The following is a 51,607-nucleotide window of genomic DNA, read 5'->3' on the forward strand; positions in this document are numbered from 1 at the left end:
ACCTTACTGTCAACACTTTTTCTCAAAAAAATTTATTTTTTTGAAAGTTTTTTTGAAATAAAAAAATAGAGAGGGAATCCTCTCTATTTATATTCTTGTCTGTATTTGTTTTCTTCAGCTTTGTTAGCCCATACATAATGACCTGGTTTAATTTCAACCATTTGTGGTTTATCTTCAGAATAATCATGTTGTTCTGGATCGTAGATTTTTAGAACTTTTTTACGTTCTAGAATTGGATCTGGAATTGGGACCGCTGAAAGTAGGGATTGTGTGTATGGATGGATTGGGTGGTTAAATAGCTCTTCAGTTTCTGCTACTTCTACAATAACCCCTTTATAGATAACTGCAATACGGTCAGAAATGAAGCGCACAACTGACAAGTCATGGGCAATAAAGAGATAGGTCAAGCCTAATTCTCTTTGGAATTTTTTCAAAAGGTTCAAGACCTGTGCACGTACTGAAACGTCAAGGGCTGAGATTGGTTCATCCGCAATGACAAATTCTGGTTCCATGACAAGTGCACGGGCAATACCGATCCGTTGACGTTGACCACCTGAGAATTCGTGAGGATAACGTGTCAAATGTTCTGCTAGAAGCCCAACTTCATGCATAATATTTTTTACTTTTTCCTGACGTTCTTCTTCGCTGTTAAACAAATGGTGGTTGATCAAACCTTCAGAGATAATATAATCAACTGTTGCACGTTCATTCAAACTTGCTGCTGGGTCTTGGAAGATCATTTGAATTTTACGGATCAACTCTGATTTTTCACTATGAGAGTTTTTTCCGTTGATCTTGCGACCGTCATAAATAATTTCTCCAGCACTTGTATCATTCAAACCGATGATCGCACGTCCAATTGTTGTCTTCCCACTTCCTGATTCACCAACAAGAGAGAACGTTTCTCCCTTATTAATGAAGAAGTTGGCGTTTTTAACAGCAACGAATTTTTTACTTCCTTCACCGAAGGAAATTTCTAAATCTTTAATTTCAACTAATTTTTCAGTCATTTCCTTCCTCCTATTCTGTAATGTGAGCGAAGCCCATTTTTGAGCCAATCTTTTCGTGAAGGTTTTCGATTACTTCTGGTTTATGAACTGTTGGTGCATCTGGATGGAGCAACCATGTCTTAGCCCAGTGAGTATCGGTCACTTTGAAAGCAGGTGCCTCTTCTTCAAAATCAATCTGCATCGCATAGTCTGAACGAAGTGCGAAAGCATCTCCTTTAATCGGAGCATACAATGAAGGCGGAGTTCCTGGAATAGAGTAAAGATCACCATCTGAGGTTGACAATTGAGGCAAGCTTGAAAGCAAGCTCCATGTGTATGGATGTTTTGGATCGTAGAAAATTTCTTCTACTTTACCAAACTCAACAATTTCTCCAGCATACATAACGGCTACTTTATCTGCAATACTTGCAACCACACCTAAGTCGTGGGTGATAAAGATAACTGTAAATTGGTATTCTTTTTGAAGGGATTTCAACAAATCAATGATTTGCGCTTGAATGGTTACGTCAAGGGCTGTTGTTGGTTCGTCACAGATTAAGATATCTGGACGGCAGGCCAAGGCGATGGCAATAACGATCCGTTGACGCATCCCACCTGAATATTGGAATGGATACTCATCAAAACGACGTTCCGCATCTGGAATTCCAACTTTCTCCATATAGTCCAAAGCCATTTCTTTGGCTTCTTTAGCTGTTTTCCCTTGGTGTTTGATAATGACTTCTGTAATTTGTGAACCAATTGTGTTGATTGGGTCCAAACTTGTCATTGGGTCTTGGAAAATTGTAGCGATCTTAGATCCACGAATATTTTCCCAATCTTTATTCGATTTCAAATCTGTCAATTCTTGACCACGGTATTTAATCGAACCTTGGGCAATACGGCCGTTATCTTCTAACATTCCGGTGAACGTTTTTGTCAAAACTGATTTCCCTGAACCTGACTCACCAACTAAGGCAAGAACTTCACCTTCTTCTAGCTCAAGCGATACGCCACGAATAGCTGTCAATACGCGATCGCGCACGTCAAATTCCACTACGATATCTTGAGCAGATAAAATAATATTCTTATTTGATGTCATATCTACTCCTCCTATCTATGTGTACGTGGGTCGCTGGCATCGGCCAAGTTTTGTCCGACGATAAAGAATGACAAGGATACTAAAATCAAAACAGTAAGCGGAATCCAGAATAGGTAGGCATTTGTAGTTACGTTTTGAGAATAGTCAGAAATCAAGCGTCCCAAACTTGGAACTGTGATTGGAAGACCAAGTCCGAAGAAGGAAAGGAAAGCTTCGTAAGAAATAAAGCTTGGAAGTAACTGTGATGTTTGTGTCACGATAACAGATACCAATTGAGGCAAAATATTTTTCGTAACAATTTTCAAAGTTGGTGTTCCTAATGTTCGGCTGGCCAAGTTGTACTCCAAATCACGGTAACGCATGATTTGGACACGAATGGTATAGGCAATTCCGATCCATCCAGTTAAGGACATGGCAAGAATCAAGTTCCAGAAACCAGATCCCATTGAGTAAGTCAAGACGATAACGATCAACATAAACGGAATGTTTGAAATAACGTTATAAACTTCCATCATGATACGGTCGATGGATTTTGAGATCCCCCAAATTCCACCAACGATAACTCCGACAACCACGTTAATAACAGTGGCGATGAAGGAAATGATAATTGAATTCCGAGCACCAAACCAAACTCCATCAAAGAGGGATTTACCGTTATTATCTGTACCAAAGAAAGCTTTGGCACTTGGTGGATTCAAACGTGCTGAAAAGTCATTTACCTTACTTACGTCGTTGTAATCAAAATTTGAAAACATAGGATAGACAAAACTCATCAAGAGAATCCCAATCAAAATAGCAAGCATAATGATAGTGGTTCTTTTTTTCAAGAATTGTCTGAATACAGATTTCCAGTATGAATACGCTGGAGCATCGATTACTTCAGAGGCAAAGTCATCACGTTTTACAAACTGAAATTTATTTTTATCGATTGTAGCCATTATTTGCCTCCTTTCGTATTCGTTAATTTAATCCGTGGATCAAGCACTGTCATCAAGATATCACCTAACATGGCAGCAAAGATACCAAGTGATGTGAAGATGAAGACAAGTCCGATGACCATGGTGTTGTTTGATGCTTTAATAGAGTCAATCAACATTTTACCCATACCTGGGAAAGCGAAGACTGTTTCAGTCAACGTTGCACCTGAGATAACTCCAATGATAGCCCCTGGAATTCCAGAAACTAGTGGAACCATCGCATTTTTGAAGATGTGTTTTCTTGAGATCTCACGTTCTGACAATCCTTTTGAACGAGCAAAACGGACGAAATCCTGAGAGTGAATATCGATCATATAACGACGAATCCAAACGGCGATAAATGGCGCACTCAATAAACCAAGAATCAGAGACGGCAATACATATGAACGCCAGTCCTGTGCTCCAAGTACTGGGAATGAGTCTGGAAGTCCAAAGAATGAACCTGCTAGACGCACGATATAGACAAGGGCAATGGTTGGGAGAGACATCATAAATGTCAAGGCCGCAGTAGAGATGCTATCAAACCATGAGTCCTTGAAAAGAGCCATATAAGATCCTAGTGGGATCGCAATCAAGTAGGCAATCGCAATACCAATCAAACCAATGATTGAAGAAGATGCAATCATGGATGGATTCTCATAGTTGCTCAACGTTGCTGTATAGGCATCCCCTTTACCAAATCGACTGATATCTTGTGAGTCTGCCTTACTTGGTGATTTGTAGGTACGTGAGTAGATATCGATGGAAGATGTCTTTTTACCTGTTGGGAAGTTCACTTCACTCTTCTTAGTCGTTCCTTGTCCTTGGGTAATCACTTGAAGAACAGGGGTATTTGAATAAGTTGGATATGAATTTCCAAGGTTTAAGGTCACAAAGTTTTGGTGTACATATGGGAACTGACCATTAAAGTACAAGAGGTATTTGTGTTTCGTACCAGAACCCACTACAGACCATCCAATAGATGGATCATTTTCAATACGGATATAGCGTTTAAGATTTGGATTCGAGGCATCTTTCACCCAACCTGGATGATCAAATTGAATCAAATTCGCATAGAAGCTAATAACACGTTCAAAAACCGGAATTTCACGCACCGCATAGAAAGACTTACTTTCTGGGAAACGTTTCAACTGCCAACCATGACCTAATTTTTCAATATATTTTTTGTAGATCTTTTCATTGGCATTTGTCGCATCAACCGTTACGGAAGAATCTTCTTTACTTGCTTTTTGTTGCAAGCTCTTTGAATCCATGTATTCCAAATAACCCATGCGATCATAGACTGTATTTTCGTAGTTGATCTTCGAATCTTTTGTCTTCGCTACTTTATTGTAGTTGGGGTCATTCTTAAAGATGAGATTTCTCGGTGTTAGCGTATAGATAATCATGTAGGTTAATGTCGTGACGAGAAAGATCGACACTAACGAACGCAAAATACGCATAAAAACATATTTTTTCATATTTCATTCCTTTAATGTCCAAAAGAACTTTCTCCCCTAGAAGAGAAAGTTCTAATGAAAAGCAATAATTTAATTATTTAACGTGTTTTTCAAGATCTTGTTGAGCTTTTTTGTTTGACTCAACTTTTTCTTTTTGCCATTTCTTAAGAGCTTCATCGTATTGTTTCTTAGTAACAGGTTCATCTTGAACTTCTACATATTTGAAGTATGCTGATCCTTTGTTACCAGCTTGAGCTGAAGCACCAGAGAATGGTACCACTTTAGAGATAACAGTTGCTGCGCCTGATGATGACATTGTAGGTACTACAATTGCGCTATCTGTCAACCAAGCTTGAGCTGCTGCATATTTTTCATAACGTTTCACAACATCTTGTGTTTCGTTGTTTGCATCGTCAAGAAGTTTTGCAAACTCATCCAAACCTACAGCTTTAGCTGATGGGTTATCTACACCACCTGCAAAACCAAGGTAAACTTTTGTTTGGTCTTCAGAAGATGGTTGAAGCGTATCAAGGTAAGTTGATGGATCTTGATAGTCTGGGTTCCAACCGACCATACCTTGAAGATCCCAATCTGCATCTGCAGCTGATGGAACATTCAATGTGATGTTCAACACTTCGTCTTGGTCCATCATTTGAAGGTCAACAACTACGTTGTCTTTACCAAGAGTTTCTTCTACCGTTTGTTTCAATGATTGCATACGTGTAACTATACTTGTTGCATTTTGAATAACAGGAACGTCAATATGAATTGGGAATTGAACGCCGTCTTTTTGAAGTTCAGCTTTGGCTTTTTCAAGTTGTGCTTTGGCTTTATCTTTGTTGTAAAGACCATCTTGACCATCTTCAAGGTTGATACCCTTCCATTGGTCTCCATAAGTAGTCAACTTATCTGCAACTACATTTCCGAAGTCTTTTCCGTCTACTTGTACGAATGCAGGTGCAACATATGTATTACGGATAGCTGGTTTAGCAAATTCTTTACCATTGACTTGTGCTGAGTAGTTTTCACGGTTCAAGGCAAAAGTGATGGCTTGACGGAAATCTTTGTTCAAGATTGCTTTCTTAGTAGAAGATTTTTCAGCATCTGATTTCTTTGCAGTGTGTTTGTAAGATTGACGATCGATGTTGAAACCAAGGATTGCTACACCTGAACCAGCTGGTGTGTTATAGATATTGTCCTTGTATTTTTTCTCTACTGTTGCAAAGTTTGAGCTTGATGGGAAAAGACGAGCAGCTGTATAAGCTCCATCAGAGAAACCACGTGCCAATGAATCTTGGTCTGATCCATCGTAATAAGTAAGTTTTACTTCCTTGACGTGAACGTTTTTCTTATCCCAGTAGTTGTCATTCTTTTCAAATACAACAGATGATTTTGATGTAATAGATTTAAGAAGGAAAGGTCCGTTTGCAAGTACTGATTTCACATCGTTTGGTTGACCAAAATCATCTCCCTTACTCTTCAAGAAATCTGTGCTAATTGGGAACAAGATTCCGTTTGTTGTTTTAGAGTTCCAGAAGGTTTCAGGTTTGTTCAATGTATATTGAAGTGTGTAATCATCAACCGCTTTGACACCAACTTGGCTGAAGTCTGTAGTTTTTCCTTGCACATAATCATCCAAGCCTTTGATTGAGCCTTGAACTAGTGGAAGTTCTTCTGATTTTTTATCAGCAGCGTGTTTCAAACCAGTCACGAAGTCTTTGGCAGTCACTTCACCGCGTTCTTCACCATCTGCATCGTACCATTTAACACCCTTACGAATCTTGTAGGTATAAGTCAAACCGTCTTTTGAAACAGACCAATCTTCCGCAAGTGATGGCACAAGATTTCCATACTTGTCATTTTCCATCAAACCGTCTACGATGTTTGTAGTGAGATCTTGAGTGGCAGATTTAGAAGACACAGTATAGTCCAAAGTTGTTGGGTCAGTAGTGTAGACATAACCATAGTTTTTGTCTTCGCCTGAGCTTGCTTTGCTAGTATTTGAACTAGAACATGCAGCTAACAATCCAGCTGCAAGGAGTGTTACTCCGGCAACTGCGAATACTTTACCTTTTTTCATAGGAATTCTCCAATAGTTTTTTTAGATTTGTTTAAGATTATATCACAAGTAGAAAAAAAAGTAAACTAAATTTTCTGAATATTCGTTTTATCACTATTCAAAAACCTTGCTATGACTGACTTTTTAGCCTAATTGATGATTTTACAATTTTCCATTAATCATTTGTATGATACAATAGAGAGGACTAAGCAACGAGGAAACAACTGTGAAAAAATTCTTTCTTTCTTTTTTAACCTTCATCCTGCTGTTATGCAGTTTACCTTATCAAGTCGTTCTGGCAGATGAGCTAGAACTTCCTGCTCAAAGTGCTATTGCTGTTGAAGCTGATACAGGTAAAATTTTATATGAAAAGGATTCAGAGAAAAAGCGAGATGTGGGGGGTCTATCTACACTCTTGACCACTTATCTGATTTTCGAAGCTATTCATGAAAAAAAACTTTCTCTAAAAGATCCTATCAAATTGTCTGAGAAAGCTCTGGCTTTAAATGATATCGAAGGTGCTGGTACTCTTCCTATGGAAGCGAACCAATATACGGTTGAACAGTTATTGACTGCTCTTTTAGTTGGAAATTCTAGTACTGCTGCCTTGGCCTTAGCTGAGAAAGTGGGGGGCTCCGAAAAAAGCTTCGTTGAAAAAATGAAGCAAAAACTTTCTGAATGGGGCATTCAATCTCCTCATTTAATTAATGCTACCGGATTAAATACTCAAACCATTAGCGGAGATCCTGACGGGAAAGGAGACGAAAATCAATTGAGTGCTTATGATATTGCTGTCATTGCCAAGCACTTACTCCAGGATTTTCCTGAAGTGACCAAATATACTTCAAAACCCACTGCTCTTTTTTCAAACACGCAGATTGAAAACCCCAACCTGATGCTAGAAGGCATGCCGAATTACCGTTCGGGAGTCGACGGCCTTCGGGTCAGCAACTCTACCAAAGGTGGTATCACATTTGCTGCATCAACGACGCAAAATGGCATCCACATGATCACGGTTGTCCTAGGAGTTGAGGCAGTTGACGGTGATCCATATGCACGCTTTGTGGCTACTTCTTCTCTGATGAACTACGTGGTACGAACCTTTGTTTCTTCCATTGTCGTCAAAGAAGGAGATCCCTACGGAAAAAGTAAGGCAACTGTCATGGACGGGAAGTCCGAGACTGTTTTAGCTGTTGCAAAAAAAGACTTCTATATCGTTGAAAAGCAAGGCAGTCAAGCGGAACCAAAAATTCAATTCAAGAGTAACCAAGAATCATTCCGAGCACCTGTCAAATCAGGCACAAATCTTGGAAAATTACACTACACTGATCCAGATAAAATCGGACGTGGCTACTTAGAAGATCAAGAGCCAACGGTCGATATGGTATCGGGAAGAACCATTGAGAAAAGCTTTTTCTTAAAGGTTTGGTGGAATGAATTTGTTCGTTATGTCAACGAAAAGCTATAAGCAAAAAAATCACAATGGAGTCAAATCCATTGTGATTTTATTTTGCTATTAAAACGAATTATCCTACAGATCCTTCCATTTCGTAGCTAATGAGTCGGTTTAACTCAACGGCATATTCCATTGGAAGTTCTTTTGTAAAGGGTTCTACAAATCCCATGACAATCATTTCTGTCGCTTCTGATTCAGACAGACCACGACTCATCAAATAATACAGTTGTTCTTCTGAGATTTTTGAAACCTTAGCTTCGTGCTCCAAAGCAACTTGTGAGTTGTGGATTTCATTAAATGGAATCGTGTCTGATGCAGATAAATCATCCATGATAATAGTGTCACACTCAATGTGAGAAACTGATTTCTTAGAGTTCTTGTTGAAAGTCACTTGTCCACGGTAGTCTACCTTTCCGCCACCCTTCGCGATGGATTTGGATACGATAGACGAGCTAGTGTGAGGGGCATTGTGGATCATCTTGGCACCTGTATCTTGGTGTTGACCTGCATTCGCAAAGGCAATGGACAACATGGTCCCACGCGCTCCTTCTCCATCTAGATAAACAGATGGGTACTTCATGGTTGTCTTCGCTCCTAAGTTCCCGTCGATCCACTCAACTGTAGCATCTTTTTGAGCTTTGGCCCGCTTGGTGACCAAGTTGTAGACATTGTCAGACCAGTTTTGGATGGTCGTGTAGCGCATATAAGCACCATCCAAGGCAAAGATCTCAACAATCGCTGCATGGAGGCTATTGCTTGAATAGGTCGGTGCTGTACAGCCTTCTACATAGTGAACACTTGCTCCCTCATCCACGATAATCAAGGTACGCTCAAACTGACCTGTATTTTCATTGTTGATACGGAAGTAAGTTTGAAGGGGAACGTCTACTTTTACGCCTTTTGGCACATAAATGAAGGTTCCACCAGACCAGACTGCTGAGTTTAGGGCAGCCAATTTGTTATCCGTTGGTGGCACTAACTTCGCAAAATACTGTTTGAATAGGTCTGGATATTCTTTTAGGGCAGAATCTGTATCGGTAAAGATAATCCCCAACTTTTCAAACTCTTCTTTCATATTGTGGTAAACCACTTCTGATTCATACTGAGCAGAAGCTCCCGCTAGGTAAGCACGTTCCGCTTCAGGAATCCCGATACGCTCAAAGGTTTCCTTGATTTTCTCTGGAACTTCGTCCCATGAACGGGCAGGTTTATCCGAAGGTTTTTGATAATAGATCAAATCATCAAAGTCAATCTCTGATAGATCGGCTCCCCAGGTTTGCATGGGCATCTTTTTGAAGGTTTCAAAAGATTTCAAACGGAATTCGAGCATCCATTCGGGTTCATTTTTTGCTGCAGACAATTCACGAATAACCGCTTCATTCAATCCCTTCCCGGTAGAGAGAATGGGTTGAACGTCATCGTGAAATCCAAATTTATATTCACCGAGATCAATTGGTTTCGGTTCGACTCTTTCTTCAGCCATAATTTCCTTTCTTTCTCTGTTTCTTCTTTTAATTATTTGCTACGTTCGATCGCTTTTTTAAGAGCATTCCAGGAGAGGGTCGCACATTTAATCCGTTGTGGAAATTTTGAGACTCCAGATAAGAAGGCTGCGTCTCCTAATTCCTCTTGGCGAGGATCTGACTTCCCTTGGACCATTTCTGAAAAGACCTGCGCCAATTCCTCGACTTCCTCTTTTGTTTTTCCCATTACAGCATCCGTCATCATACTAGCTGAAGCGGTTGAGATCGTACATCCTGAATTAACAAAGGCGATATCTTCCACCCTGTCATTCTCATCAAATTTCACACTTAACTGGATCACATCTCCACAAGTTGGATTGTTGAGTTGGATCTGATCAACATCTTCAATCTGGCCCTGATGGTGAGGGTGTTTTGAATGGTCAGCTACGACCGCCATGTACAGCGAATCTAATTTAGAAAGTGCCATTGAAAAACTCCTTTGCTTTGATCAATGCCTCAATTAATTTATCACAGTCCGCTTTGGTGTTGTAGATATAAAAACTTGCTCTCGTTGTCGCTGGGACTTGTAGGTATTGAAGAAGCGGTTGTGCACAGTGGTGACCTGCACGAACAGCAATCCCTTCATAATCTAATGCTGTTGCCAAGTCATGCGGATGGAGATCTCCTAGATTAAAGGAAATGACGCCAGAACGTTGGGCTAAGTCTTGGGAACCATAGATGGTCAAGTCTTCGATAGCCTGTAATTTTGGAAACGCATAGGCAATCAATTCTTGCTCATGCGCTTCTACCTGGTCCATTCCCAACTCCTCTAAATAATCGATTGCTGCACCAAGACCGATTGCACCCGCCATATTAGGCGTTCCAGCTTCAAATTTCCAAGGCAATTCCTTCCAAGATGCAGATTGTTCGTAAACAAAGTCAATCATCTCGCCCCCAAACTCGATCGGAGACATTTGCTCTAAGATTTCTTCCTTCCCATAGAGGACACCAATCCCTGTTGGTGCAGCCATCTTATGGCCAGAAAAAGCAAAGAAATCCGCATCTAAGTCTTGTACATCAATGGCCATATGAGGGGTTGATTGAGCCCCATCTACGACCATGATCGCTCCAACTTCATGAGCTAATCGAGCAATTTCCTTGATCGGATTGACCACCCCTAAGACATTCGAAGCATGGGTGATGGAGACAAATTTTGTCTTCTCACTAAGCTTGCTCTTTAAGTCCTGCATATCCAGTAAGCCATCTTTTAGATAGACATAGACCAGTTTTGCTCCTGTCTTCTTGCAGGCTTGCTGCCAAGGAATGATGTTGGAGTGATGTTCCATGATGGAAATCAGGACTTCATCCCATTCCTTTAAGACTTCTTCTGCATAGCGGGCTACCCAGTTGAGTCCAGTCGTTGTCCCTCTTGTAAAGAGCACCTCCTTGGTTGATGAAGCGTTGATAAATTTTCTGACTTTCTCACGCGCCGCCTCATAAGCAGCTGTCGCTCGTTCAGCCAAGGTATGGACTCCACGGTGGACATTGGCGTTATCTTGCAAATAATAGTGATTAACTGCTTCAAGAACACGTTTAGGTTTTTGCGTCGTCGCTGCATTATCTAGATAAACCAAAGGCTCATCGTGGACTAGTTGATCGAGAATGGGAAAATCTTGAGCAATCGTATTTTTATCTAGCATTGTTTCTCCTTAGCGTTGAGATAACTTTTCTTCGATGGTAGCAATCATTTCATCACGTACTTCTTTAACTGGGATTTCAACAATAACAGATCCCAAGAAACCACGCACCACTAAGCGTTCTGCTGTGTGTTGATCCAGACCACGACTCATGAGGTAATACATATCTTCTGGGTCCACTTGACCGATCGATGCAGCATGGCCTGCTGTGACGTCATTTTCATCAATCAAGAGGATTGGGTTGGCATCTGAACGTGCTTGATCCGATAACATCAAGACACGGCTTTCTTGCTGGGCATCTGCTCCTTTAGCCCCCTTGATAATATGACCAATTCCGTTGAAGGTCAAGGTTCCTTTTTCAAGAATAACCCCGTGTTGCAAGATATTTCCGATCGAGTTGCAACCAAAGTTGGTCACGCGGGTGTCAATTCCTTGTACCTGACGACCGCTTGATAAGGCAACGACTTTCAAATCTGCATGACTTCCGTTTCCAACCAAGTCACTGTCAAAATCTGCAACCACGTTACCTTCGTTCATAACACCGATAGCCCAATCAATGCTGGCATCCTGACCTAGTTTTCCACGTCGACTGATGTAGGCTGTGACATTTTCACCCAGGCGGTCAATCGCCGCAAATTTCACTTGGGCACCTGAGCGGGCGATCACCTCAACCGTCACATTAGCAGTTGCTGTTGCTGAGCCATTACCTTTTGATTCTAGGCGTTCCAAATAGCTGAACTTACTGTTTTTGCCTGCGATAATCAAAATGTGCTTATTAAAAGGTACATCACTGTCGCTATCCTGGTAGAAAATGCCTTCGATTGGTTCTGCAATTTCGATATTGTCTGGAACATAAAGGACAGCCCCACTATTAAAATAAGCTGTGTGGTATGCTGCTAGTTTGTCATCATCGTATTTAACCGAAGACATGAAGTAATCTTCTACCACCTGCGGAATTTCTTCTAGGGCAGTATGGAAATCTGTGAAAAGGACTCCTTGGTCTGCCAAGGCTTGTGGCACCTGTTCAAATACAGTTTGAGTTCCAACTTGGACCAATTTTAAGTTTGAATCGAGGGCTGTAAAATCAGGAACATTGGCAGAAGCCTCACTTTCTGTGATCGTCCCATCCCCAAGATTCCAGCGGTGGAATTTGACGCGTTCAATGGCTGGCAATTCCAACTGATCGATCTTGTCAAAAGCTTTTTTTCGTAAATCTTGCAGCCAGCTTGGCTCAGCATGCAGTTCCGAAAAGAGGGTAATATTTTCAATACTCATTTTTTTCTCCTAATAAAGATACTATCTGTTTGATTTTATGACAACATTAGATCACTTGTCATCAGGTTATAGTTCTTCTTTATAGTCGTAACCGAGTTCTTCTGCGAGTTGGGCATAGCCTTCACGTTCCAAGCGGGCAGCCAATTCTGGTCCACCTGAAAGCACAACACGACCTTCCATCATCACATGAACGACGTCAGGAGTAATATAGTTCAACAAACGTTGGTAGTGGGTGATGATCATCGCTCCAAAACCTTCACCCCGCATTGCATTAACCCCTTTAGATACGACCTTAAGAGCATCGATATCCAAACCAGAGTCAATTTCATCCAAAAGGGCAAATGTTGGCTCCAACATCAACAATTGAAGGATTTCATTGCGTTTTTTCTCACCACCTGAGAAGCCTTCGTTCAAATAGCGTTCTGCCATTTCTTCTTTCATGTTGAGCAGTTCCATCTTTTCATCCAATTTGTTAATGAAATCACGAATAGAGATCTTCTCGTCCTCTTCTTTACCAGCATTCATGGCTGCACGTAAAAATTCTGCATTGGTAATCCCTGGGATTTCTGAAGGGTATTGCATAGCAAGGAACAAGCCCATCCGTGCACGTTCGTCTACTTCCAATTCCAAGATGTTGACACCATCAAAGAGAATCTCCCCTTTGGTTACTTCATAATTTGGGTTTCCCATAATGGCAGCTGACAGAGTAGATTTCCCTGTTCCGTTTGGTCCCATGATAGCTGCGATCTCACCAGTTTTTAGGGTCAGGTTTACACCTTTTAAAATTTCTTTGCCTTCAATTTCAACGTGAAGGTCTTTAATTTCTAATGTCGACATTGCATTCCCTTTCTTTTTACTTTGAAGTCTAGAAGGTTCTCAAAGCATCGATTCCTTCATCACAAAGTATTTTTTTACCTTTCAAGTATATCAAAAAAAAGCCTAAATGGCTTTTCTTTTGATTAGAACTATTCTTATTTAGTTTTTTCTTTTCGTTTTTGACGAACTTCCTCCCGGTAGGAAGAATTCCCTATATAGCGCAGAACATTTAACAAAGGACTATGATGTGGCCCTAAAACCCCAATCAATTCTGCTAACAACTCTACTCCAAACAAGAGCCCGATCACAAGTAGGACACCCCCAATGCGACTCGAGATGTTGAGCAAGAGAGAAATCAAGGAGAAAATCATCGAAATCCCATAGATCACAAGTACAGTTCCCCGATGTGTCAAGCCCAGAGAAAGAAGTCGGTGGTGCAAGTGATTGCGATCCGGTTTATAAAATTTTTGACCAGATAGGGTCCGACGGATAATGGCTAAAAAGGTATCTGTAATCGGTACTCCGAGGATAATCATTGGTGTGACTACCGCAACAGCTGTCGCATTTTTCAAACCTTGCAAGGACAAGACAGAAATCATAAATCCGATAAACAAGGCACCGGTGTCTCCCAAATAGAGAATGGCCGGATGGTAGTTAAAGGGAAAGAAACCTGCAATGGACGCAACCAAGACAAAGATCGTCATGGTCAGAAAGAGATTGGGTACTGGTAGAAAGAAATAGGACACAATCCCCATTGTCACTAGGGAAATAATAGAGACCCCACTCACCAAGCCATCTAATCCATCAATCAGATTGACTGCATTGGTAATGGCAACAATCCAAATCACTGTCAAAAGATACGATAGCCATGGTTCAAAATGAAGTAAGGGACCACCGAACGGAATCTTGAAATCATTCAGCCGAAAATCTGTCAAAAACCAGACCAGACTCGCTGCCAGCAGGATACCGATCATCTTTTTCTTGGCTGACAACTCTTTTACATCATCGATCAAGCCTGTAAGAGCGATAATCCATCCCGCTCCTACGACCGGCAAGGTATAGGATAGGTAACTTTTGATTGGGGCGGTGGTGGATGTCAGCATAGGAATAAACACGAGAGTCGCAATTGAAAAAGCAATCACGATAGCCAGTCCACCCGCGCTTGGCATGGGCTTGGTATTGATCCGACGCGCATTCGGATAATCTACGGCATCAATCTTAAAGGAGAACAAGCGAACCAAGGGCGTCAATACCAAGGCAATCATAAAAGTCCCAATCAGCACCAGAACAAATTGCAAGGAAAAGGACATCATAAGCTAGCAACTTTCTTCAAATTCTCAATCGCACCAGACACCATTAGTAAGTGACCATGTTCCTGCAGAACGGCCCGTGTCACTTCTGAATCATCCGCATACTCCCGAATGATGGCAAGTAACCAGGTTGGATATTGATTTGGTTGATCCTCTGTATCGATCAAGACAGTTAAATAATAATCAGATCCCATTTTGTATAATTCAGAGGTATCCACTGGAAAACTGACCATTTTTGAAAAGGCAACTGCTTGCTGGATATTTGAAAAACGCAAAATGTAATAAATATACTGACTTACTGGCGCTTCAGGTGTCGGATCTTGTTCTTGATTGTCCCGCAACTCTTCTTGTTCCAAATGGTGAATGGCTTCTGCATCCCCTTTTGTCTTATCAGAGATTGTTTTTTCCAAGGTTTTGATAAATTCATCTGGCGTCATGCGCGACAACTCTTCCATATCAGGAAGATCTGACAAATCCTCAAAATCCAATTGTTGGTCAATTTTTGATTTGGTAACAAAAACATCCAATTTGTCTGGTTTTGGTGTCACACGAAAACTCAGCATCCCGCTATCCAGGAAGCTTTCTGGCATTTCGAGCTCATCCAAAATGGCGTAGAAAAATTCTTCTGTTTTTTCTTGTGGGACAAGGAAATCAGCAATTTCCATCCCACGTTCTTCTAAGTCTTCTAGTTGGATCGTGATCTTAATTGTTGAATCACTAATTTGCTTCATCTTCATAGCATAACCTCATACTTCTAGTCTTACTATTATACTAAAAAATTGGATAGAATTCAAAAAAAGGATGCATCGAAAAGAGGTCGGGACAAAAGTCTCCAACCTCAGAAAACAATTTGATCAAGTTCAACCGTTCTCTTAGAAAATAATACGGAAGAGTCCATACAATAGCAAGATGGAACCAAGAACAATCCGGTATTTCCCAAAGACGGTGAAATCATGATTTTTCACATAATCTGTCAAGAAGCGGATGGCATACATGCTGACCACAAAGGCCACTCCCATCGCTACCAGTAGAATAAAGAGTTGCCCCAATGCTAGTGAATGTCCGCTAAGAGCGAATTTCCCAACCTTTAAGAGGCTAGCCCCAAACATGGCTGGGATCCCCAAATAAAAGGTAAATTCTGTCACCACCGGGCGGCTAACACCATTGATCAAGCCACCTACAATAGTAGCACCTGAACGGCTTGTTCCTGGAAATAGCGATAAAACTTGGAAGAGTCCGATATAAAGAGCTGTTCGATAAGGTAGCTTATGCAATTCCGTTACTGCTGGCTCAACTTGTTCTCGTCTTTCCAGATAGATAAAGGCAATCCCGTAAGTGATCAACATAATCGCAACGGAAATCGAATTGTGGAAATGCGCCTCAAACCAATCATCCAATTTAAAAACAAAGACAAGAGGGAGGGTTGCAACCGCAACTTTTGCCCATAATTGCCAGGTCCGACGTACTTCTAGTGGAGATTTACCAGGTTTGAAGGGATACAATTTATCGAAATATATCACCACAACCGCTAGGATTGCACCCAATTGGATCACGACATTGAACATCTCCATAAAGGCCGGATCTTGATTTTTAAACTGCACAAAATCCTGTAACAGAATCAAGTGACCTGTACTTGAGATCGGTAACCATTCTGTAATCCCCTCGACAATCCCAAAAAGAACCGCCTTGATTAATTCGATCAGAAACATCTTTTTCTCCTAAACTTACATTTGCTCTATTATATCATAAATCTATGGACTGGACCAGGCCTTCTAAACTAGAAGGGACAGAGCGACCAAGACCATTCTCAGCGCTACTTAGAAGGCGCCAAAGCCTCCTCCGCCTCCTCCGCCAGAGAAACCTCCTCCACTACCAGAGGAAACTGTGAAATGACTAGCTGTCGATGCTGTCGATCCATAAGTAGACATGGCATGACTTGAGTGGGTCACATCATGATAGAACGGGGTGTAAACGAAGGCGTTTAAGGCTTGATTTTCTAAATGAATATTCCGAAGCTTCATGACCTTTGTGACCTGATCAGCTACACCATACAAGGCCGCATAGACCAATAAGCGATTCCATAGGACCAGAGACTGCAACTCTGCATCGTTGAGGTGGGCAATCTCTTTCAACATCCGACCAAAACTATCCCAGTAATAGCGTTGCTCAGCACCCGCAAGATTGACAACACCATCTCGTAGGTAGGCTTTAAAGACACCATTGAAGCGCACTGGCATAAACCAAAGTATGAGGATCCCTATCAAACAAGGAACAGAGAACCAACCCATCCCAAAGATAGCAAAGATTTCTGCTCCAAGAGCGATAAACCAAGCAGCCCAACCAAAGAAGAGACTTCGTCTAGCTTGCGCTTCTTCTTTTGCTTCTAAAGGGCGATAGTAGCTTGGCAAATGGAGATCTTCCACCTTGCGATGAACATCTCGGGCCACTTGGTTGACAGCCGTATCAAAACGAGCCTGAGCCTTACTTCCTAGTGAACGAATCGCATCTTGATCTGCTTTTTTGGCATGTTTGTATACATCATCACTGAATTCATAATTCTCAAAGAGACGGTTAACAGGACAGGAAACTTGATCCCCAAAAGCCATATTCATAAAGGAGCGTTCAAAATCATCCACATGTCCATGAGACTTTCTGGTCAAAACGACTTCATTTCCTTGTTGCTCGTAGACAATCACTCCACGATCCATCAGATCCAGCAAAGTAGCTTGAAGCATTTTTTCAAATGTGAATACTGGCGGAGTCGCCTTCTCTTTATTGGTTGGGGAAGCCTCGTCTAATTCGGCTGAATAAACAACCGAGCTCATAACAAGAGGTGCAATATCCTGTGGAATCTCATAAAGACGAGTATCAGTCGGATAAGTCACACCAGGCCAAATCATTTTTTTGAACCGTTTGCGACCCAAGAGAGAAAGAAGCCAGAGTGCAATAATGAAGGCTGGCAAGATCCAGTTCCAAAACATGCGTGTCCAGTATTTTTCCTGTTCAATTTTAGCTTGGTTCTTGTGAAATTCATCCAATTTGGTCAATCCTGTATTTCGACCAGAATCATATAAGGTAGTTAGGTCTGACTTCAACCAGTAACCATACAACTCCACAGCCTTTCCTTTACCTAGGTTATAGAAAGTAGCAGAATAGATTCCATCTTCTTTATTTACAGTCACATCCGGTCCCATAAAGGCTGTATGGATATACAGTTCCGATTGGGCATTAGCTGGTGCAAACTTAGGAATAACACGAAATTGAACCTCGTCCACCTTCTGATCACCATCTGTGATCGGTTTCCAGTTCAACTCCAAGATATCCTTGTGTGAATAGAGGAGATTTTTTAATTTCCATGTGACTTTTATTTTGACTGTATCTTGCGCTACACCACTGTTATAAATTTTCACTCGGTAGCCATCACCTAGATTCGTAATCTCGGGTTCTCTTTGAAGCTCACGACCTTCCACCTCAACCTTTGGCGGTATCTCAATTGCAAAGCCTTGTGGCATGTTCCCTGCCGTTCCTAGGCTAACATACTGCCCTCTATAAGAATCTTTGAAATAATAAACCAGTTCTTCCTCATAGGTGGCGTCGTCCCAGGTGTCCAAGGTCAAGGTTCCACCATAGTAAAGTACATCATAAGATGGTCTAGATGCATGGACGTTCTGACTAACAAAAAGGCAGGCCAGAAAGGCGAAAATAACATACAAATACTTTTTCATTTGATCATGCTCCTTTGTATTATTATAGCATTTTTTAAATAAAAAGAGGACCATGTTTGAAATGCAGCCTATTTTACTGTACAATAGGAGAAGTTAAAATAAGGAAGAGGAGAAAAAATGAAAAAAACATTATTCGCGCTCTTAACAGGGCTTTTCATTTGCCTGGGGATCACACAGGTTGTTCATGCAGATGACTATTTACGAATCGGAATGGAAGCAGCCTACGCTCCTTTCAACTGGACCCAAGAGGATGATGCAAATGGAGCCGTGAAGATTGATGGCACCAACCAATATGCCAACGGATACGATGTCCAAATCGCAAAAAAGGTTGCTGAGGGACTAGGTAAAAAACCTCTGATCGTTAAAACATCTTGGAACGGACTAATCCCCGCCCTCACTTCTGGTAAAATTGATATGATCATCGCTGGAATGAGTCCGACTGCCGAGCGCAAGAAAGAGGTCGCTTTCTCTAATAGCTACTATACCAGTGAGCCAGTTATGCTCGTTCGTAAAGATGGAAACTATGCAAACGCCACTAGTCTAGATGACTTTAAGGATGCAAAGGTCACCTCTCAACAAGGGGTCTACCTCTATTCTCTCATTTCCCAACTCAAGGGTGCGAAACAAGAAACTGCAATGGGTGATTTTGCCCAGATGCGTCAAGCTTTAGAATCGGGTGTTATTGATGCCTATGTTTCTGAACGTCCCGAAGCCCTAACCGCCGAGTCCGCTAATTCTAAATTTAAGATGATTCAATTCAAAAAAGGATTTGAAGTTGGGGAAGAAGATGCGACTATCGCTATCGGGATGAAGAAGGGTGACACTAGAATTGACCAAGTCAATGCCGCACTAGCTAAGATTTCGTCTGAAGACCAAGTTAAACTCATGGATGATATGATTAAGAAGCAACCAGCTTCCAGTGATGCTAGTGATGATAAGCAGACATTCTTTAGCCAAATGATGAAGATTTTAAAGGATAATGGCCCACAGTTCTTACGGGGAACTGGAATGACCCTCTTAATCTCTATGACTGGAACTATCGCTGGGTTGATTATCGGTTTGTTAATCGGTGTCTTCCGGACAGCTCCGAAGGCTAAAAATAAATTCCTTGCTGGATGCCAAACTGCCTTTGGTTGGTTCCTCAATGTCTACATTGAAATCTTCCGTGGAACTCCGATGATCGTTCAATCCATGGTCATTTTCTACGGTTCCGCCCAAGCCTTCAACATTTCCTTGGATCGTACCTGGGCCGCCATCTTTATCGTATCAATCAATACCGGAGCTTATATGAGTGAGATTGTTCGTGGTGGGATCTTAGCAGTGGATCCAGGTCAGTTTGAAGCAGCGACTGCTCTAGGAATGACCCATGGACAAACCATGCGCAGGGTCGTCCTTCCACAGGTTGTTCGCAATATCTTGCCAGCAACAGGGAATGAATTTGTTATTAACATCAAGGATACATCTGTTTTGAATGTTATCTCTGTAGTTGAACTGTACTTTACAGGAAATACGGTCGCAACTCAAAACTACCAATACTTCCCAACCTTTACGATCATCGCTGTGATTTACTTCGTTCTCACCTTTACTATCACACGAATCCTTCGCTACATCGAACGTCGCTTAGATTCTGATACTTATACTACAGGTGCAAATCAAATGCAAGTCAAAGAGGTGAAATAATGGCAGAAAAAATTCTTGAAATCCAACATTTAAAAAAATCTTACGGTCAAAATGAAGTCTTGAAAGATATTTCGCTCACCGTTGAAAAAGGAGAGGTGATCTCCATCATCGGGAGCTCTGGTAGCGGAAAATCAACCTTCCTTCGCTCCATCAATCTTCTAGAGACTCCCACAGCTGGAGAGATTCTCTATCGTGGGCAAAATGTTCTTGATCCTGAGTATGATCTTACCCACTACCGCGAGAAATTAGGAATGGTTTTCCAAAGCTTTAATCTCTTCGAAAATTTAAACGTCTTGGAAAATACGATCGTTGCACAAACAACCGTCCTCAAGCGCGATCGTGAGACTGCAGAGAAAGTTGCCAAAGAAAACCTTGAAAAAGTCGGTATGGGATCTCAATATTGGGCTGCCCGTCCGAAACAACTTTCAGGTGGTCAAAAGCAACGGGTCGCTATCGCACGCGCCCTCTCAATGGATCCTGATGCCATTCTCTTCGATGAACCAACTTCTGCCCTAGACCCAGAAATGGTTGGGGAAGTCTTGAAAATCATGCAGGACCTGGCAAAAGAAGGGCTCACCATGATTGTCGTAACCCACGAAATGGAATTTGCCCGCGATGTCTCTAGCCGGGTCATCTTCATGGACAAGGGTGTCATCGCTGAGCAAGGAGATCCAAAAGAAATCTTTAGCAATCCAAAAGAAGAACGGACCAAGGAATTCCTTCAACGCTTCTTACATTAATCTCTTGAAACAGTTTGCTTACCAGTATGGAAGCAAGCTGTTTTTTGTATCGCTTCTGCTTTTGAGGCATCGAAAAAAACCAGAGAGCAAACTCTCTGGTTTTCAATTGGAACAACAAATTAATCTTCGAATTTTTGATGATTTTTATCATAAAAATCAATCAATCCAAGTGCCGTTTCGAACGAGATGTTCTTCACTTTTGCACGTCCTTGAGCCAAGGCAATGATAGACATTTCACGGGCATTTGTTTCCTTACTGATACGATACCCTGTGATTTTCTTATCACGTACCCATCCAACAACTGATTCTACTTTTTCAAAGTTCGATTTAGCCATGATCTTTCTCCTATATTATTATTTTCAATACTAATATAAATTTTTTTGCACATTTTGTCAACTAAAATCGCTGAAAATACGAACCTTTTTTAAAAAATGAAAAAAAGTTTACTTTGCTTTCAAGGCTGATAATATTTGTGTACGAATGTTTTCGACGCCATCTGGGTTTGCTGGTAGGAAAATCGTATTATTCCCTTCTTTATCTGCAAAATTATTTAAGGTATCCAAGTATTGGTTGGTTAAGAGAATAGACATGATTTGTTCTTCGGTCAAATCTACATTCGCACCTTTTAACTCTTTAATAGAGTCTGCCAATCCATCGACAATGGCCTTCCGTTGCTCGGCAATACCAACCCCGTGCAAACGGTCTTTTTCCGCCTCTGCTTCGGCAGCAGTAACGATCTTGATCTTGTCTGCTTCTGCCAATTCCTGAGCTGCCACGCGTTTTCTTTGCGCCGCATTGATCTCGTTCATGGATTGTTTCACTTCGGCATCTGGCTCAACTTTGGTGATCAAGGTTTTAACAATAATATATCCATAAGTTGACATTTCTTCTGCTACTTGTTTTTGAACTTCAAGGGCGATTTCATCTTTTTTCTCAAATAATTCATCCAAGGTCAACTTAGGCACAGAAGAACGAAGAGCATCTTCAATGTATGATTTAATCTGTGATTCTGGACGCATGAGTTTGTAGTAGGCATCCTTTACGTTGCTTTCGTTCACTCGGTATTGCGTCGCCACATTCATGGTAACGAACACGTTATCCTGAGTTTTTGTTTCAACCACGATCTCACTCTGCAAGACGCGCAATTGAACACGTGCTGCAATTTTATCGATGCCAAAAGGCGCTCTCATATGAATACCACTGTCGCTAATTTTTTGATAACGTCCGAATCGCTCGATGATGGCAACGGACTGTTGTTTCACCACATATAGTGAGCTGATCACAATGACTCCTGCAACTAGGAGCAAGAATAAAACAAAGATAATAAATCCAGGCATAAAAAGTTCCTCCTTTTAATTTACGCATATCATATCACAAGTCTTCATAAAAAAGCAATATATTCCATAAAAATATATTGCTTAAATAGTCGATTATTTCTGCATGATACTCAGACCAGCATATTATAGAGAGTTTCATTGCCGTTCAAGTTAATGAAAGACGGATCAAAACGCTCGATACGGTTAACCAAGCCTGCATAGTCATGTTTATTGGCCAAAGTAACCCCAATCAAGACAGGGCCTGTTCCCTTACTAGCACGCTTGATGTATTCAAAACGTGTAATATCATCGTTTGGCCCTAAGATATCATTTACAAATTCTCGAAGGGCCCCTGGACGTTGTGGGAAGTTGACGATAAAGTAGTGTTTGACCCCATCGTAGATCAAAGCCCTCTCTTCCATTTCAGGCATACGGTTAATATCATTATTCCCACCTGAGATAATACAACAAATGGTTTTCCCCTTGATGTATTCGCGCAAGATTTCAAGGGATGCCACACTGGCAGCTCCCGCTGGTTCAGCTACGATCCCTTGTTTAGAATAAAGATCAATCAAGGTCTCTGAAATCAAGCCTTCATCGACTCCAACAAGAGTTTCCACATGCTGGCGGGTTACTTCATAAGTCAATTGGCCCACCTTTTGCACGGCAATCCCATCTGCAAACTTATCGATTTCTGGTAATTTGACGGGACCACCTGCTTCAAAAGCAGCCTTCATGGAGCGTGCTCCTTCAGCCTCTACCCCAATAACCTCAATCTGAGGCTCCGTTTCTTTGATATAGGTAGAAACACCTGAAATGAGGCCTCCTCCACCAACAGGAACGAGGACAGCATCAAAGGCAATCGATTCTTTTCGAGCTTCCTCAAGAATTTCATAGGCTACTGTTCCTTGGCCAGCCTGTACGTGTGGATCATCAAACGGGTCAATAAAGGTCCGTTTTTCTGCAAGAGTAAATTCTTGGGCCGCCTTCGCTGATGCATCAAAGGTATCCCCGACCAACTTAATCGTTACATAGTCCCCACCAAAGAATCGGACTTGGCCGATCTTTTGTTGCGGTGTTGTAATCGGCATGAAGATGGTCGCTGGAATCTTCATTTCATTACAAGTATAAGCAACTCCTTGCGCGTGGTTTCCCGCAGATGCACACACTACCCCACGCTCACGCTCTTCTTTTGAGAGTTGAGAAATTGCAAAATACGCTCCACGAATCTTGAACGAACGAACACGTTGGGCGTTTTCTTTTTTCAAATAAATCTTTGCCCCATATTTTTCAGATAAATAGTGGTCGTATTCAAGGGGCGTATTGACAACGACTCCACTTAATATTTTATGGGCCTTGGCCACATCTTTTGCTGTTATCATTTCATACCTCTGTTGCTGTGTATTGATCAAAAAAGCAAGCCAGGGTGTCCCAACTTGCTTAGTCTTCTACAGACAATTAGTTGTAGATTTTGAAGGCGTCATCGTCGTTTTGACCAACGAACGGCATCGCTTTACGCAATTCAGCACCAACTTTTTCAATTTCAAGGTTAGCAGCTTGTTCACGGTAAGCAGTTAATTTTGGACGTCCAGCTTTGTAGTCGTTAACAAAGTCGTTAGCGAAGTTACCATTTTGAATATCAGAAAGAACAGCTTTCATATTTTCTTTCACTTGTTCAGTGATTACACGTGGGCCTGATACATAGTCACCGTATTCAGCAGTGTTAGAGATTGATTGACGCATTTTCTTGAAGCCACCTTCGTAGATCAAGTCCACAATCAATTTCATTTCGTGAAGAACTTCAAAGTATGCCAATTCTGGAGCATAACCGGCTTCAGTCAATACTTCAAAACCAGCTTCGATAAGGGCAGTCAAACCACCACAAAGTACAGCTTGTTCTCCGAACAAATCTTCTTCCGTTTCTTCTTTGTAGGTTGTTTCAAGAAGACCAACGCGTGCCGCACCAACACCTTTACACCAGTCCATAGCGATATCTTTCGCATTACCTGTAGCATCTTGATAGACTGCGTAAAGTGCTGGTACACCAAATCCTTCAGTATAAGTACGACGAACCAAGTGACCTGGTCCTTTCGGTGCACACATAAAGACATCGACATCCGCTGGAACTTTGATGAATTCAAAGTGGATATTGAATCCGTGTGCAAAACCAACAGCATTACCCGCTTCAAGATTTGGCGCAATTTCTGTTTCGTACAATTCTTGTTGGATTTCATCCGGAGCCAAAATCATGATCACGTCTGCCAATTTAGTCGCTTCTGCTACTGTATAGGTATCAAAACCATCTTCTTTTGCTTTATCGAATGATTTACCTGGACGTACACCGATGATGACATCATGACCTGAGTCACGCAAGTTTTGTGCATGCGCATGTCCTTGTGAACCATAACCGATCACAGCAATTTTCTTACCGTTTAATGCTGCAACTTTAACGTCTTTTTCGTATTCCATTTGAACTGCCATAAGTAAAATCTCTTTTCTATTTTATTATTTGCCTTTTTAAGGCGGAGTTGACAATGTTAAGGTGAGAATTAATCTCGAGTAAATCCGGTTGCACCGGTGCGGGCAATGTTTTTAATCCCATAAGGTCGAATAACACGAATGAGGGCTTCGCTCTTTTCTGCATTTCCCGTCATTTGAACGGTGATAGAGCTTGGAGCTACATCGACCACGGTCGCACGGAAAGGTTGGATAATGGCCAATATTTCTGCCCGCTTCTCAGCTGGTGCAGAAACTTTCACCAGGATCACTTCGCGCTCCAAGTGTGGTTTGTCAGTGATATCACGAATGCGAATCACATCAATCTGGCGGTTGAGCTGTTTGATGATTTGCTCTACTTCATCATGCGAAGCAACATCAATGATAATGGTAATCCGCGATACATTAGGGTTTTCTGTTGCGCCAACAGAGATACTTTCGATATTGACTTGACGTCTCGACAAGACTCCAGTAAAGCGGTTCAGAACACCTGATCGGTTTTGAAGTTTGGCTGTTAACATTCTACGCATTAAACTTCACCCCCAACATCTCATGATTACTCTTACCAGCTGGTACCATCGGCAAGACATGCTCTTTCCGAGAAATGTCTACTTCGATGAACATTGGTACATCTTCTGTGATGACTTCCAAATCCTTCTCAAGAGTTTCAGGATTATCAAATTTATAATTCTTGATCCCGTAAGCTTGCGCCATCAATTGGAAATCCGGAAGGCTATCAAAGACTGACTCTGACGTCCGACCATCATAGAAGGCTTCTTGCCATTGACGGACCATCCCAAGCGAGTGGTTGTTGAGCATAACGACCTTGATCGGAACCTTATAAATATTTAAGATCGCCAATTCTTGGTTGGTCATTTGGAAACCACCATCTCCGACAAAGAGAACAACTTCTTTATCTGGATTGGCAATTTTCGCTCCGATAGCTGCAGGAACACCGAATCCCATCGTTCCTAGACCACCAGATGTTACCAATTGGCGCTCATTTTGGTAAGGATAGTATTGAGCTGCCCACATTTGGTGTTGTCCAACGTCTGTGACGACAATAGCGTCCCCCTTGGTCAACTCTCCGATGCGTTCAATCACAGCTTGTGGCTGCACAACCCGTTCTTTCTTGTCGTATGAACGAACCCGGTTCTTATCTTGGGTCACCTTTTCGATCCATTTTTCTGTGTTGTTATGAACCGTTGGTTCTGCTAGCAACTGCTGCAAGGCTTTCTTTGCATCGCCAACCACAGGAATGTCGACAGCAATGATCTTACCAATCTCTGCAGGATCAATGTCGATATGGGCAACCTTAGCATTTTTAGCGAAAGTCTTTGGATTCCCTGTCAAACGGTCATCAAATCGACAACCAACACTGATCATGAAATCCGTCTCTGTCATGGCGATATTAGCCGCGAAGGATCCGTGCATCCCTCCCATCCCTAGGAAAAGAGGATGACTGGTCGCAATCGTTCCTTGACCTAACAGACTGGTCACTACTGGAATCTGATAGCGCTCTGCTAGAGCAATCAACTCTTTTGCAGCTCCAGCGTAACTTACCCCACCACCAGCAAGTAGAACTGGTTTTTTAGCCTTACTCAATTGCTTCAAAATCTTTTTGATCTGCAATTCATTAGGTTCAATGGTAGGCTGGTAGCTTGGAAGCTTCACACTTGGTTCATAGATAAAATCTGTCTCTAAAGCAGACACATCCTTTGGAAGGTCAATTACCACAGGGCCAGGGCGGCCAGTCGTCGCAATATGGACAGCTTCTGTGATAATTCGTGGAATATCTGCCGTCTCACGTACTTGATAGTTGTACTTGGTGATGGGCATGGTAATTCCCACGATATCCGCTTCTTGAAAGGCGTCTTTCCCGATCCCAGCACGATTGACTTGACCAGTGAAGACTAGTAAGGGAACGCTATCGCTCATGGCATCTGCAATCCCTGTAATGGCATTGGTAGCCCCCGGTCCACTAGTGACGACTGCGACACCCAGCTTTCCAGTTGATTTGGCGTAGCCTTCAGCCTCATGCAAGCATCCTTGTTCATGACGACCCAAGATATGCTGGATACCCTCAAAGCTATAGATGGCATCGTATAAAGGCAAAACTGCTCCACCAGGATAACCAAAAATCGTGTCAATGCCCAAATCACGCAGGGTTTCAAGAACGAGCTCTGAACCGGTTTTTGCAGTTTCTAAGGTAATTTTCTCCATGTCTCTCCTTTCCAGTACTTTGTATATCAAATTAGCATGCTACTATCATACCATTTTTAGAAAATATTTCAAGGAAAAATAGTAAATTTTCTGAATTTTCTATCCAAATCCGAAGAATGAGAGTTTTTCTAAAAATGCTAGGTCTATCAGAAAAAAGTCTCTAGGAAATCCTAGAAACTTTTTTTCCTTATAACCAACCCTTTTCTTGGGCAATTTTTGCCGCCTCGGTCCGGTTTTCCGCATCCAACTTGGTCAGAATGGCTGACATATAATTGCGGATGGTCCCGTTTGAGAGGAATAAACGATCAGCAATTTCTTGGTTAGAGGCCCCTTTTGCGACTTCTTTTAAAACTGCCTTTTCTTGAGGACTCAGAGGATTGGGATGGGTCAAAATCCCTTCCATTAATTCAGGCGAATATTCTTTTTGTCCTGCTAAAACGGTATGCAGAGTGGCCATCAAATCCGTAATGCGACGTTCTTTTAAGACATAGGCATCAACTCCAGCCTTGAGGGCCCGCTCAAAATAGCCCGGTCGCTTAAAGGTGGTAACGATGACGACCTTGAGCTGGGGTTGTTGACTTTTAGCCCATTCCAACACTTCTAACCCAGTTTTGATGGGCATTTCGATATCTAAAATCGCAATATCGACTGGATGTGTTTCGAGTAAACGAATGGCCTCTTGCCCATCGCCAGCCTGCAAGACATCTTCCACATCCTCTTGTAGGAGCAAGAGCTGACAGAGGGCATCGCGCAACATACTTTGGTCTTCAGCAACTAATAAGCGCATCTTATTTCCTTTCTTGATAGGGGATCCGTATTTCTATGCGGGTCGGCTTGTATTGATGACTGATCTCCAGCTCCCCTCCCAACAAGGCAATCCGTTCGCGGATCGAGTGCAGATCCTTATCGGAAACTTTGGCAAAGCCGATCCCATCATCTTCTGCGATCATTTCTACACCTATATCTGTGGAGCGATAAGAGAGAAGAGCCTGCGTCGCTTTGGCATGTTTGATCATATTGGTGGCTAATTCCAGAGACACCATGGCTAGAGCAGATTCTAGGATCGGCGAGATGCTGGCTGTATCAAGCTCGTTCTGAATCTCCACTTTGATTTGAGCTACTTCCAGCATTTGCTTGACGGTTTCTAGCTCTCTTGCCAGGGTTCGCTGCTTCAAATTCTCCACAATCTCACGGACTTGGTGCATGGACTCTTGACTGATGGCTTGAATCTCTTGCACCTGCTCCTGGGCCTTCTCAACCTGACCCAATGCCAAAAATTGATCAGCTAGGTCCGCCTTGACACTGAGCATGGCAAAGGTGTGTCCTAGACTGTCATGCAGATCACGGCCAATCCGATGGCGCTCGTTTTCTGCCAGCAAGAGATTGATCTGGGCGTTTTGCTTGGCATGGTCAACTTTCAACTCTTCCATCATCTCCATCCGAACCATACTAAAGGTCATAACCGCGATAAACAAAGAGACGATCAGGACAAAAAGCCAATCATTTTCTCTCATCTCCCTATTAAATAATAGAGCTCCAAAAAGGATCAGTAGTGATCCAACAGCCGTCCAAAGAAAGGGCGAGCGAAAATCGCGAATCCCAAAACGATAGATCAAAATATTGCTCACATAATAGTAAAACCAACAAAAGCTAGTTCCAACAAAAAAGGTATTTCCTGCAATATACAGCAGAAGATAAATCCAAAAAAGCCAGGTCAGTTTCTTATTTTCAGTAATGAGGATACCTAGATAGCTTATCATAAAGAAGATGGCTAAAAAGAAATGCCACCAGGGAATCTGCCCTAAGAAAATAGAAGCAAAGGGAAAGGCCATAAAGATTAAGCCTACGTAAAACATATGGTGAATATGTTTGAGTTTTTCAATCATGAACGAACCTCAGAATGACGACGATAAACGATAACAAGGGCAAACAAGACCAGGGTAAACAAGGTTAAATAGACACTCGCAAAGACATTGACCTGTCCCTTGTTTAAAAAGGTCTTAATCAGTTCCATCAATTGATAGGTTGGAAGGCATTTGCCAATGGCTTGCATCCATTCCGGAAAGAGACTAATCGGCATCCATAGTCCACCCATGACAGCCAGCCCCATGTAAAGGAGATTGCCCACAACAGACATCAATTGACTGGAAGGAAGCAGGGTCAAAACCAGACCGAGAGCCACAAACGCTAGACTTCCTAGGATGAGAATAAAGGCTGCTAAGACCCAATCCTGTAGGGGCATATTCACATGCCGCACCACATGGCCCACGGTAAAGACAACTCCAATCGATAGGAGAAAATCGACAAAGAGACCCACAACCTTTATTAGATAATATTCTACCATAGATACGGGGGTATGGCGCAAGACTTTTTGCCAATTATTGAGTCGATCGGTTTCAAGAACGGTTGGAAAAGAAAAGATAGCCGTAGACATCATAGAAAATGCCGTCATAGAAAGGAGATAATCCCTCATAAAGTGAGCAGGTGCTCCTGGTGTTTCCTGGTACATCCCTGAAAAGAAGAGATAAAAGGCCGTGGGCATCCCAATTGATAACAAGTAATAAATAGCTTGGCGACTGGTCAAATGCCACTCAACCACGCCGAGAGCTTTCATGCGTTTCATCTTCTCTACCTACTTCCTTTGTATTTTCAAAAATAGAATCCAATAAACTTCGATTGCTTACTTCGATTTCTTGGATCGAACATCCTTCTTCTTGCAAGCGAGTCCACAAACTATTGGCATCACGTGTCACAATCTGAAGAGCATCGGGTTTAATGATTACTTCACTAACACCTTCCATCTCTGCCACTAGAGCTTGGTAACGCAAAGGCAGGGTGAAATGTTTTTCAACTTCTTCGCTTCTCATAGCGAGAGGCGTCGTATCCCGAAGCAAATGCCCCTGATGCAAGACCAAAATTCGATCAGCCGTGTGCTCTACTTCCTCGATGTAATGCGAAGAATAGACAATGGTCACACCTTCTTCCTTTAAATGCCCGACGATCTCCCAAAAGCGTTGGCGGGTGGACGTATCCATTCCCGCAGTGGGCTCGTCCAAAAACAAAAGACTCGGACAACCAATCAAGGTTAGAACAAAGGATAAGAGGCGCTTTTGACCACCAGACAACTTACTAGCCAATTGCTTCTTTTGTTCCAGACTGAATCGCAATAGATCATCAATTTCTTCCCATGTTAAGGGGTTGGGATAAATAGAGCGAAAGAAGTTGATCAGTTCCTGCACGGTTAGCTTTTGCACGATGGCATTCTCTTGAGGGAGATAAGAGACACTAGCCTTTAACTGAGGATGACCAGGAGCTTTTCCCTCTACTTCAATAGTTCCAGAAGTCGCCTTCATATCTCCCAGCAGACAGTTCATCAAGGTTGTTTTCCCAGCTCCGTTTGGCCCAATCAAGGCCAGGCAATCCCCCCGTTCCACTGTGAAAGAAAGATCTTCTAGGATCACCTTTCCTTTGATACTTTTGTTCAAGTTCTCTACTCTAATGACACTCATGAGACTCTCCTTTCAACCAAATCTGGCCAGCTGGAATGATGACATAGACGACCAAGGTCACTCCCCAAACCGTTTGGAAAAACCAGCTAGGAAAATGGGCAGAAAACCAGCCCGTCATCATCTCAGTTGCCCAAAGGAGCAAACACAAAACAGCTACCAATCCAATTTCAAGTTTCTTTTTCATTGCTCCATCTCCTTTTTAACAGCCTTGATCATTTTCAATCCTTCTTGAACCGCCCAGCTCATGATGCCAATCCCAGCAAATAATTCCCAAGGAAAATGGTAATAGAGACTATCATCCTTTGAAAAGATCAAATAGACGACCATCCCCACCACTGTTAACGTAAACACTTTATAGAACCATTGTTTCATTTTTCCTTACCTCTTACTTTCTGACTTTATTATATGAAAAGGAAGAAGAGGCAACTAGATGATTTTGTCACTGGCTCACATGACAAAAGTCACTAAAAAAAGCCAAGTGACTCCACTCGACTTTTTCTATTCTTCTTACTGGCCTTCTTCTTTCATGCCATGCAATTTCAAGGCCTTCACCAAGGCATCCGCCTTCATGTTTTTCAAATCATTGAGACCAGCATCTTTGAAGTAAGAAATTTCTTCTAGAGACTTGGCATCAATTTGGTTGATGTCAATCACACTGGTTGAGAGCAATTTCTTTTCTGGTGTGACTGTGTATTCCAAACTAAAACCGGGAACGGTTTTTAGTTTCTTATAGTCTTCATTTTGCTCCAGCAAAGCTTGAATGGCTGCTGTGAGCTCTTCAGGTGACTTTTCTGCTGCGATGGTCCCAAGTTGTTGGGGCAGATTGGCCGTCACTTCGATGCGAAGGTTTTCAACCTTATCTCCCTTAGACTTGATGATATCCCGGTGTTTTGTTCCATTGATATCTCCTACTAAGGTTGTGGTTTTTTCTTCATTTTTTACTTCTTTTTTAACAGAGGAACTGCTAGATGAGCTAGCGGTTGTAGTTTTCTTTGTTTGGGATTGCGAACAACCAGTCAATACCAAAATGGCTAGCCCAAGGGTTACAAAAAATTTCTTCATTTTTATAACTCTCCTTTCACATACTGATACCAGTATAACATATCGCGTCTTTCTTGTCTAAAAACTCCACTGCTCAAACCATTTCCCCCTCTTTTCAAGCTCTTCAATTTGAATAAAAAACTGATGAATTTGAGACTTTTTGCAGAAACCCCTTTTTCTCACGAATAAAGCCTCAGTGGAGGGTTCACTTCAGTCTCAATCCCTCTGAATCACGCTGATTTCATAGGGAATCTCCTCGTTTTTCTATATACAAAAAAAGGTTCCGAAAGGAACCTTCTGTTCAATTATTCTACACTAAACAAGTATGGGTAGACAGGTTGGCCACCTTGGTGGATTTCTACTTCTACATCTTCGTATTTTTCAGCAAGGGCTTGGGCCAATTCATTTGCCAACTCCTCACTGCCGTCTTCACCGACATAGATGGTCACAATTTCACTGTCTTCATCCAACATATGAGCGAATGTTTCTTCCAAGGTTTCCATCATATCTGGATTTGAAACAACGATTTTGCCATCGACCATTCCAAGATTATCATTTTCATGGATTTCAAGCCCATCAATAGTGGTATCGCGAACCGCTGTTGTCACACTACCAGACGCAACATCACCCAATGAAGCGCTCATGCGTTCGTAGTTTTCTTCGATCGATTTGCTTTCATCAAAGGCAAGAAGACTAGTCAATCCTTGAGGGATAGTCTTGGTCTCAACAACTGCTGCAGGTTGATCAATCACTTCTGCTGCAGATTGAGCCGCCATCAAGATATTTTTGTTGTTTGGCAAGATAATGATGTTGCGCGCATTCAACTCTTCAACCGCTTTGACAAAGTCTTCTGTTGATGGGTTCATGGTTTGACCACCAGAGATGATGTAATCAACTCCTTGCGCTTTAAAGATATCAGCCAATCCCTCACCAGCAACTACTGCGATGATGGCATATTCTTTTTCTTCAACTGGTTTGGCTTGACGTTCTTCTTTTTCAACTTGCGCTTCGTGTTGGTTACGCATATTGTCGACTTTCACCTTGACCAAGCTTCCGTACTTAAGACCTTCTTGCATGACAAGACCTGGATCTTCTGTATGGACGTGAACTTTGACAATCTCATCGTCATTCACCACCAATAGGGAATCCCCAAGGTTGTTCAAATAGTTACGGAATTCATCATAATCGAAGTCTTTGACATAGGTTGGACCTTGTTTCAAAGCGACCATGATTTCTGTACAGTAACCAAACTTGATGTCTTCAGTAGCCACATGGCCAGCGACTGACTTGTGGTGTTCTGCATTAATCATTTCTGACATGGTTGCAGGTGTTGCTTGGAACTCTTCAGAAGCGATGAATTCACCTGTCAAAGCTGACAAGAATCCTTCATAGATGAAGACCAAACCTTGACCACCAGAGTCTACCACGCCAACTTCTTTCAAGACTGGCAACATATCTGGAGTCTTCGCAAGAGCTGTTTTAGCTCCTTCAAGAGCTGCACGCATGACTTCTACTGCATCATTAGTAGATTCTGCTTTTTTCTTGGCCCCAATGGCTGCTCCACGAGAAACCGTCAAAATAGTCCCTTCAACTGGCTTCATAACGGCTTTATAAGCAACTTCTACCCCAGATTGGAAGGCTGCTGCAAGCGCTGCTCCATCCAATTCTTCTTTGTCTTTGACACTTTGAGAAAATCCGCGGAACAATTGAGAAGTGATAACTCCTGAGTTCCCACGCGCACCCATCAAGAGACCTTTAGCAAAGATTCCTGCTGCTTCTCCAACAGTTGATGCAGAACGGTCAGATACTTCTTTGGCCCCATTTTCGATGGTCATTCCCATATTAGTCCCTGTATCTCCATCTGGTACAGGAAAGACGTTCAAAGAGTTTACATATTCCGCTTGTTTATTTAAGCGCGTAGCCCCCGCTTGAACCATTTCTTGAAATAAACTTGTAGTAATATTAGCCACGATTATTCTCCCACAATCTTGATATTTTGAATATAGACATTCACAGTATCCGTAGTGATTCCAAGTTGATTTTCCAAACTAAATTTCACACGTTCTTGAATATTTTTTGAGACTTCGCTAATCTTTGTTCCATAGCTCAAAACAGTGTAAACATCAACTGCGATAGTTCCTGCTTCCGTTGTTTTGACAACAACACCTTTAGAGAAGTTTTCTTTCCCTAGGAGGGCTTGGAAATTATCTTTGATCGCATTTTTGCTGGCCATTCCAACCACACCGAAGATCTCAGTAGCGGCACCGCCTACAACAGTTGCGATAACCTCATCAGTCAATTCAATTTGACCGTCCTTTGTATTGATTTTTACTGTCATAATTTCTACCTCAAAAGTATTTTATATTCTATTTTACCATAAAAGAGGTCAACTGTAAAAGGGTAGGGACTATTCTTCACCCGCTGTGACAGCTGTCTCTAGAGAAAAAGAAAAGGGAGTGGGAAAGAACTCCGATTCGTTCAAAAGAGTTCGTATTCCCACCCCCGCACAGTTGATTAGGAAGTACGAATGTTTCAAACATGAGTAGTTCCAATCAACCACTGCGTCATACTACTATTCCTATCAAAAAGCGAAGGCTGGACACTTTATGCCCAGCCTTCTTTCTTTATTAAACGCGTTCTACTTTACCAGATTTCAATGCACGAGCTGAAGCCCAAACTTTTTTAGGTTTACCATCGATAAGGACAGTTACTTTTTGAAGGTTTGGTTTTACGGCACGTTTTGTTTGGTTCATAGCGTGTGAACGGTTGTTACCTGATACAGTCTTACGACCTGTGAAATAACATACTTTAGCCATTTCTGTGTTTCCTCCTATTAGATCTAATATAACGGATGTGCTAGCACCACATACCGTACTATATTACCAAAAAAAATCTCTCTTGGCAAGCTTTTGGCCAAAGTTTTTCATTTCCGACTTAAGAAAACGAATTCGCTCCGACATAGATAATTTCCAGATTTCCTAAGGAAACATCGCCCGTAATGTAGAAATCCTTGCTTGTCAGAGCACTTGGATTTTCCTGATGTTGGATCGCTGAGAGGGAATTATCCACATGAACATGGACACGCCAATCACTTGGTACATAGAGGCTCAAACTTCCAAGGGAAACATCGACAACAAACTGAGCAGATGGACCCTCGATGCGGCAATTGTCAAAATACACCGATGCTTCGCCCATACTCACATCTGCACTTCCGCGGGTAAAGTGTTGGTCATTGAGATATTTTGTCACTGTTGAAAAAGTGACATCAATGTCATTGCCATCCGACTTACTCATGGACCCAGCAGAATAGGAAGCTAGGCGGGCTTTTGTTTTCTTAGAGGGTTTAAACAAAATGTTGAGCCCAATCACAGCGAGAATTGAGGAAAGGATGACAACTGAATTTGAAATTGGGAGGAAATGGTATTGCCCATTGAGACAAAAGAGGGCTAAAAGTCCATAGATGAAGCCCCAACCAAAATGGCGTTTTAAGAAACTAGAGAGGGACAGGACGGCAAGCAAGGTAACCCAAGCTAAGGTCCAGATGCTGATGTCCCATTTTACAAAATAGCCCTGTAAAAGGATTAAGGCTGCTAAAAGGATTAAGAATACTCCGATTAATTTTTTTCTCATGATATTACCTCATTTCATTTAGTCGTTCTTTTAAGAGTTGATAGTAGCGTCTGGATACGTGAACCTGCTTATGGGTCTGATAGAAATTGACCGTGCTGGTTCCTGAAAAAGACTTTTCCAGAGAATAGATCTGCTTGGCGTTGACAATGGTGGATTTGGATATCCGACAAAAGGCGATGGGAAGCAGCTCCTCCAACTCATAGAGCTTCTGCTTGACCTCATAGGCTTCGTCCTTGGTGTGCCCAAAAATCTTCTCCCCGTCCGTCTCAAAAAAGAGGATCGATGCCACATCCAGAAAATACTCACTTCGATCCTTGTAAAAGGCCAAAGGAGCAACCTTTTGTTCGAGGATTCTCTCTTGCAGCTGGGTCAACTCCGGGGTCAAGCGCGGAGCTCGAATCAAGATCTCAGGCTCATCCATTGATGGATCCAATTCGATTCTAACTTTCATAAAACTCCTTTCCCAACGTTTTGATAGTACCATTATAACAGCTGTTGAAAACAAAACAAGAGCTTTTCAGTAAGTGGCACGTTTTCCCCATCAAGAGGTAGCTTTTGAGAAGTAAAGAGGCTGGGACAAAAGTCCTAGCCTCTCAATTGTCTTTGGATTGTCGAGCAAGACGCAGTGGTTGAGTGGGCTCTACTACGCTGATTTCATCAGCTTTTATAGCCCTACTCAACTGTGCGGAGGTGGGACGACGAAATCGAATTCTAACGAATGACCGATTTCTGTCCCACTCTCTTTCTTTATTTGTTGCTTTCCTTATCCGGTAAAAGAAAACTAAGACCCACACAAGCAAGGACACCCGCTGTGATCACTAAGCCATTTGAAACCGGCAAGAGATCGTAGATCGCGTTTGCAATCATCAGAGCAATTAAAGCACAGATGACACTTGCCTTGTAGTCCTGTTTCATCAGATTTTCAAGAGTAAAGAAAGCAAATAAGAGAACGGGGAATAAAGGCCAGATATTCACATCAAGCTTTGGAAAGCCAACCATTCCCATTATAACAACCGCAAGAGCTGCCAGAATAAAACCAAGTCCAAGTAATTTTTTCATCATCGTATACCTCTTTTTCATTAATTGGAAGTATTGCTTCCTTTGATGATTCTATGATAGCAGAGAGCCCCTATGGAGACAAGGACTTTTGACTAAGCGGTCAAAAATGGCGCCTATGCGGTCAAAAAAAGAGCGAGACAGAACGAATCGGTTATCACCATCATTCGTCGTCTCGCTCCTTCAAAGCCGTTTCTTCCTATGCCGATTGCAGGGATCGAACCTGTGACCTACGCGTTACGAGTGCGTTGCTCTACCAACTGAGCTAAATCGGCGATTACCTTCTTAGTATAGCACTCTGAGAATAGATGTCAAGAAATTTTCATCTCCATTAGAAAAAGCCTTTCCTGAGATAAGGCTTTGAGATTCTTCCTTTTACGAACCCGCACTTTCGTAGGCATCTAAGCCCTTGTCCCATAGTTTCAAAGAAATGACAAAGAAGACAAGGGAAATTAGAATCAAACCACCAATGTTGAAGAGCCCGTCTTTATCCTGCAAGAAATAGCTGGCAGGATAGTAGGCCGTAAAGGCGAAAGGTACAATAAAGCTAATTAACCAACGAAGGAGCGAATTGTAAATGGAAATCGGGTACTTGGCAAAATCATTAAACATATAGAAAATGTAAATCATGGCGCCTGACTGTTTAGTCCAAAAAGCGATACTGGCTGTCGCTATTTTCAAGGAAGTATAAATCAAGGTAGCAAATGGAATACAGACTAGGAAAATCAGGAATTTGGGAAGCGTCCAAGCAATGCTTGATACTGTTGTTCCCAATAGAATGCCACCGACCAAGAGTTCACCCAAGGCATCAATCTGAAAGGTCTCAACGAGGATGTGAAAGAGAGGATTGATAGGACGAGTCAGATACTTGTCAAACTCCCCTTTTCGAACTAGTCGTTGACCTAAAGCCCATAGATTGTCAAAAAAGAGATGATCTAGTCCCTTTGGAATTAAGGAAAATCCATAGATAAAGGCAATTTCTTGAAAAGTCCAACCTTCTAGGGAGGGAATGTGTTGAAAGATGACATTGAGAAACAAGAGGTTCAGGCCTTGAGTCAGAAAGACTCCCAACACACCAACCACAAAATCTACCTTGTATTCCATGATTTGCTTGATGTACTGTCTGATAAAAATCAGATGCATGCGTTGATATTTTTTCATCCTAACCTCCCTGAATGGTGATAAATGACTGGACTCGTTTCCAAATCAACTGAGACAAGCCCACCATCACTATAAGCCAGAAAAGCTGAAGCAAAAGTGCTTGAAGAATCTGACTAGCATCGTATTTCCCAACAATAATCATGACCGGAGTGTAAATTAAGGATGAGAAAGGTAAGAAGGACAGAATATCTGAAATGACCTTTGGAAAGAAAGCCAAGGGAATCAAACTACCAGACATAAAGGCCACTATGGAAGTCTTAAGTAGGTTGGAACCCCAAAGATTTTTAAATACAAAGGCTGAAAATCCAAAGCAGATATTAAAGAAAAAGTTAATCAGATAGGCCAGCGTTAAGCTAAAAAGATAAAGGGTAGTTAGTCCCAGCACTTCTACAATCCCTTGCCCAGATAAGATTTTCATCAAAACAATGACACTTAAAAATGGCAGTCCAACAGAGATAAAAATCAACCACTTGGAACCAAGCTCCGTAAAGAGGTAAGAAGCCGCAAAATGCACTGGTCGCAACAAGCGCATGATAATGGAACCATCCTTGACCTCATCACCAATCATAAAGGAAGAATCCGACCTAGTCAGAAGATTAGTCACAAAACTCATGATGATGTAGAGGGTGATATCTGCCATACTGAAGCCCTGAATCAAAGGCTCCTGGGAGGAATCAAAGACAGCCTTCCATAGATAAAAAGCCACAAAAGCACCCATGACATCGCCAATCCGATAAAGAATAAAGTTGACTCGATAGCTAATCAACTCCTGAATCCCTGCATTGATAAAGGGTTTATAACGTCTCCACAATTTGACCATCTTAGAGCTCCTTTCGATAGAAGCGACGGATAATATCTTCAATATCCGTATCTACCATCTTCAAATCACGGACCTCAAAATCAGATAAGGTTTGCTTGATAATATCGGCCGACTGGTAGCGGGAACTATCGAATTCAATATTGAGAGTATTTCCTTGTCTATCAATGGACATATCAGGCAAGCCCTCATAATGAGAGACTAGATGATTTTGACCTGGCGTCAGGTCAAAGGAGAGAGTCTTCATCTTGCCAAAGGTCTCCTTGAGCTGGCTAACCGTTCCATCAAAAATCTCTTGCCCCTTATCAATCATAAAAATCCGATCACAGAGTTGCTCAATATCACTCAAATCATGAGTAGTCAAGAGAATAGTTGTCTCTTCCTCCTGATTAATCTGGGTAATGGCCCGACGAATGTTGTCCTTGACCGACACATCCAAACCAATAGTCGGTTCATCTAAAAAGAGAACTTTGGGATTGTGAAGCAAGGAAGCCGCAATATCCGCCCGCATCCGTTGACCTAGTGAAAGAGTCCGCACAGGATCCTTGATAAATTCCTTCAAATCCAAAACTTCATTCAAAAAGTCCATGCGCTTATGGAAAAGCGAGTCCGGTACATCATAGATCTCTTTCAAAACCGTGTAGGTCTCTTGCAAAGCCAAATCCCACCATAGCTGGGTGCGTTGTCCGAAAACGACTCCAATATCCTTGACATAATCTTGGCGATTATCCTGGGGAATCTTGCCGTTAATCCGACAAAAGCCAGATGTGGGCTTCAAAATTCCTGTCAGCATTTTGATGGTGGTTGACTTCCCAGCACCATTTGCCCCGATAAATCCTAAAATCTGCCCTTTTGGAACTTCAAAAGTTAAATCCTTGACCGCTTCAAAGGTCTGCTTTTCAGGATGAATAAAGGAGCGCAAGGCTCCCTTTAACCCCGGCTCCTTAACTGTCTTCACAAAATTTTTCCGAAGATGTTGCACTTCTATCATTGCCATATCTATCTCCTAAAATCTGCCTTTTTTTCAACATAAGGAAAGAAAGCCCTAATAACACCCTATTATAGTGCAAATGTCTAAGGAAAACAAGTGTTAATTTATATCGAAAATTTTTATCCCTAAGAAAAGATAAAAAGGTGATGCTGCATCACCTACCTCTACCAAGTTAAGTCTTCAATCATGCTTCTTACTTGTGAATCAAGAGTCTTATCCTTCTTCAGTTCTCCAACCAAAGTCTGAATCTGCCGGACTAGATTTGGATCATTGTCATTATAGCATCGATGAAGCATCCAGATGTTATGCACAGTTGGACTTTTTAGAACTGACTCCAACAATAAATCCTCATAGCCTTGATGATAAAACTTCTCCACAAAGTGTACCAATTCACCTGGAGAACCAAAATCAACTTCTGGGTGGTTAGCAATGAGTTCTAATATGGGAGCAACCAAATCAAAGGGTTGAGGGGAAGCCTCCATGGCATCTACAATCTCGTCTGCCAACTCAAATTCTTGGTCTTCAGTAATTGCATCATGCAAAGCAACTAACATATCATCTTTAGTAAGCATCTGATTCTCCTTTTCAACTGTTCCATATCATTATTCGTTTTCGAACTTTTTCTTCACTCATCAAACCTTGTTTGTAAGTAGTTTTCAAACTCCTTTTGGGATAAATCACTAGGAAGTTCAAACATATACTCATATCCTTCATCACAAAAGGAAACATTCTCTTCAGGTGGAAACCATTTCCGAAGCCAGATGATATAGGAGGCATAATCTTGTAACCTGTTCGTTGAATCAAAGTAATCAATCACAAAAACATTTTTCTTGCTACTCAGTGAACTTTCCAAAGTAAGCTGAGGACTTTGATAATCCCAAGAAAGCGAGTAAGCTTTTTCAGGATTCGTCCTTTCTCTGATCAAAATACCTGGGAATTTTCCTCTCAAAGCAGTACAAAAGGCTTGTAAATCTAGGAATATGGGGCCTTTACTCTCAATAAAGACAAAATCAGCAGTACTCATCAGTCTCTCTCCTTCTTTTTAAAACTGAAAACAGACTTAACCATCAATGGCAAAATTCTCCAGACTCTCAAATGCCTGCCCCTGATAGTCAAAAGAAAAGATATGAATATCATCAAAAGTTTGATCGCAGAAAGTAACGGTTTGTCTTTCTGGCTCGATGATGGGTTTACCCAATTTTTCAGTAGCTTCTTCATCTGTGAAATACCCATAAAATTCTTGTAAATGAGGCAGTATAAATGCAAGAATACGGTAAAGATTTTTATGGTAATTGGCTGCAAGCAACTGAGCTTCCATCTCAAAGTTTCCACTTGGTTTTTCTTCCCAAGCTACAAGAACATCATCTACTTCATGTAGGTAGGCTTGCAAGGACTGATCGAATATCATGGCTATTTTTCCTTCAATTCTATTTGTAATAACAGAAAATAAAATCACATAGATTGAACTAAATGATTACCTAGATGTAACTTTCATAATTCTTTTCACACTCTTATCTTTGTCAACTAGAAAGCAATCTGGAAAAGTCATCTGTCCCCATTTTTTATAATCAAAACTTGAATCAAAATGATTGATTAAGATTCCTAGCAAATTTCCATGAGAACTCAGTAAAATGGTTTTATCTGAATACCTTTCTTCCAAGTCCTCAAATAAATCTAAAATTCTATTTAATGCTTCTCGATTGGACTCGCCTCCAATAAGAGATTTATCTGGATTTTGCCATAAATATTGAATTGTTTTTTCAAACTCAGTATCTTCAATAAATCTTGAGGATAATTTTCGCTCTCGTAACCGATTATCAAGAACTATTTTATCAAATTGAATTGGCGAGCTATTAATCGTTTCAAATGCTCGTTTATAAGGACTAGAAAAATAATAATCAATATTAAAAGAATTCAAAAAATCTAACTGATTAAGAGATGAAAATCCTTTTTCTGACAAAGTTCTATTAAAATCATCACTTGAAAATCTTGAATGAGCATGTCTAAGTAAAATATAAGAATTATTCATAAGTCATTACCTTTCAATTATTATCATCAGTCTCAATGGATTTTTAAGCCCTCAATTATTCTCTAAAAATTCTTTAATACGAGAAACAATAGCATCGCTTTGATAATGATAGAGGTCGTGAGGCGCATCCATATAGTCGACTTGAATATTCGACTGGTCGCTTGCAAATCTCTCTGCATAACGTTGCCACTCTGATTGGCTAAAGGTCGTGCCTTCACCGTTAGAAACCAGGAGTAAGGCTGGAATTTTCGGATTAATGCTAGATGGAACTTTCTTGGCATTTTCCTTTGCCAAACGGGATTCATGAAGCATGGCTTGTGACATCAACTGCTTATATGCTAGTAATTTATATTGTTGTCGTTCAGTTTCAGTCAGAGTTGGATTTTTTATATAAAAGGACTCAGGGAAATAGCGTAATAAGCCAATCTTACTGCTCCAATAGGCCACAGTAAGCAAGGCCTGATTATCCTTTAAATCTTCATAACTCGCTGGCAAGGCCCAATCCAGACCAATCAAAGCCTTCACTTCATTTGGATATTTCTCTTGCCAAGCAAGACTCTCTAAACTAGCCATAGAATGCGAAATAATCACATAAGGACCTGAAACATGAGCTTGCGCCAAAGCTTGACGGGTCTCAGAAAGGACCTCCATCACATCTCTTGAACGATCACTATCTTCACTAAAACCATATCCTGCTCGCTCCACGACAACAACTTTGTATTTTTTGGATAGGGAATCTGATAGATTCTTAAAGTCTAAAATAGGAGAGGCGATACCTGCACCGGAAAGAAAAACGATTGTTTCAGATCCTTCTCCTTTAACAGAGACATTCATTCGATGTCCATTGACTGTAACTTGTTTACCAATGGGTGTTAGAAGCTTACTTTCATTTCGTAAACTAAATTGATGAAAAACAAATGTAGCACCTAAAAAGAGCAGGAGAAAGCCACAAACGATCCAGCTAAACTGTTTAAATTTTTTCATAGGCATATTGTACAAAAATTAAATCCCGGAAGCAACTTTTCCCATACAAAAAAACAAGATCCACATGGGACCTTGCTTTCCTGTTTTCAATTAAGCTTTGCCTTCTGAACCGAATACGTCGATACGTTCTTCAACAGCTGCTGTAATTGCTTCGAAACCTGGTTTCAAGAATTTACGTGGGTCGAAGAGTTTCTTCTTATCGTATTCTGCTTCGTTTGCATCGTATTCACGTACGAATTGACGAGTAGCATTTGCAAATGCGATTTGGCATTCAGTGTTAACGTTAACTTTTGCAACACCAAGTTTGATAGCTGCTTGGATTTGATCGTCAGGGATACCTGATCCACCGTGCAATACGATTGGGAATCCTGGAACAGCTTCAGTCAATTTTTGCAAGTGGTCAAGGTGAAGACCTTTCCAGTTTGCTGGGTAAGGACCGTGGATGTTACCGATACCTGCAGCCAAGAAGTCGATTCCTGTAGCAACCATTGCTTTAGCGTCTTCGATTGGTGCCAATTCACCGTCACCGATGATACCGTCTTCTTCACCACCGATAGTACCAACTTCAGCTTCTACTGAGATACCTTTAGCATGAGCTTTTTCAACGACATCTTTCGCCAATTTAAGGTTTTCTTCAACTGGAAGGTGTGAACCGTCAAACATGATTGAAGTGTAACCAGCTTCGATACATTCAAGAGCATCGTCGTAGTGACCATGGTCAAGGTGAATAGCAACTGGTACAGTAATACCCATTGATTCTACAAGGTTTTCAATAAGGGCTTTACATACTTTGTAACCACCCATGTATTTAGCAGCACCCATAGAAGTTTGGATAAGTACTGGAGCTTTCTTAGCTTCTGCTGCACGCAAGATAGCTTGAGTCCACTCAAGGTTGTTTGTGTTAAATCCACCAACTGCATAACCATTGTCACGAGCTGCTTGGACAAATTTTTCTGCTGAAACGATTGCCATTTGTTATAGGCCTCCTATAAATTTTTGTGGGGTTAATCCCACTTACATTGTTTATTTTATCACTTTTTAGATGAAATTGCTAGCTTTTCCTGTAGCTTTAAGCGATTTCTTCCGATAAATAGGACGGAATCTCCTATCTCCTAAGACTCTCATCCTAGCAAACAAGTAAAAGAAGCTGGGACAAAAGTCCTAGCCTCTCAATTATTTTTAGATTGTCGAGCAAGACGCAGTGGTTGAGTGGGCTCTACTACGCTGATTTCATCAGCTTTTACAGCCCTACTCAACTGTGCGGAGGTGGGACGACGAAATCGAATTCTAACGAATTACCGATTTCTGTCCCACTCTCAATTCTCTTCTTTAAAATTTTTTAGTGAAAGGAGAAAGGCAATCCCGCAAATCACAAGGGATACCGCTGCAACCCATTGAGAATAGAAATAAGCAGCAAATAACTGACTGTCGGTAAATATTTTTCCAAGAAGTCCGTTTAGCACTCCCTCAAGAAAGGGAATATTCTCACACACTGCAAGGATTGACGCAAGAAAGAGTATACTGCCTGCTATCAGAAAAAGATGAAGAATCCATTTTTTGATTCTTTTTTCATCTCTGAGCAGATACTTAGAAGCAATCGCCACTAAAAAAATGAAAACATTCCATATGTTTAAGGCGATAAAATATCTAAAAGTATCCTTGTATGCGCCTATCCCCATCGCTAAAATCAGGATAGGACCGAAAAAATTAATGGCACTTCCCAATAGTACAAAAAGGCCATCGGCCAATACCAGATCCTTTTTCTTCATGTTCTCACCTCATCTCACACCTATTCTATCATAAAGTTTTGAAAAACAAAAAAAGACAGCCGAAGCTGTCTTGATTATCCGATGCGGAGAGAGGGACTTGAACCCTCACGACCTAAAGCGGTCACAGGATCCTTAGTCCTGCGCGTCTGCCAATTCCGCCATCCCCGCGATTGAGTACTTTACTAGTATATCAATCATCCACATGTTTGTCAAGATTTTTTTCAAACTTTTTTCAATGTTTGTTATTTCTTCACAAAAGGGATCAGGTCACGAAACCTGACCCTTGATTCTTATTTGCTATCGTGATTTTCAACGGCCGCTGTGATAAAGGCTGTGTAAAGTCCTTCTGGGCGGTTTGGTCGACTTGACAATTCTGGGTGGTATTGGCAAGCGACAAAGAATTTGTTGTCTGGTATTTCAACAATTTCGACCAAACGGTTGTCTGGTGAAACGCCTGAGAAGACAAAACCTGCTTCTTCGAACTGCTCTCGGAAGGCATTGTTAAACTCATAGCGGTGACGATGGCGGCGTTGCACTACTTCTTGATGGTCATAGGCTGCTGCTGCTTTCGATCCTCGCTTGAGCTTCGATGGGTAGAGTCCTAAACGAAGGGTTCCTCCCATGTCTTCCACATTGATTTGGTCCCGCATGATATCGATAATCGGGTACTTGGTTTCTGGATCCAATTCAGATGAATTAGCCCCCTCCAAGCCTAAGACATGACGGGCAAACTCGATACAGGTCAACTGCATACCGAGACAGACCCCTAACATTGGCACATCCTGTTCACGCGCATACTTGATGGCTTGAATTTTTCCTTCTGTTCCCCGTTGACCAAAACCACCTGGGACAATGATCCCATCCGCATCTCCAAGGAGTTCTGCCACATTTTCAGCTGTCACATCATTGGCATTGACCCAATTAATCTTGACTTCTGCATCATTGGCATACCCTGAGTGCTTCAAGGCCTCAACGACAGAAATGTAGGCATCTTGCAATTCTACGTATTTTCCAACCAAGGAAATCTTGACCTGCTTCTTGAGGTTCATGACCTTGTCGACCATTGCAGACCATTCTGTCATATCTGCTGCAGGAACATCCAATTTCAAATGGTCACAAACGATTTGGTCCATATTTTGTGCTTGCAAGTTCAATGGGATTTGGTATAAATGTTCCACATCAAGTGACTCGATGACAGCTTCTGGTGCGACATCACAGAATTGAGCCAACTTGTTCTTAATTCCTTGACCAGCTGGTTTTTCTGTACGGATGACCAACATATTTGGTTGAATTCCAAGACCACGCAATTCTTTCACAGAGTGTTGGGTCGGCTTGGTTTTCATTTCTCCCGCAGCCTTCAAGTAAGGTAGAAGAGTGGTGTGGATGTACATAACGTTTTCAGCACCGACATCTGCCTTCATTTGACGAAGAGCTTCAAGGAAAGGAAGGGACTCAATGTCTCCAACTGTTCCCCCGACTTCTGTGATGATGACATCTGAATCCGTCGTCGTCGCTGCTCGTTTGATCTTTTCTTTCAAGGCATCTGTAATATGAGGAATCACCTGTACAGTCGCACCCAAGTATTCTCCACGACGTTCCTTGCGAAGGACTTCGCTATAAATTTTCCCTGTTGTCACATTTGAATACTTATTCAGATTGATATCAATGAAGCGTTCATAGTGACCAAGGTCCAAGTCTGTCTCTGCGCCATCGTCTGTGACAAATACTTCCCCGTGTTGGTAAGGACTCATTGTCCCTGGGTCAATATTGATATAAGGGTCAAATTTTTGGATAGTCACTTTCAATCCACGATTTTTGAGCAAGCGACCAAGACTTGCTGCGACAATCCCTTTTCCGATGGATGATACGACACCACCCGTGACAAAAATATATTTTGTTGACATGTGCTTTCCTCTTCTTCTAATGTTGTAGAGGCCATTCCTCTTTGCAGAAAAAACAAAAATAGCTCCCTAATCCTTAGGGAGCTCCGACCTCAAAATGAGGTGCCCGAACAATATCTTACCGCAAATGGTCTACTTTGTCAAATTGAAAATTTCATGAAAATAATGTTCGCTGTTTACACGACCTTTTCCACTCCATTTTGTGTGACGAGAAATTTCTCAAATTGAAGTTGAGGAATGCAAAGAGCAAGGTCCTTGTGGATTCGTTCTAGCGCTTCTAAACGCATCTCGACTGACGTCTCGGCATTTCCTTGGATGACAAAGAGGGCGTTTTGCGTGGTCTCCTCAAATTTGTAATGGTCACTATCGCGTACATCCAACCAAGCCAGAACTCCTTTTTGATCCCGGTAGACAGGATCTGTCGGTGCGACATGTTTTTCGCTAGAAAGGATCGGGAGGAAGATATCGTCTCTTTGACTCACTGTAAATTCAATCGGTCCCTCAATCTTATCTAGGTCATGTCCTCCGATCGCGAGAAAAGACTTCAGAGATTCGACATTATAGATATCAATGATGCTATTGATCTGAGGAAGAGCACCTCGATGCTGGATGTTTCGGATAAGAGCTAGGACTGTTGGTGGATTTTTCTTGATGCTACGCCCTACTTTTTGCAAGAGGTCTGTATACCCTTTGATGACAGGAGATGCCACTACTTCTTCTATCTGACACTGGAGCGCCCATTGTTCAAGCTCTTTCTTCTTTTCAAGAAAAGAAGGGGGCAAAACTGCTTGGGGATCCACATTTCTAGCAATTCCGACCACAACTGTATCAATACCAAGAGCTACTAAACTTTGATCTAAACGAAAGTCCATCTGGAACACCTCCTATTGGGAAACCTTACACGTTTATCATACGACATTTCATCACTTTTTTCAATGCAAACAAAAAGAGAGTGGGACAGAAATCGGTCATTCGTTAGAATTCGATTTCGTCGTCCCACCTCCGCACAGTTGAGTAGGGCTGTAAAAGCTGATGAAATCAGCGTAGTAGAGCCCACTCAACCACTGCGTCTTGCTCGACAATCCAAAAACAATTGAGAGGCTAGGACTTTTGTCCCAGCCTCTTCTTATGATTTATTCTTCTTCCTCGTCTTCAGAATCCTCTTCTTCGTCGTCTTCTTCGCTTAATTCAACTTCCTCACCCAAATCATCTGGTACGATTTCATTGATTTCAGCATCGTAAGCTTCGACTTCACTCTTTTCATCGTCTGGATTTTCTTCATCATATGAAAGAGCTGGATCTGCTTCGTAAACTTCTTCGTCTTCTGGATCGTCGTCGTTGTAGTCGATCGCATCTTCGTCTCCATCCATAAAGGCATTGACACGTTTTTTCTTCCGTTTCTTAGGAGTTTCATCTTCGTCTGTTTCTTCAAGAGCGATGATTTCTTCGTCAACTTCATCGATGGCATACCATGAACGAAGACCCCATTTGTTATCTCCAAGTGGGATAAAGCTTCCATCTACATTCAATTCTGTGTAGAACAATGGAAGAGCTTCACGGATCTCGCTGTTTGATTTTTCAAGGTAAATTTGAATTTCATTTACAAGATCGCTAAAGTACATTTCATGGTCACGTCCGCGTAATTCCAAAATCGCACGCGCCACTTCAATCATAGAAAGTTCACTTTTTTCTTGTCCAGCAAATACTTCTAATTCCAAGGGTAAATCTCCTTATGTTTCATTTCCTAAATGGAGAAGGATCCGGTCTTAAACCTCATCCTATCCTCAATGATAGATTGAAAACTTCTCGCCACTAAATCTATCACGCATTTTATCGTTACACTCTATTGTACGATAAATTTCCCCTTTCGTCAAAGGAAAATTCCAGGATTCTCCATGAAATCAAAAAAAGAAGAGCCTCACGGCTCTTCTTTTTTATCTAAATTATTTTACTTTTGCTGTGCTTGTGATCACGTTCACTGCTTTCTTCACTGTGATGTCATGTTTCAACATTTCTGGTGAAAGAAGGTTGCGAACTTGTTCAACTGGCATGTTGTAATCTGCTCCCAATTGTTCGATTTCAGCGTTGATTTCTTCTTCAGTTGCTTCGAAGCCTTCTGCTTTCGCTACTGCTTCAACCACAAGGTTTGTCTTCGTACGGCTTTCAGCTTCTGCTTCGTATTGTTTGTGAAGATCTTCTTGAGTTGTTCCAGTGATTTGGAAGTACATTTCAGGTGAGATACCTTGACGTTGCATGTTTCCAAGGAACTCGTTGATTGAACGGTGTACTTCTTCGTGGATCATTTCTTCTGGAAGGTCAACGATTTCAGCGTTTTCAACTGCAAGATCGATTGCTGCTGCTTCTACTGCATCGTTGTATGCTTCTTCTTTAGCTGCTGCCAATTCTTTGCGGTATTTTTCTTTCAATTCGTCAAGAGTTTCAACTTCTTCGTCGATGTCTTTTGCCAATTCATCGTCAAGAGCTGGTACTTCTTTTGCTTTTACTTCGTGGATAGTTGTCACGAATTTCGCTTCTTTACCTGCAAGGTCAGCTGCTTGGTAGTCTTCTGGGAATGTTACGATCACATCAACTGTTTCACCAGCAGAGTGTCCAACCAATTGGTCTTCGAAACCTGGGATGAATTGACCTGAACCAAGTCCAAGTGAGAAGTTATCACCTTTACCACCGTCGAATTCAACACCGTCGATAGAACCTACGAAGTCGATCACAACTGTGTCACCTTCTGCTGCAGCACCTTCTTTAACAACCAATTCAGCCAAGTTGTTGCGTTCGCGTTCGATACGAGCATCCACATCAGCGTCTGTTACTTCTTTAGAAACTTCTACTGATACTTCAAGGTCTTTGTAAGCACCCAATTTTACTTCAGGTTTTGTTACAACAGCTGCTGTCAATGTCCAGTCTTGACCTTTTTCCATAGATACAACATCGAAAGTTGGTTGTGCTACAACTTCGATTCCAGCTTCTTTAACAGCTGCTTCATATGCTGCTGGAAGAAGATCGTTCAAAGCATCTTGGTAAAGAGCTTCTTCACCAAAACGTTGGTTGAAGATTGGACGTGGAATATGACCTTTACGGAATCCAGGTACGTTCAAAGTTTTCTTAACTGACTCAAACACACGGTCCAAAGCAGGTTTGATTTGCTCTTGGCTGATTGTGAAAGTCAATACACCGTGGTTAGTTTCTTTGTTTTCAAATGATACAGACATTCTGTCTCTCCTTAAAATAATATAGTCATTCCTTATAATTTTACCACAAAACTTTGAAATTGCAAGTTTTAAAACGTTTTTGCCTCTCTTTTCATCCAAAAAAACTAGCCCTTAAAAGCTAGTTCTGATTATGATTTTCGGATGGGATCATCGAGGTAAAGAGCACGGGCGCCACCGATCAATTTTGGCCGACTGGCGAGGGCCGTGACATGGGCTCCACCTAGTTCACGCAAGATAGGGCGAATTGGAACTTGCACGTGTTTGACGTGCATCCCCACCGAGGTATCTCCGATGTCTAACCCGGCTTGGGCTGTGATAAATTCCACTTCAACAGGATCCTTAAAATACTTGAAAGCAGCGAGTTGTCCAGCTCCTCCTGCATGGAGACTTGGAAGGACATTGACGATTTCTAGCTCCTTCTTATCTGCCAATTCTCTTTCGACCACCAAGGCGCGATTGAGATGCTCACATCCTTGTACCGCCAGATAAATCCCTCTTGGATTCAACTCATCTAGTAAGGTCTGGACAATAGCTTCAGCAATATCGATGTTGGAGGCCTTTCCAATTTGCCCTCCTGCAACTTCGCTTGAAGACATCCCGAGGACTAGAATCTGTCCTTGGCGGAGACGGCTTTTTGCCAAGACATCTACCAAGATTTCTTTTGTATCCTTCTTCAGTTGCTCCAGATCCATGAATTAGCTTCCTTTCTTTTGAAATGCATAATAGACCACATAGCCTAAAGCCATTCCAACAAAATTCTGAGCGAGATTATTCGGAATGTCCGAGATAGCAGCACCCCAGCCATTGCCTAAAAAGAGAGCGGAAGCTAGTGCGTAACCGCCTACCATGACGACTGTCGCAAGGAGCAAGCCTAGGTAACGAGCTTTTCCCTTGAAGCCAGCGAAATAGCCTTGTCCCCCGTGAAAGAGGAGGCTAAAGAACATCCACTGAGGATAGCCTGAAATCAGATCCAATAAGAAGGCTCCGACACCACCTACAATCGCACCTTCCTTGCGCCCAAAATAGAAGGCTGTGAAATACACTCCAAGATCTAGCAGGGTGACGATCCCTGTCGGAGTTGGAAGTTTGGTATAGTAGCCAAGTACAACTGTCAAGGCTGTCAAAATAGAGAGGCGGGCAATGAGTTGAGTTCGATTAGATGTCATATTGTACTACTCCATATTGGTCTGAATGTTGAATCGCTTGGAAAACAAAGTCTTTAGAGGCTTTAACAGCTTCAAGTGGAGATTTCCCTTGCACCAACTGGCTGGAAATGCTCGACGCAAAGGTACAACCAGCTCCTGTATTGTTCTTTTCTAAGACTGGCTCTTCAATGACGGTGAAGTCTGTCCCATCATAAAAGACATCGATGGCCTTTTCTTTATTGAGACGATTGCCTCCTTTGACCACGACATTCGCTGCTCCTAATTCGTGGAGTTTGCGCGCTGCCTCCTTCATATCGTCGAGCGATTGAATCTTGCTTTGGGTCAAGATCTCAGCTTCTGGCAAGTTCGGCGTGATGATCGTCACATAAGGGAAGAACTTAATCAATTCGTCTCGAAGAGCTGAAACTTCTACATCATGGCTTTCCTTGCAGACCAAGACAGGATCTAGTACCACAGGGATCTCCGCATGGGCTTTTACATAGTCCAAGGCCAAGTCTGCCACTTCAACATTTGGCAAAAGACCGAGTTTAATAGCAGAGAAAGGAACATCTTTGAGGGAGTTGAGCTGCTGCGCAAAGGTCGTCGGATCCACCGGAATCACTTCAAAACCGTGCTCCGTCATAGCGGTCAAACAAGTCACCGCTACAAAACCATGCTGTTTGTTGGTCGTATAGGTTGCAAGGTCTGCGTGAAGACCTCCCCCACTAAAAATATCATTTCCTGAAATAGCTAGAATCAATTCATTACTCATAACGGATCTCCTTTAAATATAAGCCATTTGGCGCTGCTGTAGGACCTGCTAGATTGCGGTCCTTCTTTTCTAAAATTAGATCGATCTGCTCGATCGGCATCCGATCATTTCCAATCTTCAACAAAGTTCCCACCATATTGCGGATTTGCTTGTAGAGAAAACCATTGCCCGAAAAGGTAAAGACAAGGCTATGATGCTCTGCATCCTCGACCAAGCGAGCCTCTGTAATCGTACGAACCTTGTCTTCCACACTGGTTCCCGAAGCGGTGAAACCGGTGAAATCATGGGTTCCCTCCAACTTTTGGATGGCTACTTGCATCTTTTCCACATCCAAAGGATAAGGATAGTGGGTGGCATAGTGGCGCATCATGGGGTTCTTGGGACGACCATAATCCACGATGAATTCATAGGTCTTGCTGTGCTTCTTGTAGCGTGAGTGAAAGTCATCTGCTACTTGCTCTACTCGGATGAAATCAATATCCTCTGGGGTTTGGGTATCGAGGGCAAAGCGAAGCTTTTCCTCGTCCCGCGCTTGAGGGAGATCAAAATGAATCACCTGCCCAAGAGCATGGACACCGGAATCCGTTCGCCCCGCTCCATGGATGGTCACAGGATTTCCTTGATTGAGACGCGTCAAGGTCTTCTCGATTTCCTCTTGCACACTGCGGGCATGCGGTTGACGTTGAAACCCTGCAAACAAGGTACCGTCATATGAAATGGTTGCTTTGTATCGTGTCATGGTTTTATTTTAACAGGATATAGAAGGGGTTACAAGAGTGAAAAACCCAAACTGTCCGGGTACAGTTTTGCAAGCA

At 41.9% G+C, this 51,607-nt stretch carries 54 protein-coding genes and 2 tRNA genes; 3 read left to right on the top strand and 53 right to left on the bottom strand.

Annotated elements, in window-relative coordinates:
- Window positions 1-83 precede the first annotated feature (83 nt).
- The 5 genes from O3646_RS08420 to O3646_RS08440 form a co-directional block, all read right to left on the bottom strand.
- A complete protein-coding gene (locus O3646_RS08420; RefSeq protein WP_003010296.1) occupies window positions 84-1,010 on the bottom strand; it encodes an ATP-binding cassette domain-containing protein in 927 nt (308 codons plus the stop codon).
- 10 nt (window positions 1,011-1,020) lie between these two features.
- Window positions 1,021-2,088 carry an ABC transporter ATP-binding protein gene (locus O3646_RS08425; RefSeq protein WP_371610777.1) on the bottom strand — a complete coding sequence of 356 codons (1,068 nt, stop codon included), beginning with the start codon at window positions 2,086-2,088 and terminating at the stop codon, window positions 1,021-1,023.
- 11 nt (window positions 2,089-2,099) lie between these two features.
- On the bottom strand, window positions 2,100-3,026 hold the full coding sequence (gene oppC, locus O3646_RS08430; RefSeq protein ID WP_003010290.1) for an oligopeptide ABC transporter permease OppC: 927 nt from the start codon (window positions 3,024-3,026) through the stop codon (window positions 2,100-2,102).
- Window positions 3,026-4,525 carry an ABC transporter permease gene (locus O3646_RS08435; protein ID WP_070595566.1) on the bottom strand — a complete coding sequence of 500 codons (1,500 nt, stop codon included), beginning with the start codon at window positions 4,523-4,525 and terminating at the stop codon, window positions 3,026-3,028. Before O3646_RS08435 ends, oppC begins: the two co-directional genes overlap by 1 nt.
- 73 nt (window positions 4,526-4,598) lie before the next feature.
- Window positions 4,599-6,584, bottom strand: coding sequence for a peptide ABC transporter substrate-binding protein (locus tag O3646_RS08440; protein WP_070595567.1), 1,986 nt, complete (start codon window positions 6,582-6,584; stop codon window positions 4,599-4,601).
- 205 nt (window positions 6,585-6,789) lie between these two features.
- Here O3646_RS08440 and O3646_RS08445 point away from each other — a divergent pair, with 205 nt between their 5' ends.
- A complete protein-coding gene (locus O3646_RS08445) occupies window positions 6,790-8,031 on the top strand; it encodes a serine hydrolase (protein WP_070595569.1) in 1,242 nt (413 codons plus the stop codon).
- 58 nt (window positions 8,032-8,089) lie between these two features.
- Here O3646_RS08445 and sufB read toward each other — a convergent pair whose 3' ends face one another.
- From sufB to O3646_RS08490, 9 genes are all read right to left on the bottom strand, one after another.
- Window positions 8,090-9,502: a Fe-S cluster assembly protein SufB gene (gene sufB, locus O3646_RS08450; RefSeq protein WP_003010279.1), complete on the bottom strand. Its 1,413-nt coding sequence runs from the start codon at window positions 9,500-9,502 to the stop codon at window positions 8,090-8,092.
- A 32-nt stretch (window positions 9,503-9,534) separates the two neighbouring features.
- On the bottom strand, window positions 9,535-9,969 hold the full coding sequence (gene sufU / locus O3646_RS08455) for a Fe-S cluster assembly sulfur transfer protein SufU (RefSeq protein WP_003004754.1): 435 nt from the start codon (window positions 9,967-9,969) through the stop codon (window positions 9,535-9,537).
- Window positions 9,956-11,182 (bottom strand): cysteine desulfurase, encoded by a 1,227-nt coding sequence (locus O3646_RS08460; RefSeq protein WP_368397613.1) that lies wholly within the window; start codon window positions 11,180-11,182, stop codon window positions 9,956-9,958. The genes sufU and O3646_RS08460 overlap by 14 nt, the downstream gene beginning before the upstream one ends.
- Before the next feature lie 9 nt (window positions 11,183-11,191).
- Window positions 11,192-12,454 carry a Fe-S cluster assembly protein SufD gene (gene sufD, locus O3646_RS08465; RefSeq protein ID WP_070595573.1) on the bottom strand — a complete coding sequence of 421 codons (1,263 nt, stop codon included), beginning with the start codon at window positions 12,452-12,454 and terminating at the stop codon, window positions 11,192-11,194.
- A gap of 66 nt (window positions 12,455-12,520) precedes the next feature.
- On the bottom strand, window positions 12,521-13,291 hold the full coding sequence (gene sufC / locus O3646_RS08470) for a Fe-S cluster assembly ATPase SufC (RefSeq protein ID WP_049497693.1): 771 nt from the start codon (window positions 13,289-13,291) through the stop codon (window positions 12,521-12,523).
- Window positions 13,292-13,425: 134 nt separating this feature from the next.
- Complete coding sequence (locus O3646_RS08475) at window positions 13,426-14,583, bottom strand: glycosyltransferase family 4 protein (RefSeq protein ID WP_049485793.1); 1,158 nt, start codon at window positions 14,581-14,583, stop codon at window positions 13,426-13,428.
- Window positions 14,580-15,317: an adaptor protein MecA gene (gene mecA, locus O3646_RS08480; RefSeq protein ID WP_195623690.1), complete on the bottom strand. Its 738-nt coding sequence runs from the start codon at window positions 15,315-15,317 to the stop codon at window positions 14,580-14,582. The genes O3646_RS08475 and mecA overlap by 4 nt, the downstream gene beginning before the upstream one ends.
- Before the next feature lie 135 nt (window positions 15,318-15,452).
- The gene (locus O3646_RS08485; RefSeq protein ID WP_070674930.1) at window positions 15,453-16,289 is read right to left on the bottom strand and encodes an undecaprenyl-diphosphate phosphatase; all 837 of its coding nucleotides are present in this window, start codon (window positions 16,287-16,289) and stop codon (window positions 15,453-15,455) included.
- Window positions 16,290-16,397: 108 nt separating this feature from the next.
- Entirely contained in the window at window positions 16,398-18,305 is a 1,908-nt protein-coding gene (locus O3646_RS08490; protein WP_371610778.1) for a DUF2207 domain-containing protein, read from the bottom strand.
- Window positions 18,306-18,422: 117 nt separating this feature from the next.
- On the opposite strand from O3646_RS08490, the gene O3646_RS08495 reads away from it, so the two are divergent.
- The gene (locus O3646_RS08495) at window positions 18,423-19,985 is read left to right on the top strand and encodes an ABC transporter substrate-binding protein/permease (RefSeq protein WP_371610779.1); all 1,563 of its coding nucleotides are present in this window, start codon (window positions 18,423-18,425) and stop codon (window positions 19,983-19,985) included.
- Window positions 19,985-20,725 (top strand): amino acid ABC transporter ATP-binding protein, encoded by a 741-nt coding sequence (locus tag O3646_RS08500; protein WP_003010256.1) that lies wholly within the window; start codon window positions 19,985-19,987, stop codon window positions 20,723-20,725. The genes O3646_RS08495 and O3646_RS08500 overlap by 1 nt, the downstream gene beginning before the upstream one ends.
- 119 nt (window positions 20,726-20,844) lie before the next feature.
- On the opposite strand, the gene O3646_RS08505 is transcribed toward O3646_RS08500, so the two are convergent.
- The 39 genes from O3646_RS08505 to truA all read right to left on the bottom strand — a co-directional run bounded on the left by O3646_RS08505 (window position 20,845) and on the right by truA (window position 51,531).
- Window positions 20,845-21,060 carry a hypothetical protein gene (locus O3646_RS08505; protein ID WP_003004771.1) on the bottom strand — a complete coding sequence of 72 codons (216 nt, stop codon included), beginning with the start codon at window positions 21,058-21,060 and terminating at the stop codon, window positions 20,845-20,847.
- A 108-nt stretch (window positions 21,061-21,168) separates the two neighbouring features.
- On the bottom strand, window positions 21,169-22,062 hold the full coding sequence (locus O3646_RS08510) for an SPFH domain-containing protein (RefSeq protein ID WP_003004210.1): 894 nt from the start codon (window positions 22,060-22,062) through the stop codon (window positions 21,169-21,171).
- Window positions 22,063-22,172: 110 nt separating this feature from the next.
- Complete coding sequence (ilvA, locus tag O3646_RS08515; protein ID WP_129824525.1) at window positions 22,173-23,423, bottom strand: threonine ammonia-lyase IlvA; 1,251 nt, start codon at window positions 23,421-23,423, stop codon at window positions 22,173-22,175.
- Between the two features lie 76 nt (window positions 23,424-23,499).
- On the bottom strand, window positions 23,500-24,522 hold the full coding sequence (gene ilvC, locus O3646_RS08520) for a ketol-acid reductoisomerase (RefSeq protein ID WP_129824524.1): 1,023 nt from the start codon (window positions 24,520-24,522) through the stop codon (window positions 23,500-23,502).
- Between the two features lie 68 nt (window positions 24,523-24,590).
- Complete coding sequence (ilvN, locus tag O3646_RS08525) at window positions 24,591-25,067, bottom strand: acetolactate synthase small subunit (protein ID WP_023919316.1); 477 nt, start codon at window positions 25,065-25,067, stop codon at window positions 24,591-24,593.
- Window positions 25,060-26,760 (bottom strand): acetolactate synthase large subunit, encoded by a 1,701-nt coding sequence (locus O3646_RS08530; RefSeq protein WP_003004603.1) that lies wholly within the window; start codon window positions 26,758-26,760, stop codon window positions 25,060-25,062. Before O3646_RS08530 ends, ilvN begins: the two co-directional genes overlap by 8 nt.
- Window positions 26,761-26,947: 187 nt before the next feature.
- Window positions 26,948-27,547: a response regulator transcription factor gene (locus tag O3646_RS08535; RefSeq protein WP_118095852.1), complete on the bottom strand. Its 600-nt coding sequence runs from the start codon at window positions 27,545-27,547 to the stop codon at window positions 26,948-26,950.
- A gap of 1 nt (window position 27,548) precedes the next feature.
- A complete protein-coding gene (locus O3646_RS08540) occupies window positions 27,549-28,646 on the bottom strand; it encodes a sensor histidine kinase (protein ID WP_227197698.1) in 1,098 nt (365 codons plus the stop codon).
- The gene (locus O3646_RS08545; RefSeq protein WP_049483531.1) at window positions 28,643-29,383 is read right to left on the bottom strand and encodes an ABC transporter permease; all 741 of its coding nucleotides are present in this window, start codon (window positions 29,381-29,383) and stop codon (window positions 28,643-28,645) included. The genes O3646_RS08540 and O3646_RS08545 overlap by 4 nt, the downstream gene beginning before the upstream one ends.
- Window positions 29,352-30,269, bottom strand: coding sequence for an ABC transporter ATP-binding protein (locus O3646_RS08550; RefSeq protein WP_371610780.1), 918 nt, complete (start codon window positions 30,267-30,269; stop codon window positions 29,352-29,354). Before O3646_RS08550 ends, O3646_RS08545 begins: the two co-directional genes overlap by 32 nt.
- The gene (locus O3646_RS08555; protein ID WP_031576466.1) at window positions 30,256-30,453 is read right to left on the bottom strand and encodes a hypothetical protein; all 198 of its coding nucleotides are present in this window, start codon (window positions 30,451-30,453) and stop codon (window positions 30,256-30,258) included. The genes O3646_RS08550 and O3646_RS08555 overlap by 14 nt, the downstream gene beginning before the upstream one ends.
- Window positions 30,450-30,641, bottom strand: a complete 192-nt coding sequence (locus tag O3646_RS08560; protein ID WP_014712940.1) for a hypothetical protein — start codon at window positions 30,639-30,641, stop codon at window positions 30,450-30,452. Before O3646_RS08560 ends, O3646_RS08555 begins: the two co-directional genes overlap by 4 nt.
- A 135-nt stretch (window positions 30,642-30,776) precedes the next feature.
- Complete coding sequence (locus tag O3646_RS08565) at window positions 30,777-31,331, bottom strand: SP0191 family lipoprotein (RefSeq protein ID WP_371610781.1); 555 nt, start codon at window positions 31,329-31,331, stop codon at window positions 30,777-30,779.
- Window positions 31,332-31,615: 284 nt separating this feature from the next.
- Window positions 31,616-33,280, bottom strand: a complete 1,665-nt coding sequence (locus O3646_RS08570; RefSeq protein ID WP_049483528.1) for a DAK2 domain-containing protein — start codon at window positions 33,278-33,280, stop codon at window positions 31,616-31,618.
- Window positions 33,281-33,282: 2 nt separating this feature from the next.
- The gene (locus tag O3646_RS08575; RefSeq protein WP_003004393.1) at window positions 33,283-33,648 is read right to left on the bottom strand and encodes an Asp23/Gls24 family envelope stress response protein; all 366 of its coding nucleotides are present in this window, start codon (window positions 33,646-33,648) and stop codon (window positions 33,283-33,285) included.
- Between the two features lie 289 nt (window positions 33,649-33,937).
- Window positions 33,938-34,126 carry a 50S ribosomal protein L28 gene (rpmB, locus tag O3646_RS08580; protein ID WP_001140948.1) on the bottom strand — a complete coding sequence of 63 codons (189 nt, stop codon included), beginning with the start codon at window positions 34,124-34,126 and terminating at the stop codon, window positions 33,938-33,940.
- A gap of 118 nt (window positions 34,127-34,244) precedes the next feature.
- Window positions 34,245-34,940 carry a hypothetical protein gene (locus O3646_RS08585; protein ID WP_371610782.1) on the bottom strand — a complete coding sequence of 232 codons (696 nt, stop codon included), beginning with the start codon at window positions 34,938-34,940 and terminating at the stop codon, window positions 34,245-34,247.
- A 4-nt stretch (window positions 34,941-34,944) separates the two neighbouring features.
- Window positions 34,945-35,391: a LytTR family DNA-binding domain-containing protein gene (locus O3646_RS08590; protein ID WP_003004160.1), complete on the bottom strand. Its 447-nt coding sequence runs from the start codon at window positions 35,389-35,391 to the stop codon at window positions 34,945-34,947.
- Between the two features lie 296 nt (window positions 35,392-35,687).
- Complete coding sequence (locus O3646_RS08595; RefSeq protein ID WP_201090167.1) at window positions 35,688-35,999, bottom strand: hypothetical protein; 312 nt, start codon at window positions 35,997-35,999, stop codon at window positions 35,688-35,690.
- Window positions 36,000-36,198: 199 nt separating this feature from the next.
- A tRNA-Thr gene (locus O3646_RS08600) sits at window positions 36,199-36,271 on the bottom strand.
- Between the two features lie 100 nt (window positions 36,272-36,371).
- Window positions 36,372-37,157: an ABC transporter permease gene (locus O3646_RS08605; protein ID WP_003010202.1), complete on the bottom strand. Its 786-nt coding sequence runs from the start codon at window positions 37,155-37,157 to the stop codon at window positions 36,372-36,374.
- 1 nt (window position 37,158) lies between these two features.
- Entirely contained in the window at window positions 37,159-37,977 is an 819-nt protein-coding gene (locus O3646_RS08610; protein ID WP_003017344.1) for an ABC-2 family transporter protein, read from the bottom strand.
- Between the two features lies 1 nt (window position 37,978).
- A complete protein-coding gene (locus O3646_RS08615; protein ID WP_013904684.1) occupies window positions 37,979-38,971 on the bottom strand; it encodes an ATP-binding cassette domain-containing protein in 993 nt (330 codons plus the stop codon).
- A gap of 158 nt (window positions 38,972-39,129) precedes the next feature.
- On the bottom strand, window positions 39,130-39,537 hold the full coding sequence (locus tag O3646_RS08620) for a hypothetical protein (RefSeq protein ID WP_003017340.1): 408 nt from the start codon (window positions 39,535-39,537) through the stop codon (window positions 39,130-39,132).
- 53 nt (window positions 39,538-39,590) lie between these two features.
- Entirely contained in the window at window positions 39,591-39,989 is a 399-nt protein-coding gene (locus O3646_RS08625) for a hypothetical protein (RefSeq protein WP_031576529.1), read from the bottom strand.
- Between the two features lie 36 nt (window positions 39,990-40,025).
- Window positions 40,026-40,373: a hypothetical protein gene (locus O3646_RS08630; protein WP_024055414.1), complete on the bottom strand. Its 348-nt coding sequence runs from the start codon at window positions 40,371-40,373 to the stop codon at window positions 40,026-40,028.
- Between the two features lie 66 nt (window positions 40,374-40,439).
- Window positions 40,440-40,994 carry a histidine phosphatase family protein gene (locus O3646_RS08635; RefSeq protein ID WP_024055415.1) on the bottom strand — a complete coding sequence of 185 codons (555 nt, stop codon included), beginning with the start codon at window positions 40,992-40,994 and terminating at the stop codon, window positions 40,440-40,442.
- A 51-nt stretch (window positions 40,995-41,045) separates the two neighbouring features.
- On the bottom strand, window positions 41,046-41,984 hold the full coding sequence (locus O3646_RS08640) for an alpha/beta fold hydrolase (RefSeq protein ID WP_037585685.1): 939 nt from the start codon (window positions 41,982-41,984) through the stop codon (window positions 41,046-41,048).
- 84 nt (window positions 41,985-42,068) lie between these two features.
- Window positions 42,069-42,950 (bottom strand): class II fructose-bisphosphate aldolase, encoded by an 882-nt coding sequence (locus O3646_RS08645; protein WP_003004573.1) that lies wholly within the window; start codon window positions 42,948-42,950, stop codon window positions 42,069-42,071.
- Between the two features lie 344 nt (window positions 42,951-43,294).
- Window positions 43,295-43,747, bottom strand: coding sequence for a hypothetical protein (locus O3646_RS08650; protein ID WP_031576818.1), 453 nt, complete (start codon window positions 43,745-43,747; stop codon window positions 43,295-43,297).
- 82 nt (window positions 43,748-43,829) lie between these two features.
- Window positions 43,830-43,915, bottom strand: a tRNA-Leu gene (locus tag O3646_RS08655).
- Between the two features lie 122 nt (window positions 43,916-44,037).
- Window positions 44,038-45,651, bottom strand: a complete 1,614-nt coding sequence (locus O3646_RS08660) for a CTP synthase (RefSeq protein ID WP_070595585.1) — start codon at window positions 45,649-45,651, stop codon at window positions 44,038-44,040.
- 173 nt (window positions 45,652-45,824) lie between these two features.
- Complete coding sequence (locus O3646_RS08665) at window positions 45,825-46,520, bottom strand: B3/4 domain-containing protein (protein WP_049514890.1); 696 nt, start codon at window positions 46,518-46,520, stop codon at window positions 45,825-45,827.
- Window positions 46,521-46,781: 261 nt separating this feature from the next.
- Entirely contained in the window at window positions 46,782-47,366 is a 585-nt protein-coding gene (rpoE, locus tag O3646_RS08670; RefSeq protein WP_024054894.1) for a DNA-directed RNA polymerase subunit delta, read from the bottom strand.
- A gap of 225 nt (window positions 47,367-47,591) precedes the next feature.
- Complete coding sequence (gene tig, locus O3646_RS08675; RefSeq protein ID WP_070595587.1) at window positions 47,592-48,875, bottom strand: trigger factor; 1,284 nt, start codon at window positions 48,873-48,875, stop codon at window positions 47,592-47,594.
- A 128-nt stretch (window positions 48,876-49,003) separates the two neighbouring features.
- A complete protein-coding gene (locus tag O3646_RS08680) occupies window positions 49,004-49,567 on the bottom strand; it encodes a TIGR01440 family protein (protein ID WP_031576810.1) in 564 nt (187 codons plus the stop codon).
- A 3-nt stretch (window positions 49,568-49,570) separates the two neighbouring features.
- Window positions 49,571-50,041, bottom strand: coding sequence for an ECF transporter S component (locus O3646_RS08685; protein ID WP_003010175.1), 471 nt, complete (start codon window positions 50,039-50,041; stop codon window positions 49,571-49,573).
- Complete coding sequence (locus tag O3646_RS08690; protein ID WP_049507303.1) at window positions 50,031-50,792, bottom strand: bifunctional hydroxymethylpyrimidine kinase/phosphomethylpyrimidine kinase; 762 nt, start codon at window positions 50,790-50,792, stop codon at window positions 50,031-50,033. The genes O3646_RS08685 and O3646_RS08690 overlap by 11 nt, the downstream gene beginning before the upstream one ends.
- Window positions 50,785-51,531, bottom strand: a complete 747-nt coding sequence (gene truA / locus O3646_RS08695; RefSeq protein ID WP_371610783.1) for a tRNA pseudouridine(38-40) synthase TruA — start codon at window positions 51,529-51,531, stop codon at window positions 50,785-50,787. Before truA ends, O3646_RS08690 begins: the two co-directional genes overlap by 8 nt.
- Between the last annotated feature and the right edge of the window lie 76 nt (window positions 51,532-51,607).

The organism is Streptococcus sp. 27098_8_148, from assembly GCF_041432105.1.
Classification (GTDB): Bacteria; Bacillota; Bacilli; order Lactobacillales; family Streptococcaceae; genus Streptococcus; species Streptococcus parasanguinis_AE.

Coding starts and splice junctions, on each gene's coding strand:
- O3646_RS08545 (WP_049483531.1), bottom strand. CDS start 29,383: ATGAAACGCATGAAAGCTCTCGGCGTGGTTGAGTGGCATTTGACCAGT.
- O3646_RS08625 (WP_031576529.1), bottom strand. CDS start 39,989: ATGAGTACTGCTGATTTTGTCTTTATTGAGAGTAAAGGCCCCATATTC.
- O3646_RS08565 (WP_371610781.1), bottom strand. CDS start 31,331: ATGAAGAAATTTTTTGTAACCCTTGGGCTAGCCATTTTGGTATTGACT.
- O3646_RS08645 (WP_003004573.1), bottom strand. CDS start 42,950: ATGGCAATCGTTTCAGCAGAAAAATTTGTCCAAGCAGCTCGTGACAAT.
- O3646_RS08540 (WP_227197698.1), bottom strand. CDS start 28,646: ATGATTGAAAAACTCAAACATATTCACCATATGTTTTACGTAGGCTTA.
- O3646_RS08660 (WP_070595585.1), bottom strand. CDS start 45,651: ATGTCAACAAAATATATTTTTGTCACGGGTGGTGTCGTATCATCCATC.
- O3646_RS08510 (WP_003004210.1), bottom strand. CDS start 22,062: ATGCCTGGATTTATTATCTTTGTTTTATTCTTGCTCCTAGTTGCAGGA.
- O3646_RS08690 (WP_049507303.1), bottom strand. CDS start 50,792: ATGAGTAATGAATTGATTCTAGCTATTTCAGGAAATGATATTTTTAGT.
- mecA (WP_195623690.1), bottom strand. CDS start 15,317: ATGAAGATGAAGCAAATTAGTGATTCAACAATTAAGATCACGATCCAA.
- O3646_RS08505 (WP_003004771.1), bottom strand. CDS start 21,060: ATGGCTAAATCGAACTTTGAAAAAGTAGAATCAGTTGTTGGATGGGTA.
- ilvA (WP_129824525.1), bottom strand. CDS start 23,423: ATGATAACAGCAAAAGATGTGGCCAAGGCCCATAAAATATTAAGTGGA.
- O3646_RS08440 (WP_070595567.1), bottom strand. CDS start 6,584: ATGAAAAAAGGTAAAGTATTCGCAGTTGCCGGAGTAACACTCCTTGCA.
- O3646_RS08590 (WP_003004160.1), bottom strand. CDS start 35,391: ATGAAAGTTAGAATCGAATTGGATCCATCAATGGATGAGCCTGAGATC.
- tig (WP_070595587.1), bottom strand. CDS start 48,875: ATGTCTGTATCATTTGAAAACAAAGAAACTAACCACGGTGTATTGACT.
- O3646_RS08530 (WP_003004603.1), bottom strand. CDS start 26,760: ATGGAGAAAATTACCTTAGAAACTGCAAAAACCGGTTCAGAGCTCGTT.
- sufC (WP_049497693.1), bottom strand. CDS start 13,291: ATGTCGACATTAGAAATTAAAGACCTTCACGTTGAAATTGAAGGCAAA.
- O3646_RS08490 (WP_371610778.1), bottom strand. CDS start 18,305: ATGAAAAAGTATTTGTATGTTATTTTCGCCTTTCTGGCCTGCCTTTTT.
- O3646_RS08535 (WP_118095852.1), bottom strand. CDS start 27,547: ATGCGCTTATTAGTTGCTGAAGACCAAAGTATGTTGCGCGATGCCCTC.
- O3646_RS08615 (WP_013904684.1), bottom strand. CDS start 38,971: ATGGCAATGATAGAAGTGCAACATCTTCGGAAAAATTTTGTGAAGACA.
- sufB (WP_003010279.1), bottom strand. CDS start 9,502: ATGGCTGAAGAAAGAGTCGAACCGAAACCAATTGATCTCGGTGAATAT.
- O3646_RS08630 (WP_024055414.1), bottom strand. CDS start 40,373: ATGATATTCGATCAGTCCTTGCAAGCCTACCTACATGAAGTAGATGAT.
- O3646_RS08475 (WP_049485793.1), bottom strand. CDS start 14,583: ATGATGTCCTTTTCCTTGCAATTTGTTCTGGTGCTGATTGGGACTTTT.
- O3646_RS08550 (WP_371610780.1), bottom strand. CDS start 30,269: ATGAGTGTCATTAGAGTAGAGAACTTGAACAAAAGTATCAAAGGAAAG.
- O3646_RS08425 (WP_371610777.1), bottom strand. CDS start 2,088: ATGACATCAAATAAGAATATTATTTTATCTGCTCAAGATATCGTAGTG.
- O3646_RS08685 (WP_003010175.1), bottom strand. CDS start 50,041: ATGACATCTAATCGAACTCAACTCATTGCCCGCCTCTCTATTTTGACA.
- O3646_RS08560 (WP_014712940.1), bottom strand. CDS start 30,641: ATGAAACAATGGTTCTATAAAGTGTTTACGTTAACAGTGGTGGGGATG.
- ilvC (WP_129824524.1), bottom strand. CDS start 24,522: ATGGCAGTTCAAATGGAATACGAAAAAGACGTTAAAGTTGCAGCATTA.
- O3646_RS08585 (WP_371610782.1), bottom strand. CDS start 34,940: ATGAGAAAAAAATTAATCGGAGTATTCTTAATCCTTTTAGCAGCCTTA.
- O3646_RS08605 (WP_003010202.1), bottom strand. CDS start 37,157: ATGAAAAAATATCAACGCATGCATCTGATTTTTATCAGACAGTACATC.
- O3646_RS08460 (WP_368397613.1), bottom strand. CDS start 11,182: ATGCTAGATAAAAATACGATTGCTCAAGATTTTCCCATTCTCGATCAA.
- O3646_RS08575 (WP_003004393.1), bottom strand. CDS start 33,648: ATGACAGTAAAAATCAATACAAAGGACGGTCAAATTGAATTGACTGAT.
- sufU (WP_003004754.1), bottom strand. CDS start 9,969: ATGGCACTTTCTAAATTAGATTCGCTGTACATGGCGGTCGTAGCTGAC.
- O3646_RS08635 (WP_024055415.1), bottom strand. CDS start 40,994: ATGAATAATTCTTATATTTTACTTAGACATGCTCATTCAAGATTTTCA.
- O3646_RS08500 (WP_003010256.1), top strand. CDS start 19,985: ATGGCAGAAAAAATTCTTGAAATCCAACATTTAAAAAAATCTTACGGT.
- O3646_RS08485 (WP_070674930.1), bottom strand. CDS start 16,289: ATGTTTCTGATCGAATTAATCAAGGCGGTTCTTTTTGGGATTGTCGAG.
- O3646_RS08495 (WP_371610779.1), top strand. CDS start 18,423: ATGAAAAAAACATTATTCGCGCTCTTAACAGGGCTTTTCATTTGCCTG.
- O3646_RS08420 (WP_003010296.1), bottom strand. CDS start 1,010: ATGACTGAAAAATTAGTTGAAATTAAAGATTTAGAAATTTCCTTCGGT.
- O3646_RS08640 (WP_037585685.1), bottom strand. CDS start 41,984: ATGCCTATGAAAAAATTTAAACAGTTTAGCTGGATCGTTTGTGGCTTT.
- O3646_RS08595 (WP_201090167.1), bottom strand. CDS start 35,999: ATGAAAAAATTACTTGGACTTGGTTTTATTCTGGCAGCTCTTGCGGTT.
- O3646_RS08435 (WP_070595566.1), bottom strand. CDS start 4,525: ATGAAAAAATATGTTTTTATGCGTATTTTGCGTTCGTTAGTGTCGATC.
- O3646_RS08665 (WP_049514890.1), bottom strand. CDS start 46,520: ATGGACTTTCGTTTAGATCAAAGTTTAGTAGCTCTTGGTATTGATACA.
- sufD (WP_070595573.1), bottom strand. CDS start 12,454: ATGAGTATTGAAAATATTACCCTCTTTTCGGAACTGCATGCTGAGCCA.
- O3646_RS08555 (WP_031576466.1), bottom strand. CDS start 30,453: ATGAAAAAGAAACTTGAAATTGGATTGGTAGCTGTTTTGTGTTTGCTC.
- rpmB (WP_001140948.1), bottom strand. CDS start 34,126: ATGGCTAAAGTATGTTATTTCACAGGTCGTAAGACTGTATCAGGTAAC.
- O3646_RS08610 (WP_003017344.1), bottom strand. CDS start 37,977: ATGGTCAAATTGTGGAGACGTTATAAACCCTTTATCAATGCAGGGATT.
- O3646_RS08680 (WP_031576810.1), bottom strand. CDS start 49,567: ATGGATCTGGAGCAACTGAAGAAGGATACAAAAGAAATCTTGGTAGAT.
- ilvN (WP_023919316.1), bottom strand. CDS start 25,067: ATGCGTAGAATGTTAACAGCCAAACTTCAAAACCGATCAGGTGTTCTG.
- O3646_RS08620 (WP_003017340.1), bottom strand. CDS start 39,537: ATGCTTACTAAAGATGATATGTTAGTTGCTTTGCATGATGCAATTACT.
- truA (WP_371610783.1), bottom strand. CDS start 51,531: ATGACACGATACAAAGCAACCATTTCATATGACGGTACCTTGTTTGCA.
- oppC (WP_003010290.1), bottom strand. CDS start 3,026: ATGGCTACAATCGATAAAAATAAATTTCAGTTTGTAAAACGTGATGAC.
- O3646_RS08650 (WP_031576818.1), bottom strand. CDS start 43,747: ATGAAGAAAAAGGATCTGGTATTGGCCGATGGCCTTTTTGTACTATTG.